At 50.0% G+C, this 57,671-nt stretch carries 39 protein-coding genes (2 of these 39 cut by a window edge); 28 read left to right on the plus strand and 11 right to left on the minus strand.

The genetic code is table 11. The annotated features are described in order from the left end of the window. From BM202_RS27730 to BM202_RS27795, 14 genes are all read left to right on the plus strand, one after another. Window positions 1-1,228, plus strand: partial view of an exo-alpha-sialidase gene (locus tag BM202_RS27730; protein ID WP_093832358.1) — the 3' portion only. Its footprint begins 671 nt before the window's first position; only the last 1,228 of its 1,899 coding nucleotides appear in the window; its start codon lies beyond the left edge, outside the window; its stop codon occupies window positions 1,226-1,228. 186 nt (window positions 1,229-1,414) lie between these two features. Further along, window positions 1,415-2,149 (plus strand): D-lyxose/D-mannose family sugar isomerase, encoded by a 735-nt coding sequence (locus BM202_RS27735; RefSeq protein ID WP_093832360.1) that lies wholly within the window; start codon window positions 1,415-1,417, stop codon window positions 2,147-2,149. 85 nt (window positions 2,150-2,234) lie between these two features. Further along, complete coding sequence (locus BM202_RS27740) at window positions 2,235-3,563, plus strand: bile acid:sodium symporter family protein (protein WP_093832362.1); 1,329 nt, start codon at window positions 2,235-2,237, stop codon at window positions 3,561-3,563. Between the two features lie 124 nt (window positions 3,564-3,687). Next, window positions 3,688-4,374, plus strand: coding sequence for an RNA polymerase sigma-70 factor (locus BM202_RS27745; RefSeq protein ID WP_093832364.1), 687 nt, complete (start codon window positions 3,688-3,690; stop codon window positions 4,372-4,374). Window positions 4,375-4,431: 57 nt separating this feature from the next. Further along, the gene (locus BM202_RS27750; protein WP_093832366.1) at window positions 4,432-5,439 is read left to right on the plus strand and encodes a FecR family protein; all 1,008 of its coding nucleotides are present in this window, start codon (window positions 4,432-4,434) and stop codon (window positions 5,437-5,439) included. A 348-nt stretch (window positions 5,440-5,787) separates the two neighbouring features. Continuing rightward, window positions 5,788-9,291 carry a SusC/RagA family TonB-linked outer membrane protein gene (locus tag BM202_RS27755; RefSeq protein WP_093832367.1) on the plus strand — a complete coding sequence of 1,168 codons (3,504 nt, stop codon included), beginning with the start codon at window positions 5,788-5,790 and terminating at the stop codon, window positions 9,289-9,291. 30 nt (window positions 9,292-9,321) lie between these two features. Beyond that, a complete protein-coding gene (locus BM202_RS27760) occupies window positions 9,322-10,917 on the plus strand; it encodes a RagB/SusD family nutrient uptake outer membrane protein (protein WP_093832369.1) in 1,596 nt (531 codons plus the stop codon). A 103-nt stretch (window positions 10,918-11,020) separates the two neighbouring features. Beyond that, the gene (locus BM202_RS27765) at window positions 11,021-12,481 is read left to right on the plus strand and encodes a sulfatase family protein (protein ID WP_093832371.1); all 1,461 of its coding nucleotides are present in this window, start codon (window positions 11,021-11,023) and stop codon (window positions 12,479-12,481) included. Between the two features lie 228 nt (window positions 12,482-12,709). Further along, window positions 12,710-13,369 (plus strand): RNA polymerase sigma factor, encoded by a 660-nt coding sequence (locus BM202_RS27770; RefSeq protein ID WP_093832373.1) that lies wholly within the window; start codon window positions 12,710-12,712, stop codon window positions 13,367-13,369. A gap of 57 nt (window positions 13,370-13,426) precedes the next feature. Next, the gene (locus BM202_RS27775; RefSeq protein WP_093832375.1) at window positions 13,427-14,548 is read left to right on the plus strand and encodes a FecR family protein; all 1,122 of its coding nucleotides are present in this window, start codon (window positions 13,427-13,429) and stop codon (window positions 14,546-14,548) included. 130 nt (window positions 14,549-14,678) lie between these two features. After that, window positions 14,679-18,080, plus strand: a complete 3,402-nt coding sequence (locus BM202_RS27780) for a TonB-dependent receptor (protein WP_245776803.1) — start codon at window positions 14,679-14,681, stop codon at window positions 18,078-18,080. Window positions 18,081-18,093: 13 nt separating this feature from the next. After that, on the plus strand, window positions 18,094-19,602 hold the full coding sequence (locus tag BM202_RS27785; RefSeq protein WP_093832377.1) for a RagB/SusD family nutrient uptake outer membrane protein: 1,509 nt from the start codon (window positions 18,094-18,096) through the stop codon (window positions 19,600-19,602). Window positions 19,603-19,667: 65 nt separating this feature from the next. Beyond that, a complete protein-coding gene (locus BM202_RS27790) occupies window positions 19,668-20,306 on the plus strand; it encodes a 3-keto-disaccharide hydrolase (protein WP_093832379.1) in 639 nt (212 codons plus the stop codon). A gap of 39 nt (window positions 20,307-20,345) precedes the next feature. Further along, window positions 20,346-22,640, plus strand: a complete 2,295-nt coding sequence (locus tag BM202_RS27795) for a DUF7133 domain-containing protein (RefSeq protein WP_093832381.1) — start codon at window positions 20,346-20,348, stop codon at window positions 22,638-22,640. A gap of 10 nt (window positions 22,641-22,650) precedes the next feature. Here BM202_RS27795 and BM202_RS27800 read toward each other — a convergent pair whose 3' ends face one another. Beyond that, window positions 22,651-23,556 carry a LysR family transcriptional regulator gene (locus BM202_RS27800; protein ID WP_093832383.1) on the minus strand — a complete coding sequence of 302 codons (906 nt, stop codon included), beginning with the start codon at window positions 23,554-23,556 and terminating at the stop codon, window positions 22,651-22,653. A gap of 105 nt (window positions 23,557-23,661) precedes the next feature. Here BM202_RS27800 and BM202_RS27805 point away from each other — a divergent pair, with 105 nt between their 5' ends. Both BM202_RS27805 and BM202_RS27810 read left to right on the plus strand, forming a co-directional pair. Continuing rightward, complete coding sequence (locus tag BM202_RS27805; RefSeq protein ID WP_093832385.1) at window positions 23,662-24,078, plus strand: hypothetical protein; 417 nt, start codon at window positions 23,662-23,664, stop codon at window positions 24,076-24,078. A gap of 130 nt (window positions 24,079-24,208) precedes the next feature. Further along, entirely contained in the window at window positions 24,209-25,219 is a 1,011-nt protein-coding gene (locus BM202_RS27810) for an EamA family transporter (protein WP_245776804.1), read from the plus strand. A 187-nt stretch (window positions 25,220-25,406) separates the two neighbouring features. Here BM202_RS27810 and BM202_RS27815 read toward each other — a convergent pair whose 3' ends face one another. Further along, entirely contained in the window at window positions 25,407-27,908 is a 2,502-nt protein-coding gene (locus BM202_RS27815) for a TonB-dependent receptor domain-containing protein (RefSeq protein WP_093832387.1), read from the minus strand. Window positions 27,909-28,215: 307 nt separating this feature from the next. Between BM202_RS27815 and BM202_RS27820 the strand changes: the two genes are divergently transcribed. Both BM202_RS27820 and BM202_RS27825 read left to right on the plus strand, forming a co-directional pair. Then, window positions 28,216-28,701, plus strand: a complete 486-nt coding sequence (locus tag BM202_RS27820) for a hypothetical protein (RefSeq protein WP_093832389.1) — start codon at window positions 28,216-28,218, stop codon at window positions 28,699-28,701. A 504-nt stretch (window positions 28,702-29,205) separates the two neighbouring features. Then, window positions 29,206-29,781: a cupin domain-containing protein gene (locus tag BM202_RS27825; protein ID WP_093832391.1), complete on the plus strand. Its 576-nt coding sequence runs from the start codon at window positions 29,206-29,208 to the stop codon at window positions 29,779-29,781. Window positions 29,782-29,911: 130 nt separating this feature from the next. Here BM202_RS27825 and BM202_RS27830 read toward each other — a convergent pair whose 3' ends face one another. The 4 genes from BM202_RS27830 to BM202_RS27845 form a co-directional block, all read right to left on the minus strand. After that, window positions 29,912-30,664: a LytR/AlgR family response regulator transcription factor gene (locus BM202_RS27830; RefSeq protein WP_093832393.1), complete on the minus strand. Its 753-nt coding sequence runs from the start codon at window positions 30,662-30,664 to the stop codon at window positions 29,912-29,914. Next, on the minus strand, window positions 30,664-32,172 hold the full coding sequence (locus BM202_RS27835; protein ID WP_245776805.1) for a sensor histidine kinase: 1,509 nt from the start codon (window positions 32,170-32,172) through the stop codon (window positions 30,664-30,666). Before BM202_RS27835 ends, BM202_RS27830 begins: the two co-directional genes overlap by 1 nt. 337 nt (window positions 32,173-32,509) lie before the next feature. Beyond that, window positions 32,510-34,168 (minus strand): carboxylesterase/lipase family protein, encoded by a 1,659-nt coding sequence (locus tag BM202_RS27840; protein WP_093832394.1) that lies wholly within the window; start codon window positions 34,166-34,168, stop codon window positions 32,510-32,512. Between the two features lie 243 nt (window positions 34,169-34,411). Continuing rightward, window positions 34,412-35,836, minus strand: a complete 1,425-nt coding sequence (locus BM202_RS27845; RefSeq protein WP_093832396.1) for an MFS transporter — start codon at window positions 35,834-35,836, stop codon at window positions 34,412-34,414. 127 nt (window positions 35,837-35,963) lie between these two features. On the opposite strand from BM202_RS27845, the gene BM202_RS27850 reads away from it, so the two are divergent. After that, window positions 35,964-36,452 carry an Lrp/AsnC family transcriptional regulator gene (locus BM202_RS27850; RefSeq protein WP_177236700.1) on the plus strand — a complete coding sequence of 163 codons (489 nt, stop codon included), beginning with the start codon at window positions 35,964-35,966 and terminating at the stop codon, window positions 36,450-36,452. 50 nt (window positions 36,453-36,502) lie between these two features. Here BM202_RS27850 and BM202_RS27855 read toward each other — a convergent pair whose 3' ends face one another. Then, entirely contained in the window at window positions 36,503-37,540 is a 1,038-nt protein-coding gene (locus tag BM202_RS27855) for a glycoside hydrolase family 43 protein (RefSeq protein ID WP_093832398.1), read from the minus strand. Between the two features lie 206 nt (window positions 37,541-37,746). Between BM202_RS27855 and BM202_RS27860 the strand changes: the two genes are divergently transcribed. The 7 genes from BM202_RS27860 to BM202_RS27890 all read left to right on the plus strand — a co-directional run bounded on the left by BM202_RS27860 (window position 37,747) and on the right by BM202_RS27890 (window position 48,516). Then, window positions 37,747-38,349 (plus strand): RNA polymerase sigma factor, encoded by a 603-nt coding sequence (locus tag BM202_RS27860; RefSeq protein WP_093832400.1) that lies wholly within the window; start codon window positions 37,747-37,749, stop codon window positions 38,347-38,349. A gap of 68 nt (window positions 38,350-38,417) precedes the next feature. Further along, window positions 38,418-39,503, plus strand: a complete 1,086-nt coding sequence (locus BM202_RS27865; RefSeq protein ID WP_093832402.1) for a FecR family protein — start codon at window positions 38,418-38,420, stop codon at window positions 39,501-39,503. A gap of 111 nt (window positions 39,504-39,614) precedes the next feature. Then, on the plus strand, window positions 39,615-43,049 hold the full coding sequence (locus BM202_RS27870; RefSeq protein ID WP_245776807.1) for a TonB-dependent receptor: 3,435 nt from the start codon (window positions 39,615-39,617) through the stop codon (window positions 43,047-43,049). A gap of 15 nt (window positions 43,050-43,064) precedes the next feature. Next, a complete protein-coding gene (locus BM202_RS27875; protein ID WP_093832404.1) occupies window positions 43,065-44,504 on the plus strand; it encodes a RagB/SusD family nutrient uptake outer membrane protein in 1,440 nt (479 codons plus the stop codon). A 99-nt stretch (window positions 44,505-44,603) separates the two neighbouring features. Further along, complete coding sequence (locus BM202_RS27880) at window positions 44,604-45,893, plus strand: polysaccharide pyruvyl transferase family protein (protein WP_093832406.1); 1,290 nt, start codon at window positions 44,604-44,606, stop codon at window positions 45,891-45,893. A gap of 4 nt (window positions 45,894-45,897) precedes the next feature. Then, window positions 45,898-47,094, plus strand: a complete 1,197-nt coding sequence (locus tag BM202_RS27885) for a polysaccharide pyruvyl transferase family protein (RefSeq protein ID WP_245776808.1) — start codon at window positions 45,898-45,900, stop codon at window positions 47,092-47,094. Between the two features lie 81 nt (window positions 47,095-47,175). After that, complete coding sequence (locus BM202_RS27890) at window positions 47,176-48,516, plus strand: polysaccharide pyruvyl transferase family protein (protein ID WP_093832408.1); 1,341 nt, start codon at window positions 47,176-47,178, stop codon at window positions 48,514-48,516. Window positions 48,517-48,568: 52 nt separating this feature from the next. On the opposite strand, the gene BM202_RS27895 is transcribed toward BM202_RS27890, so the two are convergent. Continuing rightward, the gene (locus tag BM202_RS27895; RefSeq protein ID WP_317039722.1) at window positions 48,569-49,276 is read right to left on the minus strand and encodes a sugar phosphate isomerase/epimerase family protein; all 708 of its coding nucleotides are present in this window, start codon (window positions 49,274-49,276) and stop codon (window positions 48,569-48,571) included. Window positions 49,277-49,725: 449 nt separating this feature from the next. Here BM202_RS27895 and BM202_RS27900 point away from each other — a divergent pair, with 449 nt between their 5' ends. After that, window positions 49,726-51,057 (plus strand): adenylate/guanylate cyclase domain-containing protein, encoded by a 1,332-nt coding sequence (locus tag BM202_RS27900; protein WP_093832409.1) that lies wholly within the window; start codon window positions 49,726-49,728, stop codon window positions 51,055-51,057. Window positions 51,058-51,202: 145 nt separating this feature from the next. On the opposite strand, the gene BM202_RS27905 is transcribed toward BM202_RS27900, so the two are convergent. The 3 genes from BM202_RS27905 to BM202_RS27915 are packed head-to-tail and all read right to left on the minus strand — an operon-like array spanning window position 51,203 to window position 56,949. After that, on the minus strand, window positions 51,203-52,636 hold the full coding sequence (locus BM202_RS27905) for an efflux transporter outer membrane subunit (protein ID WP_093832411.1): 1,434 nt from the start codon (window positions 52,634-52,636) through the stop codon (window positions 51,203-51,205). Further along, window positions 52,629-55,835, minus strand: coding sequence for an efflux RND transporter permease subunit (locus tag BM202_RS27910; protein WP_093832413.1), 3,207 nt, complete (start codon window positions 55,833-55,835; stop codon window positions 52,629-52,631). The genes BM202_RS27905 and BM202_RS27910 overlap by 8 nt, the downstream gene beginning before the upstream one ends. Before the next feature lie 25 nt (window positions 55,836-55,860). Beyond that, the gene (locus tag BM202_RS27915; RefSeq protein ID WP_093832438.1) at window positions 55,861-56,949 is read right to left on the minus strand and encodes an efflux RND transporter periplasmic adaptor subunit; all 1,089 of its coding nucleotides are present in this window, start codon (window positions 56,947-56,949) and stop codon (window positions 55,861-55,863) included. A gap of 358 nt (window positions 56,950-57,307) precedes the next feature. On the opposite strand from BM202_RS27915, the gene BM202_RS27920 reads away from it, so the two are divergent. Continuing rightward, window positions 57,308-57,671 carry the 5' portion of a response regulator transcription factor gene (locus tag BM202_RS27920; RefSeq protein WP_177236701.1) on the plus strand. The gene runs 323 nt beyond the window's last position, so only the first 364 of its 687 coding nucleotides appear in the window; it begins with the start codon at window positions 57,308-57,310; the stop codon falls past the right edge of the window.

Here is a 57,671-nt window from a genome sequence, read left to right on the forward strand (position 1 = left end):
GATCCTGCAAAGTCCCGATTTGTTCAAGGTTCAGGATCCCGCTCAGGCGAAGTGGACTACCTTGCCGGATGGCGACATTGGCCTACGCACTCCGCCCAGCGTGGGTGGTCCCATTGCCGAAGAGCAGAGCGTATCTGTGCTGAGCGATGGGTCTTTTTACTGCGTTTACCGGACCATCGACGGACATCCAGCCTACACGTATAGCCGGGATGGGGGTCATACCTGGGATGCGCCCCAGTATCTGCGCTATGCCAATGGTCGATTGGTGAAGCATCCGAGAGCCGCCAATTTTGCCTGGAAATGCGAAAACGGGAAATTCCTGTACTGGTTCCACAACCATGGTGGCCGGTTTATTCGCGAGCACCCCAACCGACGTAGCATGGCCTATGAGGACCGCAATCCGGCCTGGGTGCTGGGGGGAATCGAAGCCGATTCGCCTAAGGGAAAAATCATCCGGTGGACGCAACCCGAAATTCTGTTGTACGATGATGATCCATTGATCCGGATGAGCTACCCCGATTTGATTGAAGATAAAGGCGCGTACTACGTTACCGAAACCCAAAAAGACATTGCCCGCGTCCACAAACTGGACGAAACACTACTGACGCAACTCTGGAATCAGTTTGATAATCAGGCAAAAGCGCAAACGGGCATTGTCCTGAACTGGTCGAATAAAAATGGTAATTTCCCCAAATCGGTAGCGGCTCCGGTGTTGCCCGAATTTTATAAACGAGACACCCAGCGACTGGACCAGGGCGGCATGAACGTAGCAAACGGATTTACGATCGACATGGCCTTTACGCTACGTGATCTGTCTGGAAATCAACTAATGGCTGACACGCGAACGCCGGATGGGAAAGGCTGGTTGCTACGTACTACCGATAAAAAAACGCTGGAAATTGTCCTCAACGATGGGCGAACCCAATCGGTTTGGGCCTGTGATGAAGGCTTGCTGAAAGCCAATCAGAAGCAGTACGTCAGCATTATTGTCGATGGTGGTCCTAAAATCATTGCTTTCGTGGTCGATGGAGTTCTGAATGATGGGGGCGATACCCGTCAATTTGGCTGGGGCCGGTTCAACCCGCAGTTGAAATCTGTAGCGGGTGCCCCGACGCTGCAAATTGGTACAAAGCTGAACGGGTCGATTCAACAACTGACAGTCTACGATCGGGCCATCCGCGTTTCGGAAGCCATTGGTAATTACAACGCTTATCAGAAAAATCAATAAAACCACAGAACTAGTAAGTAGACATCATAGGATTAGGTCACCGGTAAAGCGTCACCCACTGGTGTGGCAGTTTTCTTATCTCTCTAGCCCATCTCTCAACACTTTTTGCGATAGATCAAGCTCCCGAATTCGGAGTGATGGTATCGTTTTGTCTAAAAAATACAAATCCCTTAACGAATCATTTTTATGAACTTGAAACGCTCTGTTGTAAACGCCAGCATTAATACGGCAAAGGAAGTTATCGCTCATTTTGGTATGCACCTGCCGCCCTTCGCCCATTGGACGGTTGAGCAATGGCTCCAGATGGGACCGGATTGCGATGAAATCCGGGATTGCATGTTGGGCTGGGACGTAACGGATTTCGGTAGCAAGGATTTTTACAACATTGGCCGAACGTTGTTTACGGTCCGAAATGGCCGAATGAACCAGCCCAACTACCCAAAACAATACGCCGAAAAATGGTTAATTGACCCGGAAAATCAGCGTGCACCCGCCCACTTCCATTTGTCGAAACGGGAAGATATTATCTGTCGGGCGGGCGGGAACGTACTGGTTCAGCTCACCAAAGCCGATCCAGAAGGTAATCGATCTAACGAAACATTTACGACACAGGTAGACGGATGCGTTCGCCGGTTAGGTCCAGGTGAAATCGTACGTTTACGGCCCGGCGAAAGCCTGACCATCCATCCGCGTACCATTCACCAGTTCTGGGGCGAAGAAGGCACAGGCTGGAAAATCGATGGAGTTGGGTATACGCTCAGCGCTGAGATTTCGAGCGTTTGCGATGACCTGAACGATAACGTTTTTCTGGTCGATTATGGCATTCGCTTCCCCGAAATTGAGGAAGACGAAGCCCGTGCCTGTTACCTGTGTCATGAGTATCCCAAAGCTAGTGCTGAGCTTATCAATACCGTGAGCTAGGAAGTAGAAATGGCCCGTCAGGGCCAAACCAGGCTATTTGTGCGTACTGTTAATCAACCCTAATTCAACTAGCTTTCTCTCCGTTATGCATCGAGTCTATCCCTTTTTGCTCACTCTTGCTACGTTGCTCCTGTTAAGTGCCGGACTCCTGTACGCGTTCGATAGGCTGGTTATTGCAGGCCCATTGCTGATAATCGCGCTGGTTTTGCTGGCGCTGGCATTTCGGGGGTTTTCGCCATTGAAGGGCTTTGCGTACACCATCTGGATACTGGCCGCGGTGACGGTAGCGATGTTCTATCCGACGTATTTCTTCACCGTTGGTGATTTTCAACTCAAACGACTGATCGTCCCGTTCGTGCAACTGACCATGTTCGGCATGGGGTCGCATATGAGTTTCGATGATTTCAAAGGCGTCATTAAAATGCCTAAAGGGGTGTTCATTGGCGTGAGCTGCCATTTTATTATCATGCCATTGGTGGGTTTTGCGTTGTCGAACCTTTTTGAATTTTCGCCCGAAATTGCCGGGGGTGTCATCCTGATTGGCTGCGTTTCCAGTGCGATGGCATCCAACGTAATGTCTTATCTGTCAGGGGCAAATCTGGCCTTAGCGGTCACGATTGGGGCCTGCTCTACCATACTATCGCCATTCATAACACCTTTCCTGATGAAATGGCTGGCCGGTCAGTACGTTGACATTGATATTTCGCACATGATGATCGACATAACCAACATGATCATCATCCCGATTGTGGCCGGGTTTATTTTCAATCTGTTTTATTTTGGTCAGGAAACCAACCGGGCTAAAACAGCACAGCTACTTGCTTTTGCGGGGATTATTCTCGTGACAAATGTGCTGATGAAGTTCGTCATGAACAGCTCCACCAGCGCGTTCCTGATAACGCTTGCTACGTCGGTTGCGTGGTTTTATGTACTCCCGATGCTGGCGGCTATTCTGCTGAAAAACCGGTCGGGCGTTAGCCGGGCAATGATCGAAAATGGCCTCTCGTTTGTGGCCATGCTGGGTATTGTAATCAACACGGTGATTATTACAGCGTCGGGTCGGGACAATCTGCTTCAGGTTGGCGGATTGCTGATTATTACGTGCTTACTGCACAATCTTACGGGTTTCAGCGTGGGTTATTTTATCTCCTGGTTGCTGGGTTTACCCGAGAAAGACCGCCGAACCATTGCCTTTGAAGTAGGTATGCAAAATGGCGGAGTGGCCACGGGGCTTGCGCTGCAAATGGGCAAAGTCGCTACCGTGGGACTGGCGTCTGCCATATTTGGTCCGCTACAGAACGTAACGGGTTCGGCACTGGCGAACTGGTTTCGCCGGAGACCAACGGATTCAACGGGGAGTGAGCAACATTCGATAGACGTAGCGTTGATAAAAGCTTCTGATGAAATTGTTTAGTTGGAGAGCAGTTATTGACTTTATTTTAGAAAAATTTAAAATCAACTAAGGGGATTTTTACTGAAAGTTGTCTTGTATAGTATACGATTGACTTTTTCGCGACTTGTCAACGTAGGCACAGGCTATGCAACTTCGATCCTTACTTGATTCTGCTGATCAACCGGCTCAGGCAAACTTAACCCGTCAGCGTTTGCCTGAGCCGGTTGAGGTAGTCGAAGAAAACCACGCGGGTAACGACACCGAACTCTTCATTCGGCGAACGTTTGCCGAAAGCCCCAAGAAAGGATGCGAACTGCTCTTTCGCCGGTATCATCAGGCGTTGTGCAGCCATGCCGTACGATTCGTTTACTCGAAAGAAACGGCTGAGGACCTCGTTAGTGACGTTTTCTGCAAGTTCTGGAAAACCAAAGCCTACGAAACCATTACGTCGTCCTATCGGTATTATTTGTTCCGCAGCGTTCGCAACGAAGCGTACAACTACCTCCGGTTAGAGTTTCAGCAACTGGACGATATCGACACCGCGGCCGTTCGGGAAGATGCATTCAGCCAACGGCCCGATCAGATTTTACAGTTTGAAGAAGTGTTTCATCAGGTCGAAGATCTGGTCGAGTCGCTGCCCCCACAATGCCGCAAAGTCTTCCTGCTGAACCGATTCGAGGGTAAAAAATACCAGGACATTGCTACCGAGTTAGGCATTTCCATTAAAACAGTCGAAGTCCATATTGGTAAAGCCCTTGGCATTGTCCGGAAAGGGTTGAAAGATCATTGGCTGATGATCATGGTGGCTGTCTGGCGGCTGTTCCCTTTTTAACGGAATAAGGGGCGTTCACCTCAACGTTGTCTTATCAATACCCAGACTGATGCAACCATGGAATCGGAAATTAACAAGGCCTTAATCGTTAGCCACTTCGCCCGCAAAACGTCCCCGCTCCAGCGCGAGCTGATTGCGCAGTGGCTTCGGCAGCGGGAGAACGAGGAACAATATTACGAGTGGCTGGAAGAGTGGGAAATTCAACATCCGCAGTATCTGACTCAACCCGAACGGAGTTTCCAGCGGTATGTTAATTTTTTGACGGAGAATCCGCATAAGGAGGAAATGGAGGAGGTGATAGAAGCGCCAATCGTCTCGTTGCCAATACGTTGGTATACCAGGACCTGGCTGGTAGCGGCTTCAGTGTTACTAGTTCTTGGCCTTGGTGCGCTGCTATTTCGTAATCAGATTCTATATCGAACGTACCAAACGCCCTTTGGAAAATCTCGTTTCATTCGACTGGACGATGGAAGCACGGTGGCGCTACAGCCGAATTCGACGCTACGTGTGCCCCGCTGGGGATTTGGGCAGAAAACCCGTGACGTGTTGCTAAGGGGCGAAGCCAATTTTTCGGTGACGCACACGGCTACCAATCAGAAATTTGTCGTGAAAACGGATAACCAGCTAGAGGTTGTTGTGCTGGGCACCGAATTCACCGTTTTTGCCCGGAAGCGGGGGGCAAGAGTCGTGCTGAACAGGGGCAAAGTACAGCTTCAGTATCAGGAAGGCCAGACTGCCCGCCAGCTAACCATGAAACCCGGTGACCTGGTCCTGCTCGACCGCAAGAATCATATCGCGCTGAAAACGGTAAAGCAGTTGCAAACTCAACCCGTTGTTAAAGAGAAGCGTTTCGTCTTCCAGGAAACCACGCTAGAGGAAGTCGCTTACATGCTCGAAGAAAATTATGGTCTCCAGGTTAAGATCAAAGACCAGGCGCTGGCCGGGCGGGTACTGATGGGTTCCTTCCAGGCAGATAACGTCGACCAACTTTTACAATCCATCTCCGAATTATTAGATGTCAACGTAGTGCGGCAGGGTAATCAGGTTCAAATCATGGACAAATAGTATGTTGTGAACTAACAGCCTCAGGCTCATTGGAATGCTGTTCTAACGGTTCAGGCAGGTAACTGACTGGGTTCTGAATAACAGTAATTCTCGATAGACTAAAGGGTAAATGACTGATAGTCAATTTTTTAAATTTTGCTTGGAAAACTAGTGTCGCTTATTAACCTTTGCCTATCAATTTACAATACTTATCGTGTTCCTGCCAACTTCAATGATCTCTCCAACGTATAGGATGCCCTAAAACAATAGGGATTTATATTGCCTGAAGGCAAAGCACTCAACGACTTGCCTGCTGATAACTTACTCAGGTCCGATTCAAGGACACAATCAATTAACCTTATCACTCCTATGACAAATCCTTTACGAAAAAGCCCTATTGTGGGTCTTTTGTCAATGCTGTTGCTCGCCGGTATTCAGCCGGGCTGGTCGCAGTCAGTTGTATTCGCCAGTAATGTCCAACCAACCCAGATTGCACAGGCGAAAGCGGTAAGTCGTCAGCTAAAAGACGTATTGAACGACCTGAAATCGCAGTATGGCGTCAACATTATGTTTGAACTCCGAACAGTGGAAGGCATTTCTGTCACGCCGGAAAGCGTGGACTCGAAAGCGACGCTCGAAAAAAACTTAGGTACCCTGCTACAACCGCTGAGGCTACGCTTCAAAAAAGTAAACAGCAATTCGTACCTGATTCTGGGCGACAAGAAAGCGAAGAAAGTGACGTTCGTTGATGGCCCGCTTTCCGAATCTACACTTGGTCAGGAATCGAATCCATTGACGGAATCCATCGCCAAAGCCCAGCCGGCTACGTTGCTGGCCGTGACCAGAACGGAAGTCGCAGCCGACCCAATCACCGGAACCGTGAAGGGGCAAAATGGCGAAACGCTGCCCGGCATTAACGTAGTGATTAAGAACACGACGAAAGGCACCAGCACAGATGCCAACGGTAAGTTTACCATCGACGCACCCGCCGATGCCATTCTGGTTTTTTCGGGGATTGGCTTCACGACGCAGGAGGTTTCCGTGAACAGACGTAGTAAACTCGATGTCGCTTTAGTAACTGACAATAAGCAGCTTGATGAAGTTGTGGTGGTGGGTTATGGTACTCAGAAACGGAATAGCCTGACCAATTCGGTCTCGCAAATTGGGGCCGAGGAAATTGCCCGGCGACCCGTTTCCAATATCCAGCAATCCTTACAGGGGCAAATGCCCGGCGTGACGGTATTGGATCAGGGTGGTTCGCCCGGTCGCACCAACACGGCGATCCGCGTTCGGGGTATCACTACGTTTAATATCGGCAGCACCAACTCCAACGGTATCAATAATAGCACCAGCGGGAGCACCGGCAGTTATGATCTGAGCAAGAACGACGCGCTGGTGATCGTCGATGGGATCGAGCAGCGATTGTCTGATATTAATCCCGATGATATTGAGACAGTCACGGTGTTGAAAGATGCGGCCTCCACGGCCATTTACGGGTCCAGAGCCACCAACGGCGTTGTTGTCGTGACGACGAAACGCGCGAAAGGCAGCAAAGTTCAGGTCGATTACAACGGCTATTACGCCATTCAGAATTCGATCAATAAACCGCAGATGATGGGACTGGAAGACTACATGCGGATGCAGGTAGCGGCCTACACAAATGCCGGTTCGGCACTGCCCGCCCGGTTCACGGAAGCGTCCATTCAGGCGTATATCACCGCTACTGACCGCGAGAGATATCCACTGCCGAACACCTGGTTTCAAACGGTGCTGCATGCGGCTCCGCAGCAAAACCACACCATTGCCGTATCGGGCGGCAACGAAGCGATACGTACCCGGTTGAGCCTGCGCTATCAGGATCAGGCGGGTATCATTACGCACTACGCCAGTAAGATCGGCGAAATTCGCCTGAATACGGACTATACGATTTCGCCCAAAATTCGCGTCAGTGGCGACATTAATTACCGCTATAACTATTCGGTAGCGCCCACGGTCGATCCAATTGACCGCCTGTATCACGGGTCGCTCTGGGCCGTACCGAAATATGCCGATGGTACGTATGGATTGAGTACGCAGGGGAATAATCCACTCATGAACGCCGAAATAGGGGGTGATTCAAAACGGTTCACGGACTATCTGGCGGGCTACGTCAAGGCCGAATGGGAGATTGTTGACGGACTGACGTTCTCGACGCAACTGGCGGGTCGGGGATTTTTTACGTCGGAGAAAAACTACACAAACGCCTTTACCAACGTCGATAAGATTACGAACATTACGAAAACGGTGGCCAACAACAGCCTGACCGAAGTGCGTAATACGTTGCGGGAATACACGCTGATCAACCTGCTCACCTACGAGAAGAGTTTGGGTAGCCACAATTTCAAGGGTTTGCTGGGTTACTCGCAGATTGGCAACACACAAACGTTTTTGACGGCCTACCGCGAACGGTTTTATAATAACGACATCCAATCCATTAGCCAGGGCGCCAACGACGGTACGAAAAGCAACAGCGGGAGTGATGCCATTTATGGATTACGCTCGTATTTCGGACGTATCAATTACGATTACGACGGCAAATATCTGCTGGAAGTAAATGGTCGCTACGATGGTTCGTCCAAATTTACCGGCGAAAAACAGTACAGTTTCTTCCCGTCTTTCTCGGCGGGCTGGCGACTGTCGAAAGAGAGCTTCTGGCAGGGGCTGCAATCGACAGTGAACGACCTGAAGGTGCGGGGTTCCTGGGGTGTAACGGGGAATCAGTCCGTGAATTTGTACAGTTATTACGCGGCACTCGCAGCCAGTGGCTATGATTTCAACGGAGCCTCCGTGCAGGGCTATCGCCAGACAACGCTGGCCAATACCAGTCTGGGGTGGGAGTCAACCAAGCAACTGGATTTGGGTCTGGACGCTTCCTTCCTGAATCGGCGGATGAATCTGACGGTTGATTATTACCGGAAACTTACCTCGGATATTCTACTGAACCTGGATATTCCGGCAACGGTTGGCCTTCTGGCTCCTCCGCAAAATGCGGGTTCTGTGGAGAATAAGGGCTGGGAATTTAGCCTGAGCTATCGGGGTGGCAAGAACCCATCAGCGTTGCAATACAATCTTGGCGCCAACTTCAGCATAAACGATAACAAAGTCGTTGACCTGAAAGGGACCGGCCCATACATCACGGGTTCGGACATTGATCCCCGCTACATTATTGCCGTGGGGCTGCCCATCAATACGTTGTGGGGGTACAAAACCGACGGGCTGTTTCAGACGCAGCAGCAGATTACGGAATACAAGGCGACCTATGCCGCCAATACCAAACCCGGCGACGTGAAATACGTGGATTTGAACGGCGATGGCAAGATCGACGCCAATGACATGACCAACATTGGTAACTCGTTTCCCAAGTTCACGTTCGGGCTCAATTCTAATTTTTCGTACCGGAATTTTGAGCTGAGCCTGCTCTTTCAGGGAGCCGCCAAAGTAGATACTCGCCTGGCGGGTTCGCTGGCCGAAATGGGCAATCAGGAGGGGTTTACGGCCTCGATTTATGCCAACAATTACTGGACGCCTGAGAACACTGGCGCTCGCTTTGCCCGACCCCTCAAGTTTGATCTACGGAACGTAGCAACCTCCGACCGGCTGGTTATTGATGGCTCGTATGTCCGACTGAAGAACGTTCAAGTTGCCTACTCACTGCCAGCGGCCATTGCTAATAAAGTGCGGCTAAATCGGATTCGTGCCTACGTATCAGCGACAAATATTTTTACTATTTCGAAACTGAATGAGTGGCATCTGGACCCCGAAGCCGGATCAGGTCGGGGTGTTTATTATCCGCAAACGGCGCTGTATACCCTCGGCCTTAACCTGCACTTCTAACCTGACCCATCTCGATTCACAGTTACGATCATGAAACGAACGAATTATATACTATTGGCTGGCCTGGTTACTCTCTCGGGACTGACGCTAACGTCCTGCGACCGGGAGTTGTTGGAGACGGTTCCCAACGACCGCTTGTCGGAAAGTCTGTTCTGGAAAACTGAGAACGATGCCCGGCTAGCCGCGAATTCCCTCTATACGGATCTCGATAGCACCAACATCATCAGTTGGGATGCCATGACGGACATTGCCCACACCAACCAGCCGTTTGATGTGCAGGCGTATGTCGAACTGGGGCAGTATGACGCCACCAGTTCAAAGGTTTTTGGCGAATGGACACGGGCTTACAAGGGAATCCGGGCCTGTAATTATTATCTGGAGAACGTTGATAAGGTGACGTCGACCAATACCGCGCTCATCAACCAGTTCAAGGGAGAAGCCAAAGCGTTGCGGGCGTATCAGTATCTGAAACTGGCCGCGCTGTTTGGTGATGTTCCCCTGATCACCACGGCTATTACGCTGGATGAGAGTCGCACACTGACCCGTGCAACAGTCTCGCAGATATGGGATTTTGTGGATAAGGAGCTTTCAGATGCGGCAGCCCTTTTGCCGACGACTTATGCCGCCGTCGATAAAGGTCGTGTGACTAAAGGCGCGGCACTTGGTTTACGGGCGCGGGCCAACCTGTTTGCCGGTCGGTATCAGCAAGCCGCCGATGCCGCCGATCAGGTGATGAAGCTGGGGATTTACGGCCTGAATGATACGTATGAAAAGCTGTTCACCATAGCGGCTGAAAACAATAAGGAAGTTCTATTGGATCGACAGTTCATCAAAGATACGTACCCAATCAACGTCTTTAACCTGCTGGGGCCTTACAGCCAGAAAAACGCTCAGAGTACGTATGTACCAACAAAAGCCCTCGTGGACATGTACGAAACGACAGCGGGCAAACTCATAACGGACCCGACGAGTGGCTACGATCCGGCCAATCCGTATGTGAACCGTGACCCCCGGCTTAAATTTTCGGTGTTTCTGGCGGGTGATGCATTGCCCAGTGGCATTGCGTTCCAACCGGCGCCAAACAGCGGCACGGCTGATGCCGTTGGGAATACGTACATTGCCTCGACAACGGGTTTTAATATCAAAAAATACATTAATGCTGAGGATTACGCGAACCCGGTCAACGGTGGAATTAATATCATTCTGTTACGGTATGCCGAGATTTTGCTGACCTACGCCGAAGCAAAAATTGAACTGAATCAGTTGGATGCGAGTGTGATAACCGCCATCAATACGGTACGTAGCGGTCGAACAGACGTGAAGCAACCAGCGATCAGCAGCACGTCAACCCAGGCCGACTTGCGGACTATCGTTCGGCGGGAGCGCACGCTTGAACTCGCTTTTGAAGGTGTTCATCTTTTCGATATTCGCCGGTGGAAAACAGCCGAAACCGTAGTGCCCGGCTCCGTTTACGGGATCACCTACAAAGATGCGAATGGCGCATTAGCAACGATTCAGGTAACCGCCGTTAACCGGACGTTTGACAAAGCCCGTCATTATCTTTGGCCAATCCCACAGCGGGAACGAAACCTAACCCCAACGCTCACGCAGAATCCGGGTTGGTAATGGTTGTGTTTCTGTCATGCTGACCGGTCAGCATGACAGAATATTATTTAAGACCACTTGGATTCACAATTAGGATTCTACTATTCCTCTAAAAACAGCTTGTATGGCATTTATTCCTAAACGTTTGTCTCGTCTTCTTCTAAGTGTTTTTTCGCTGATTGGCCTTGGACTGCTCATTAGTGCCTGGGTCGAGAAACCGGCTCCAGCCTCACCGCCCAACGTTGTCCTGTTTTTTATGGATGATCTGGGCTACGGTGACCTGTCTGTTACGGGTGCGCTGGACTACACGACGCCCAATCTGGATCGCCTGGCCGCTGAAGGTACCCGTTTCACGAACTTCCTGGCGGCTCAGGCTGTGTGCAGTGCGTCGCGGGCCGCTTTACTGACGGGGTGCTACCCAAATCGTCTGGGCATTTCGGGCGCGCTGGGGCCTAATTCACTGATTGGCCTGAATCCAAACGAAGAAACCCTGGCCGATCTGCTGAAAGAGCGGGGTTATGCCACTGGCATTTTTGGTAAATGGCATCTGGGCGATAATAAAAAGTTTTTACCCTTGCAGCAAGGCTTTGATGAATATTATGGTGTGCCCTATTCACACGACATGTGGCCGTTACACCCGGCTCAGGCCCAGGCAAATTACCCTCCGCTACGTTGGATTGAGGGCAACGAACAGAAAGAAGAAATCAAAAATTTAGACGACGCCAGCCACATTACGTCGAATGTTACGGAGCGGGCGATTTCGTTCATTCGAAACCACAAGAAGAAGCCGTTTTTCCTATATGTACCGCACCCGCTACCACACGTACCGCTGGCTGCTTCGGCCCAGTTCAAAGGGAAAAGCGCACGGGGTATTTTCGGCGACGTACTGACCGAACTGGACTGGTCGATTGGGAAAGTATTGGACGAGTTGAAGCAACAGGGATTGGAGAAAAATACGCTGGTCATTTTTATCAGCGACAATGGCCCCTGGTTGAATTATGGCGATCACGCCGGTTCGGCGGGTGGTTTTCGGGAAGGGAAAGGAACGTCGTTTGAAGGTGGTCACCGTGTGCCTTGCCTGGTGCGCTGGCCGGGTGTAGTGCCCGCCGGTCGGGTGAGCAACAAACTGCTGACAACGATGGATATTCTCCCAACGGTCGCTAAGCTCTGCGGTGCCCGATTGCCCAAACAACGTATCGATGGTGTCGATTGGATTGCGTTGCTAAAAGGCGACAATACCGTAACTCCCCGCGATCATTTCTACTATTACTACCGAAAAAACAGCCTGGAAGCTGTCCGTCAAGGCGATTGGAAACTGGTATTTGCCCATCCCGGCCGAACGTATGAAGGCTTCCTGCCGGGCCAGAATGGCAAGCCGGGCCCTAGTACCGAAACGCACGAATTTCCCGTTGCGCTCTATGACCTCCGTCGTGATCCGAGTGAGCGCTATGATGTGAAAGAGCAACATCCTGAACTCGTTGCCAAGTTGGAAAAACTGGCCGAAGAAGCCCGCATTGATCTGGGGGATGACATTCAGAAACGTACCGGCGCCAACGTCCGCGAACCGGGGCGGGTGAGTCAGTAAATTTTAAAGCTCAACGCACTATCGGCCAACAATAATCTTGTGCCTGCTTACTGATGGATACTGGAATGTTAAGCCAGTAATCTTACAGTAAGCAGGTACAATTTATTTATATAATTTTTGCACAATACTGAGTATTATTTGAATTTTCTCTCCTATTAACCAGCGTATCGGCCGACAGCGCTGCCTGTGAGGCCGTTGACTCAAATCGCTGATAAACTCTGGGAGACTATGCTGAAATCCGACATAAGCCGTCAGCCGCAAACCGCCTGGGAGAAAACCGACGAAACCTTACTCTGGCAGCAATTCAGAGAAGGGCAGCAGGAGGCTTTTCAAGGCCTGGTTCAGCATTTTTACCGGGAGTTGCATTTCTACGGTGGTCGCTTCACCCGCGATGCCGATCTGCTGAAAGATTGCCTGCAAGATCTTTTTCTGAACTTATGGACGTATCGTCACAAGATCGTGCAAACGCCTTATATCCGGCCGTATCTTTATAAATCACTACGTCGGAAGATCTACCGAGAGGTGATGCGGCATTCGTCTACGGTCAGCGAGGGAAGCATTACATTTGATGATGTCAGTTCGGAAGAGATTACGGCCGAACAGGCATTGATACGTACCGAACTGTCCGACTATCAAACGGCGCGTCTGAATGCCTTGTTAGCCCAACTATCCGACCGGCAGCGGGAAGCCATTCACCTGAAATTTTATGCCGAATTGTCGAATGACGAAATCGCTGATATACTGGCCGTCAATAAACAATCGGTAGCGAATCTATTGCATCGGGGATTGAGTCGTTTACGCGAAAGCTGGCCGTCGTTGCTGTCGCTGGTGGGCTATTGGCTACTGGTTGCTGAACGAATCGCCGACGAACTACTAACCGTACGCTGAGTATCAATCTGGAAAACGCGCCTACTAACGACCAAAACGATACTATTCGCACACGGTATGAAAACGTATCAACGCTATACAGTCGAAGATTTTCTGACAGATGACTGGTTTCTGGCCTGGGTGAAACACCAGCAACCCGAAGCGCGTCAGTTCTGGGAGCAGTGGCAGCAACAAAACCCGCAACAACGGGAAACGTTGCTGTTGGCAAAAGATATGGCCGAAGCCCTTAAAAACCGCCCACATACTCTGTCGTCCGAGCAGGAACAGCTGGAGGTGGAACGTATCGTTAAACTAACCCGCCACGTACCGACACCATCGCGCTGGGTTGTTCTCAAATCTTCACTGAACCAGTATCGCTGGCTGGCTGCGGCTTCAGTGGTGTTGCTTCTGGGCACGGGCTGGTGGTTGATGCAGGAACGAGAGCTAGCGTCGCCGAGCGCAACGGCCAAATACCTGGATAGCTTCGATCATCCATCAACCGAAGCGTGGATAAATCAAACCAATGGTACGTCCCAGCCCGTTCAGATTTCCCTGCCCGATGGTAGTCAGATGACGTTGATGGCGCATAGTAAGGCATCCTATCCTCGCTCGTTTGACACTGATAAACGGGAAGTTACCCTAAAAGGGGAGGCCCTGTTTTCAGTCGTTCATGAAGGGGAGCGCCCCTTTTTAGTCTATAGTGGTAGCCTCGTTACGCGGGTACTCGGTACTCGATTTCGGGTGCACGCCCGACCGGGTGATGCCCGGATGATGGTGTCTGTCCTATCGGGGAAAGTGTCGGTAATGGATCGAAAAGACTGGATTACGTCCCGAAAATCGTCGAATACGAACAAGTCGGGGGTTGTGCTGACGGCCAATCAGCAGGTGACCTACGATGCCAGCCAGCATAGTTATCAGAAAGAGCTGGTCTCCAGACCATCAATAATTGTTTCAGCATCCGAAAGTCCGGAAACGTTCAGTTTCGACGATACACCCGCAGTGAATGTTTTCGAGCGATTGAAAAAAGCCTACGGCGTCGAAATTATCTATGATACCTCAACGCTACGTCATTGCACCTTAACCGCATCACTGGCTGGTGTTTCCCTGTACGATCAACTCCAGTTGCTGTGTGCTTCCATTGGCGCAACGTATGAGGTAGTCGATACGCGCATCATCATTACGAGCAAAGGCTGCTCCTGAAACATATATAAAAAATCCCGCTATGCTGCGAACATAGCGGGGGTATTTGACCGATCGGGCGGCAATTTCGGGCCACCGCCGACCGGTGTAGCTACGCCTTTGCCCGGAATAACTAAACCTACCACAAGTTATGTACAAGTTTACAAACCACGAAACGATTCGGATGCTTATGCGAATTTCGCTACTCCAGTTGTTGCTTACGGTTGCGTTGACGAATGGAGCGCTGGCGGCTAAGGGTCAGGAGCTTCTGGAACAACGAGTCAGCCTTCGGCTGGACAATAACACGATCCGGCAGGCACTGCTGACGCTGGAAAAAACGGCGCATGTCAAGTTCGTATATAGTCGGCAGATTGTCCATATTGATCAGAAAGTTTCGTTATCGGCTACGGAGGAAAAACTGGCCGTTGTGCTCGAACGGCTGTTGAGGCCGCTGCAACTTCGCTACGTAGTAACGGGGAGTCAGATTGCCATTGTGCGTGGGCCAACAGCCGAAGACGTTGGCGACGTGGCCCCCGCTCCCTATTCGGCGTCAACTGAACTTGTCGACATAACCATCGCCGGGACTGTTACCAGTGAAGCGGGTGAAGGCATGCCGGGTGTAAGTGTCGTTCACAAAGGGACCACGCGTGGCACCACAACCGATGCGGAGGGTAAATACAAGCTGGTTATTCCGGACGATCCGGGCAGCAAGGCGACAACGGCCCTGGTTTTTTCGTTTGTTGGCTACAGTAATCAGGAAGTGCTCGTTGGCAACCGCACTGTGGTCGACGTGCAACTTGTTCCCGACCTGAAATCGCTGAATGAAGTGGTGGTGGTGGGCTATGGTACGCAGCAAAAGGAGGATATTACGGGGGCCATCGCCATTGCTTCTGCCAAAGAACTGAAAGATCCGCCCGTAGCACAGGTTGCTCAAATGCTACAGGGTAAACTGGTCGGTGTACGTATTGACCAGGTGAGCGGGCGACCCGGCGAGGGCATGAATATCAAAGTTCGGGGGTCGGTGTCTATTACCGCTGGGGCTAACCCGCTGTATGTGGTCGATGGAATGCCCATTACCGGCGATATCAACACGATCAATCCGGCCGAAATTGAAAGCATTAGTGTGTTGAAAGACGCAGCGTCCTCATCGCTCTACGGATCGCGGGCAGGTAACGGGGTGGTCTTGATTCAGACGAAACAGGCTAAAGCGGGCAAAACACAAATCGATTTTAGCGCCTACTACGGCTTTGAAAAGATTCCCGATGCCCGGAAGCTGAAAATGATGAACGCCGAGGAATACGCTCAGTTTCAGAAAGAAATTGCTGAATCGAACGGGAGAGCGGTGAATCCGGCTTTCCAGAATCCGGCACAATACGCCGGAAAAGGCACCAACTGGTTTGACGTCGTAACTCGAACCGGTGCTGTTCAGAGTTATAACCTGACACTACGTTCCGGCGCTAAAAACTTCCTTACCTCTGTCACCGGCGGCTATTTTAAAGAGGATGGTGTCGTGATTGGAACGGGCTTTCAACGGCTTTCGCTTCGTGTAAATACCGTATTTACGCCCAGCGATAAAATTAAAGTCGGCTTCAATCTGGCGCCCAATTACGCTTATAACACCAACTTTGCAACCGATGGCGGACCGTATGGCACCGAAAATATTATATCAGGCGCACTGGCAACAAGTCCTCTTGCCAGCCCGTACAATGCCGATGGGAGTCTGGCGCTGACGGCTTCGGACCCGGCCTCATTTGGCAACCCAAACTGGTTGCGGGTAGCCCAGGAAAAAGTATATAAGAACAAAACACAGGGGCTGCTTTCCAATGCCTACGTTGAATACGAAATTATTAAAGGCTTGAAAGCCAAAACAACGGCCAATATCCAGCTGAGCAACAACAGTATAGCCCAGTTTAACCCGTCGACCATTGGCGTTTTGTTCACCCCTCCGCCCCGCATTCCGAGTGGCTCGGACAACACGACCCGGATGTACAACTGGATGAACGAAAACTCGCTGACGTATCAGAACGAATTTAACGGGCATAGCATCGACGCGCTGGTCGATTTCACCGCTCAGCAATTTCGAAGTGAGAACAACCTGATTACAGCGACCAATTACACCGATGATAAAGTGCAGGCAGTCAGTGCCGCTGGGCGGGTTGTCGTTACCAGCGATGTGCAGAAATGGGCTTTGTTGTCGTTTCTGGCCCGTCTGAATTACAACTATAAAAGTAAATACCTCTTCACGGCTTCCGTTCGTCGGGATGGTTCGTCGCGCTTTGGACCCAACAATCGCTGGGGGAATTTCCCGTCGGCTTCGGTGGGCTGGATTGTGTCGAAAGAGAATTTCTGGCGCGTAACGCCCATTTCATTTTTGAAACTGCGAGCAAGCTACGGGATCACGGGTAACTTCGAAATCGGTAATTACTCCTTCCGATCGACGGTTGGCCCGGTCTACTACGACTTCGGCAATACGCTTTTCCAGGGTAGAGCCGCCAACAACCTGGGCGATAACAACCTGGGTTGGGAACGAAAAAAGCAGTTTAATATAGGGGCCGATGTTTACCTGCTGAATGATCGGATTCAGCTGACGTATAACTACTACCGTACTACGTCCAGCGATCTGCTCTATAACGTCTCGGTTCCCGTATCGTCGGGGTTTAGTAGTATTCAAACCAACATTGGCGAGCTGAAATTCTGGGGGCACGAAATTGGCCTCAGCACCACCAATATCCGCAACAGCCGGCTGACCTGGACGACTACCCTCAATCTTTCTTTCGACCGGAACCGGGTAGAAAAACTATCGACCGAAAAAACCAATGCCATCTACCAGGGTATGGTCAATTATGGTTTCTATAGCCATATATCGCAGGTTGGTTCGCCCGTTGGTTTATTTTACGGAGCCGTCTGGGATGGTGTTTATAAGGATAAGCAGGATTTTGACAATTCGCCGAAATATACTGATTCTCAAATAGGAACAATTAAGTTTAAGGATCTGAACGGCGATGGCAAGATCACGTTCCCGGAAGATTATACCACAACCGGAACGCCCTGGCCTACCTATATCTTTGGTCTGACCAATCAACTCAACTACCGGAATTTTGATCTGGGCCTGACGATTACCGGAAATTATGGAAACCAGATTCTGGCGCATTACGAAAACTGGCTGACCAATCTCGATGGCCCGTTTAACGTACTGGAAGAAGTAAAAGACCGCTGGAAATCACCCACAGACCCCGGCGCGGGCAAATACGGCAGTGTGCAGCAGGGCACTACGTACCTGGAACGCGATCGATGGAGTACGCGGTACCTTAAAGACGGTAGCTTCCTGTCGTTCAAGAACATTACCCTGGGCTATACATTACCGCTAAAAGTAAAAACCATCCGAAGCCTGCGGGTATACAGCAGCATCCAGAATGCCTGGCTTATTACAAAATATCCGGGAAATCCGGAAGTGAACACACGGAATGTGTCCAGCGGCAGCTCGCCGGGTGTCGACGAAGGATCGTATCCCGTTCCCCGCACGGTCAGTTTCGGAGTAAATATCGGTTTCTAAAAAAGGATTTGTCATGAAAATCAAACTCATAGCTCTAAGTATCCTGTTTTTTTCGCTAAGTGCCTGCCGTGACTTTTTGGATGTCATTCCAGAAACGTCATTGACGTCCGATAGTTTCTACCAGTCGCAGGCGGACTTTGAACAGGCCGTCGGTGGGATTTACGCCCCCCTTCAGGGACTTTACAATCAGGATTGGATTCTGAACGAGATGCGTTCCGACAATACATTCTTTATTTATAATGTTGCCCAGCGTGGCGGAAAGCCGCAGGAAGACCCTGCTACGTTTACGCTTGAAACCAACAACACGTATACGTCGGGCAAGTGGACGAATTGCTATCTGATTATAGCCCGGGCAAACCAGGTACTGAAAACAATTGATGCCGCCAGTTTCGATGATGCTGTTAAATCGAACCTGAAAGGGCAGGCGCTTTTTTTGCGGGCTTATGCGTATTTCGATCTGGTAAAAAACTTCGGCGGTGTTCCGCTATTTCTGGAGTCAGCCTCAGGCTACAAAGAAACTTTCAAAGCAAGAGCCGAAGCCACCGACGTGTATAAACAGATTGTTGCCGATGCAGCGGCAGCCGCTAAACTCTTACCCGCTAAAGCGTCGGCACCCGGTCGTGCTACGTCGGGAGCCGCTTACACGCTCCTGGCTGATGCGTATATCGATCAGAAATCCTGGGCTGATGCCGAAACCGCCCTGAAAACAGTGACAACGCTTGGCTATAGCCTGTTGCCCAATTACGCGGATATTTTTAAGCCGACCAACAAAGGCAATCCTGAGATAATTTTCGATGTACAATATGCCGAGGGAACATCACAGGCCATCTATAATGCACTGCCCTATCTGTTTATTCCCATACTGGCCGACCCGTCGATACTTACGGGTGTAAAGCCTGCATCGCAACAAAATTACGGTGGCTACAATGTACCAACGCCCGATTTGCTGAAGGTTTACGAAGATACGCTCAAGGATCAGCGGTTTTCGGCTTCCATCGGTTTTTATACGGGTCCATCACCCCTGATCGGAATAACGTCGTATAATCGTACGCCCTACATTAAAAAATACCTACATCCCCACGCAATTTATGGGCAAACGGCTGACAACGGCCCGATCTACCGGTATGCCGAAGTGCTGTTGATGCTGGCTGAAGTAGCGAACGAGCAAGGTAGTCAGGCGGATGCCGCTGGTTATCTGAATCTGGTGCGGGCACGGGCAGGTTTACCCCCGTTGTCCGCTGGAAGTCAGGCTAGTATGCGAGCCAGTATTCTGAAAGAACGTAAGGTTGAGCTGGCTTTTGAAAATAAACGCTGGCACGATCTGGTACGTAGTGGATTGGCAATTCAGGTAATGACCGCTAAGGCGGCCAAAATCAAGGCTAATCCGCAGGCGTATTATTATCCGGCGGGTAGCGCACCCATCGCCACCGCTTTTAATATTACAGACCGGGATCTGCTCTATCCGATTCCGGTGAGCGAGATCATTACCAATCCTGATTTGAAGCAGAATCCTGGATATTGACCTGAGTTAGCCCGTACCGCGTCGGTTAGGGGCGGTACGGGTTCCCATCGTTTAGTTTACGGCTTATGAAAACTTTTCTGTTTATTTCTGCAATTGCCAGCCTGTTTCTGACGGGCTTTCTGTTCGGCCCTGCCAAAAAATCTATCCCGCTTTTCGATGGTAAAACCTTCCGGGGCTGGGAGGGCGATACGGTAAACACCTGGCGAATCGAGAATGGTACTATTGCCGCCGGGCGACCCGACCAGATGGTTCCGCATAACGATTTTCTATGCACGACACGTAGCTACGCCAACTTCATTATGCGCCTGAAAGTCAAGCTCACAGGCACGAAAGGGTTTGTCAACGCGGGTATACAATTTCGCAGCAAACGGCTTACAAACCCACCCTACGAAATGATCGGCTATCAGGCCGACTGGGGACCCAAATACTGGGGAAGCCTGTACGATGAGTCACGCCGGAAGGTAACGCTGGTCCAACCTGATTCCATGCAGATGGCCAAATGGATAAAAGTCGCTGACTGGAATACGTACGAAATCCGGGCCGAAAATCGCCGTATTCGCCTGTATGTGAATGGGAATCAAACGGTGGAGTATACCGAATCCGATGAAAGCATTCCACAGTCGGGCTTGATCGGCCTTCAAATTCACGGAGCTGGCATAACTCAGGTTGCCTATAAAGATATTACGCTCGAAGAACTTCCCTGACACTAAAAACAGATTATTCTATCTGTGCTCATACCTACTATGAAACCTAATCTCTGGCTTGTTACCGCAAGCATTCTCTTTTCGGTGCTGTGTCTTGCTGCTGCCCGGTATTCGGATGGTTTCAATGCCATTTCGCAGGAAGACCCGTTTGAAACGCCGAGAACAGTAAGCCAAACGCCATCGACCGTTCCGCTGTCTCCGCAGGAAAGCATGAAAACGTTCCGGCTGCCCAAAGGATATCACCTTGAACTGGTCGCCAGTGAGCCGATGGTTTCTGAGCCGGTCGCCCTGGCCTGGGATGGTAACGCCCGGTTGTACGTAGCGCAGATGGAAACTTACATGCAAACCGTGCTGGCAACCGATCAGGACAAGCCCCGGAGCCGGGTTATGCTGCTGGAAGACACAAATGGTGAAGGCAAAATGGATAAGAGTTCGGTGTTTATCGATCACTTATTGATGCCCCGCGCCATTCTGACCGTCGGTCATGAACTACTCGTCAACGAAACGGATTCCTACGACATTTATGCCTATCAGGATACCAACGGCGATGGCAAAGCCGATAAGAAACGACCCGTGTTTCAAAGTAAACGGAAGGCGTTTGGTAATGTAGAGCACCAACGTAGCGGTCTTGACTGGAATCTGGATAACTGGATTTACGAAACCATCGACCCCATACGGTACCGGTATAAAAATGGTGTATTGAAAGCCGATACGTTGCCGAATGCAGCGGGTCAATGGGGATTGACACACGACGATTACGGGCGGGTATTTTTCAGTCGGGCGGCTGCGGGCATTGCAGCTTCTGGCTTCCAGATCAATCCGGCTTATGGGCAGCTTGATTTTCCGGATGCGTTTGAGGAAGGCTTTAACCATGTCTGGTCGGCGATAAAAACGCCCGATGTGAATGGTGGCCCTAAAACGCTACGTCCCGATAGCACCATGGCCGATTTTACCTCCATCTGCGGACAGTCCGTTTTTCGGGGGGACCGGCTCCCAACCAGTATGTTCGGTGATTATATCGTGTCCGAACCCGTTGCCAGGGTTATTCGACGGGCCAATATCCAGAACAAGGACGGGAAAATTTTACTGTCCAATGTTTATCATCAGGACGAGTTTATCTCATCGACCGACATGAATTTTCGGCCCATCAATACCTACACGGGGCCAGATGGCTGTCTGTATATCGTTGATATGTATCGGGGCATCATTCAGGAATCGACTTGGGCGCAGCCGGGCAGTTATCTATACGGTCAGATAAAGACGAAAGGGCTGGACAAGAACGTACAGCGGGGCCGAATTTATCGGCTGGTTTACGATGGTATGAAGCCCGGTCCAACTCCCAAACTATTGAGTGAGCCGACTCGTAGACTGATTACCTACCTGGCGTATCCGAATGGCTGGTGGCGGGACAATGCCCAGAAAGAAATCATTGTCCGAAACGACAAATCGGTGGTCGCATCGCTCAAACAAATTGCTCTGGGTGAAAAAGGTGTACTAGCCGAAAAACCATCAATCATTACCCGGATGCATGCGCTTTGGACGCTGGAAGGGCTCGACGCCATTGACAAGCCGATCATCCTGACCACATTGAACGATCCTGTTCCGGAGGTGCGCAAGACGGCCGTGTGGCTCAGTGAACCCTGGCTCAAACAGAATGATGCCCAACTGATCGACAAGCTGGAGTCGCTAAAAAACGACGATAGCTACGATGTTCTTTCCCAACTGGTATTGTCGCTTTCTTACAGCAAAGCCGATAAAGCAAACGCCATTGCGCAGTCAGTTCTGGCCGGGCATGCTGATAACGTAGTGCTTACGGGCATAGAGCGTACGCTGAAAAAAGCGGAAGAGATCAGACAAATCGGTAGTAGCCGACTGGCGGCACTGAACCCCGCCGACCGGCAGATGGTGCGGGAAGGCGCTCAGATTTTCACCGCTTTATGCGCTACGTGCCACGGATCACAGGGGCAGGGAACCCCTACGAAAATGGCCCCTCACCTGGCCGGGAAGTTCAAATTGCTGGAAAATCGCGACGAAGTCATCAAGATTCTGCTTCAGGGTCTGACGGGTCCCGTTGAGGGTGTTACGTATCATGAACTAATGCCACCCATGGGTACCAACAGCGATGAGTGGATTGCGTCGGTGCTTACCTATGTCCGGCTGGAATTGGGGATGCAGAGCTTCCCGGAAATGTCATCGGGCTATATGAACAACTTCGTGTTGGTGAAACCGGAGCAGGTCAAAAAAATCCGGGAGCAAACGGCTAGCCGGACCAAACCCTGGACCTGGGACGAGTTGATTCAGGAACGAGACCGGCTGAAATTAGGCAAGAAATAAACGTATAAGATCAGACAGGACAGGCGTAGCCATCCATTTCTTTCATGTAACAGGCCAGTTGCTCAATGAAAGCGGTTGTATAGGGCTGTTGCTGTTTCGTCTTTAGCGTAGCCGCGTACCACGTCCGTAGTATTCGGTTTTTCGTGATCGGGACGGCTGTCAGTTGACCCGATTGCAAGTACGGTCTGACTATCCAGTTGGGGAGTACGGCCACCCCCAGACCCGCTTTCACCATCTCCAGAATGGCTTCTGTCAGGGTGATTTTATACACCTTCGCGGGTCGACGATGTTTAAAGAGCATCATGAAGTTCTCGCTTTCCTCGTCCGGAATATTGTACATAACGTAGTTATACTCGGCAAACTGATCGATTTCAACCCACGGCTGATTGGCCCACGGATGGTCGGGCGGAACGATGGCCATAAACTCATCCTGAAAAAGCGATGTATACTGAAATTTCGGGTTTTCATCGCCTTCCGTTATAGCGACGTCGATCTTGTTATCCAAAAGATACTGGTTCGCGTTATGGGTAACGGCTTCCATCTCGACCTTGACATCCACTTTAGGATAAAGGCCCTGAAACTCCCGCAGAAACCCCGCCAGCCAATGGTAGGACGTGTAGCACTGCGTACAAAGCCGCACTTCACCAACTTCCTTATCGGTCAGGCATCGAACTTTAGCCCTCGTCTCGGCCACAGTCTGCAAAATCGTATCGGCAGCTTCTAATACGACCGTCCCCGCCGGAGTCAGTAGCATCTGTTTTTTGTCGCGGATGAAAAGCTGCGTGTCAAAATAACTTTCCAATTCCTTTAACTGATGGCTTAGCGCCGATTGGGTCAAAAAGAGCCGGTCGGCGGCTTTGGTCAGGTTGCCGGCGTTCGCTACTTCCTTCACCATCTGGAGATGTCGTAATTCCATGATGAATATTATTCATGATTTAGTCAAAAATAATTCGTTTTGCTAATATATCAAATCGTCCCACCTTTGGCCCAGTCAATCACGGTATAAAAACAACACTACAAAATGAAAACTACTACGCAACACGTAATGAACGTACTGCTTGTGAGCCTGCTCATGGCAGCCAGTGTGATCAATGCACAAGCCGCTACCCTGAACCCCGACGATTCGACTCCGAAAGAGCATTCGTTTGAGGTTGGGATGTTTATGGAAGCCGAATGGACGGTAAATCTGATGCTGGCCATTCACCAACCGAAGCGGATTATGATTACGCTACGAAATGAGAAAGGGGTCGTCATTTATCGGGAGTATTTGAAAAAATCTACGACCAACTACCGACGTAAATTTAAATTTGACAAATCCGAAGTTGAATCCGGCGTATACCAGTTCGAAATCAGTGATAATCAACAAACGATTGTTCGCCGGGTCGAAGTGGTAAACATTCCAACTGTTGAATCACAGCGGTATATTACCTTTGATTAACCTTGGTAGAGACCGGTCCGCCGGTGCGGCAACCCTTTGCGTCTCTACTGGCGTCAGCAATTGATGCGTCAGCCAAAACCATCCGGATAAAGAGACGCCCTACTGGCGTCTCTGCTAATCAACCCTGAACATGCAAAAGGACTTAATACAAACCAGCGGCCCAATGGCCTCCCCAGCCCTGGTCATCCTGGCATTCGCCACGGTCTATATTGTCTGGGGCTCTACCTATTTTTTCATACAAATGGCCATGAGCGGTTTTCCTCCGCTGTTGCTGGGGGCCATCCGTTTTTTAGTAGCCGGTACGTTGCTGCTGGGTTGGTGCCTTGGCCAGGGGGAACGGATCGTTATAAAAAGTAGCCTTATCACGTCAGCCGTGGTTGGTATCTTGCTACTCGTGGTCGGCAATGGTGTCGTAATCTGGGTTGAACAAACCTTACCCAGCGCTCTGGCTGCCATCCTGGTGTCGTCGGCACCGATCTGGTTTGTCCTGCTCGATAAGCCGAACTGGGTCATCAACTTCAAAAGCAAAGCCACGATCGGTGGGCTTGTCATCGGGTTTATAGGGGTAATCGTTCTGTTCGGTGAGCAGTTGAGCGATCTGTTTGCGGGCAACACGGACAAGTCCAAGCTTATAGGGATGGGCCTGTTGGTTATCGGGTCAATCGCCTGGTCGTCGGGGTCGCTGTACTCAAAACACCATCCATCCGAAGGTTCCCCGACGGTAAATGTGGCCTGGCAAATGATTATTGCCGGGCTGGTGTTTCTGCCCGGTAGCCTGCTCAACGACGAATTTGCCCGGGTGCAATGGGCACACATACCGACGCAGGCCTGGCTGGCGCTGGGGTATCTCATTCTGTTTGGATCAATTGCGGCATACAGCGCCTATGTCTGGCTGTTGCAGGTGCGCCCTGCCACGCAGGTCAGTACGTATGCCTACGTGAATCCGGTTATTGCGGTTATTCTTGGGGTGCTGTTTGCGCATGAGCCAATCTCCCTGTTGCAGATTACGGGACTGGTCATCATACTGGGTAGTGTGCTGTTAATCAACCTGTCGAAATATTATGCGGAAAAGAACAGGCCACTAGACGAAGAAGATTCGGATGCAAAATTCGATAACCGAGTCGCTGGCGTTGACATATAATGAGTTATTGCCGTAGCAGTGACTGCTACGATATTAGCGTATAAAAGGTACATTTTCTACAACGTATTAATCACTTGCTGCGCTTTTGCGTCTTACCCCCAACCCCCTAAAGGGGGCTTAGGTTGAGAATAGTCGAGCTAAGCCCCCTTTAGGGGGTTGGGGGTAAGACGCAAAAGCTACATCAAAATTAGTTGCCACCAATACGTCCCTGTTCATCTTCCACACCCGACCGGCGCTGGCGAGTGGTCTTTAGATTACGGTTGCCGAAATTATAGGTAAACGTCAGTCGGGCGACGCGGCTTTCCCACCGGCTGACAAAGTCAAGCCGGGTGTTGGGAAGGTTGGCCGACCCGGCCCCCCGCATCGTATGCATGAGATCGCTAACGTTTATCCGTACCGTAGCGGCTTTGTTCCAGAGGCTCTTCTGAACGCCCACGCTGAGTTGTCCCTGACTTTTGTACTGCATCTGCCCATATACCATTGGCGAGTTATAGAAACCGGCTAGTTCGGCGGTGAAACCGTAGGGCAGCACGAAGCTCTGATTCATGGTCAGGTTGGCCGACAGTTGCCGGTAATCGAGTCGTTGCCCGGCATATTCGGCGTCGTAGGCATTCCAGAATACGTTCGCGCTGGGGCGGATGGTCCACCACCTGGTGAGCTGGATAGGCAGGCTGATGGCGAGGTTGACATTGTCGAGAGCTGCCAGATTGACCGTGGTGGCACGTAGCGTTTGCCCTTGTGGATCGTTGACGCCCGTAATAACGTCGGTGGTGTGGTTGTAGCTCAGGCTAATGCTCGTTTCGCCTTTGTAGGTATAGCCAACCTGAAACGCATTGGTGTACTGAGCCCGCAGGAATGGGTTTCCTTCGCGATACGTGTATGGGTCCATCACGTAGATGAACGGATTGAGATCCTGATAGTTAGGCCGGTCGATGCGTCGGCTGAACGAGGTTCGCCACTGATGATTCGGGCTGGCGTTGTAGGTGACGAACGCGCTCGGAAACAGGTTGAGGTAGTTGCGATCCACAATCTTGTTGAGCGTCACGGAGTTGCCCAGTGAACGCGTATGTTCGGCTCGCAAGCCCCCCTGCACTGACCATTTGCCCCAGTCGCGGCTACCATTCAGGTAGGCGGCCGTGATGGTTTCGTCGTACAGAAAATGGTTTGTCCGTTGTGGATCGGGGACGTAGCCCGTTTCGGTGAGCGTTTCGAAACGCACGTCATTGTCCGACGTTACGTAGGAGATTTTAGCGCCCGCTTCGAGTTTGGCGCTTTTGCCCAACGGATGCACGTAGTCAGCTTTAGCCGCCCGGATCGTGACTGTCGAAGGAGGCAGATTGCGCTGGATTAATTCGGGGCGAACCTCTTCACCCAAAGCATCGACGTAACTGGTACGCATGTTGTCCTGCGGCTGGATGCTCACCTGCGATACGTCCATATCCACCGTCAATTCTCGTCCCAACGTATCGAAACTATGCTTGATATTGGCGTTGGCGGACAACCGCTGCATGGCCCGCGTAGAAGCATTGAGCATCGTAACGGTTTGCTGAAGTTGCCCGTTGGCGTCGTAAACCAGATTCTTACTGTCGATCTGAGCATTGTTGTCATTTATTGCGCCATTGAGCATCACGCCCACCGACGTACGTTTTCCGAACGCATAATCAGCGCCCGCTTTGAACGTATGGTTGCGATCGGTGCTGGGCCGATAGCCGAGATTGCGCACCGACGTCAACGTATCGCCCGAGCCAAACCGGCGGGTGGCATCGATCGACCCAAAGTTTTCGCGGTAGTCGTAATTATAATTGCCAAACAGACTTAAGCCTCCGGCCCGATGGTTTACCGTCAGGCCAGCGGTTGCTTTCGGAACGCGCCCGTAGCCTCCGCCGATGGTTGCGCTGCCGTTGGTGCCACCTGCTCGGCTGCCTCGTTTGAGCCGAATGTTGATGATCCCCGCGTTCCCGGCCGCGTCGTATTTAGCCGACGGATTCGAAATCAGTTCAATCGTTTCGATACTGTTCGAGGGCGTGTTACGTAGCAGATTGACTACTTCCTGGGCTGAGAGATAGGTGGGTTTGCCGTCAATCATGACGAGCGTTCTCTCACGACCTTTGAGCGTGATCCGTTCATTCTGCGAGTCGACCAGCACACCCGGTGCCCGTTCGAGGACTTCGAGCGCTGTACCACCACTGGCGATGACGCTGTTTTCGACGTTGAGGACGGTCTTATCCGGCAGTTGTTCGATAAACGGTTTTTTCGCGGTCACGTTTACCTCCCCAAGCGTGCGACTGTCTTCCCGCGCCAGCAGGTTCGGGACAAGAACCGCAAGCTGGTCATCTTTAACGGTAAATGGCGCTGAAATAACACGCTGATAACCAACCATCGTGGCGGCTACCCGGTACGTACCTGATGCTACGTTCTCGAAAACATAGTGTCCGGCGGTATCGGTAACAGCGCCTTTTGCCATGGAAGAATCGGTACGTAGCAAAACCATCGTGGCAAATTCGACTGGCTTCCCGGCTGTGTTTCGGACCTGACCCGATACGGTTATACGCGCCAGATTTTGCGCGTAAACGGCGCTGGTAAACAGGCTGGTGGCTAACAGCAGAACGATTATCCAGTAGGAAGGCAGGGACGCGATGGGAGAGTACAGGTCGGCCATAAGGGGGGAGGAAGGTTGTTGATTGCTCATCGTATGTTGTGTTTACTGATGATGCAAAATTGGCCGTTTGATTGACGCTCATCAATCGCATGAAAATGTGAAAAATGGGGTCAACTCACCGCATGCACATGCGACTGGGTTGATCGGCGTGGTAAGAGAAGTTATGCTGGGTAACTCAGGCTATGGAGATGTGAGACTGGGACCAGTAAATAATCGGGCGTCAAGGTTACAGTTGCCTTTCACTCCTGCTCGATACGCAGGTCACTGAATAGGGTACTAGTTACGACTAAAGGCGTATATTTATGCTGGGTGAATATGGAGCAGCTTTAAACGTAGTATGGAAACCGAGACCCCTATCCAGACAGCCGGTAAAATAGCTATAGGCGCACTGCGAGCCTTGCTTATTCTTGTAGGCGTGGCGATTATGGCTTTAACTGTCGTTTGGTTCTTCCATCACGTTCCAGATACGGATATGGAGTTAACGAGTGTGGCCAGAGATACTACATTTTACGTCGGAAGAGCCGAAAGCAACGGAGGCAGAGGGGGTTATATTTCTCTGTTAGCAACGGGTGAGTTAGACGATTCAACGGCCTCCATTCTGATTGATTATACCAAACCACCCGCCCGAGCCGGTGAACTTCAGCTTTCCGGAGGGAAAGTTAATCAGATGTATACTAGTGACTTTTACGATGCTAAAGCCAGGGTGACCTACCGTCATGGGCGCGTTAAGCAGGGCAATTTACGCCTTCAAATCGTGTTTTCACTTCCGCCCGGCAACTGGGGCTATACACTCAAAAGCGAACATTGGACCAGGGAAAAGTAAGGATCATTCATTATATATAAATAGCTATTATTATGAATAAGTATCGGCTACGTCCAGGGCTTCAAATTCTACTTTGGAGCGTTTTTATTACCTTATGCATCAATCATTTTATACCAAACCTGAATCCTTTTTTAGGCTTAGTTTGCAGCGTCTTATTATTGATATTGGTTGTAGGTCAACTTGTTTTCCTGAGGAAACACGGACTCGTTTATGTGGGAATATTCCTGCTCTGCTTATTTACAGTTACTGCCCTTTTGCTATATTTTGATAGCCTGATTTTCAGCTATCCTAAACGCTATTATAGTACTGCTGAACTGTAATTTTACCGGTCAGGATGAAAAAACTGTAGATCTAAAAAAGACAATCAGTACAGGCAATTAAGATGAATTTAAAGACATTTATATACTCGTTCTTACCATATCCTAAATAGTGTGAAGGCTGTATTAGGAATTCTATTTCATTCGTATGTATGATCCAATCTCACATGGCAAATCCTGAACTAATATGAAAAGAAATAGCTTTCTGAAAGCCTGTTTGGGAACCGGTACGTTCCTGATTTCTCCCTTCGTTCTGGCGGCAAAGACAATAAAAAATTATCGGGTTGAGAAAGGCTTTAAGGTCGATGCCGGTAAAGACCGATTCGATCATGCCATTTCCCTTTTTGAAGGGGATACATTCACAACAAAAGTATCGACCAAAGACACCGATGGGGACATCTATGTTTACGAATCCCGTCGGGAGAAAGAAGGTGGCCCGGCCCTTCATACTCACTTTAATCAGGATGAGATGTGGTATGTGCTGGAAGGTGAATTTTTAATTAAAGTTGGAGATGTAGTGCACCAGGCCAAGACGGGTGACAGCGTTTTTGGCCCTCGAAACGTACCCCATTGTTTTGCCAAGGTAGGCCCCGGTGAAGGAAGATTATTGATGACTTTTCAACCCGCAGGTAAAATGGAAGTGTTCTTCCAGAAAGTTAGTGAAGGCGCGCTGAAAACGATGTCGGAAGCGGAGCAGGACAAGTTTCGGGAAGAGCATGGCTTCAAACGGGTAGGACCACCTATCAACCAGTTAAAAAAGTAGGAAGGCTGCTTTTGACGATTTCGATGAGGAACGTCAGCCCGTAGAAGTTGCAGGTTGGGTGCCGCTATTTTGCGTTTGGCAATACATAGAATGGGCCCCAAGCGGACAGTACGCAGCACAATGTTCCTGATTATACATGCAGTGCTTTTTTCAGGCCTTCTTTCTTACCCCTGGATATCGGCACTTCGGAACCATCGGTCAGCAGCAGGAAATCGCCAAACTCCTTTTTCCAGCTTTTGATAAACGGTTTATTAACCAGATGCGACTGATGGCAGCGGATAAAACCATACTGGGTTAATACGTCATCGTACGCATAAATGGGTTTACAGACCAGCAGTGTTTCGCCATCGGACAGGTGGAAGGTGGTGTAATTGTTAGACGATTCGCACCGGATGATTTCGCTGATTTTTACAAAACGCGTCTCCTTTGCCGTCGCCAGGGCAATACGCGGCTCGTCCTGACTCTGGCCACTTTTCAGCGTCTGCATCAGGTTATGCAGGAGTTGATTCTGTTCTTTCAGACGGCGCTGTTTGATGGCTCGCTCGACAGCCGCCTGTAATTCATTGATATCAAGCGGTTTCAATAAGTAATCAACCGCTGCGAACCGCAGCGCCTGTAGAACGTATTGGTCATAGGCCGTTACAAAAATTACTTCAAAGTTGTATTCAGGTAGACTACGCAAGAAATCGAATCCGTTTTGTTGCGGCATCTGGATGTCCAGAAACAACACATCGGGTTGCTCCGTGTAGAGCACGCGTTTAGCGGCCTCCGCATTCAGGGCTGTTCCACATACGTTCACTTGCGGACAGTACGTCTTTAGCAGCGCTTGCAGGTTGTCTAAATTAGGCTGCTCATCGTCGATCAGAAGTGCTTTCGTTTCCATCAAAACCAGTGGTTAAACGTAAGAATAAGTTGCGTGCCCGCCGGACTGGAATGACGGATAGTTAAGGCAATCGGACATTCGGAACGAAGTTTATTCAACAGGTCAAGCCGATCACGGGTTAGTTTTAGCCCTAAACCAGGGGTTACCTGGTCGTCGGCAAAGCCTTTGCCATTATCGGTTACCGTGACGATCATCGCGTTGTCAGATCGGCTGATGTCAATGTCAATGTAGCCCTTTTCCTGTAGTGACGCGACCCCGTGTTTTACCGCATTTTCAACCAGGGGCTGTAAAAGTAGCAGGGGTATGTCCGTTTCATACACATTGATCGCCGGGTCGACCGTGATTTTGTATTGAAACCCAAACCGAAGTTGCTCCAGTTTCAAATACGTGTCTAGCGTCTGGATCTCTTCGTGAAGGGACAGTTCATCCTGGTGGCTGTACTTGAGCGACTCCCGCATCAGCCGGGCAAAGTCTGACAGGTAACTATTGGCCCCCTGAATGTCCTGTTTATTGATGAGACCCTGTATCGAGCTGAGCGCATTAAAGACGAAGTGGGGATTTAGCTGCGCGTGAATCGCTTTTAATCCGAGTTGCAACCTGGTTTTATTGACCTCTTCCTGCTGGGTTTTCCGACGTTGTCCAATATACAACAGTAAGAACAGGCAAGCGCCCAGTAGAGCAGCGACAAAAATGCCCGCTAAAATGCGGAACAGGTTCGTTTGATGCCAGACTGGTGCTACGTCGAATCGGTACTTAGCAATGTGCTGTGGCTGAGCTGAATAGCGAATTTTGACTACATAATGACCTGGCGGATAATTTTTGATCCAGACAATGTTATTGTCATACTCATTGTACTGCCAGGGGGTATACACGCTGCCATTTCGGAGCAGTTCGTATTGTATCTGCTCTTTATGGAAATGGCCATTTTCCAGTAAAAATACCAGGTTTGTATTCGTGGACGATACGTTCAGAACAGGCGACATGGCACCAACGGGTTGGTTATCGGGTAGCCAGGGCGACTGCAGTTTTTGAAGGAATTTGTCGAAATTTTCGGACGTGTAAATATTCGTTATAACCGGCTTGATCGACTCCCAGGCAACCATGGAGGTAGCCACAATCTGGTCCGTTGCCGTTTTCCTTACGTCCATAATCAGCATACTGCCTAAGCTGGTTCTGTAACCGCCCAGATAGGCCATCCTGGGTAAGCCTGACTGGTGGATCAGGGTTGAATCCGTAAACTGGTTGAGGCTGTGCCAGGGGACCAGGACACGACTACCGGGGTATTCGGTCACCCGAAACTGGAACAAGTGGGCATTTTGCGGACCAACTCCCTGTAAAAAGAACTGGGCATGAGCCGTATCGAAGGTGGTGCGGGCTAGGATTTGGGCGGGTCGTAAACGTCGAAAAGACGCATCATGTTCAAGCGTGTGGAAGTGTTTACTCTTCTCCCGTATTTCCCAAAAGGAGTTATTCTCTTTGCGAATCGCTAGAATTAACCCTATCGCCAAAGGGTTCTATTTAACCTTGTGTGCGAAACTTTGCGAGTAGTCACCCCAGTTGATTTGCGCCTGTGCAGAAGCAACAGTAAGTATTCCGCTAATAAGTAAGAAGGCTGCCTTTTTCATGTTGTCGACATTATGACACAAAAAAAAGATCCTTTGCGGACGCTAATTTGGGTCAATGTGAATTCGGACAGTCTCAATGTGAATTCGGATCAACTGGTGAGAAGGGTTTCCCTTATGAGTATACGAAGATCCATGAAGCAAAGAACCAGCTACTTTGTGTCCACCAATTTTCAGGCGTGACAACAAACCAACTGGTTCTTAAAAATTGGGGATCGCTACGTTAGGCCAGAGCTTTTCGGGCCTCGCGGTCAGGGTCATTGGCTAACGCGGGGGTATCATCCAGAATCATGGTTTCCCCGTTTTGCGTTGTATACGGCTTCCAGTTGGGTAAGCCACCTCCGTTTGGAGTACCGGTTTTCACAAAGCTCAGAAAAGAATGAGCCATCTTGTCCGACAAGGCTCTGGGTCGTTTGCCTCCTCCGGTATGCGTCAGCATCAAATCCGTATTGTAAAACCAGAAACAAATATCATCGCAGTGGAAAGCCCGCATCCGACCATCAAACAGGGGCGGTTGCCAGCCAAACCAGGCCACATATACAGGGCCTTTTTGTTTCGCTACTTTCGCATCGGCGGTGGCCACGGCGTTTTTTCGGTTAGAAACAATGAGTGCCCAAATCTCAATTGGGCGAGCCTTCGGGAAGTTTTTCGCGTAAGCCTCTACGACCTCGCTGGCCTTATCGCCAAAGCGGGGCTTGATCTTCTCTTTCACTTCGGCCAGCGAAATGTTTTCTAACGTAGCATCCGTCCGATCGGGGTTCTGTTCGTGGAACGTAGTGCAGAGCATCAGCGGAATGTCGGCCGAGAAATGAGTTGGGTCACTGAAAAAAGCCCCTTCATTCATGGTCACGCCGTCGGCTACCGGAGCAAACCCACCCCGCTGGATGTTCATCCGTTTCGCTTCATCGGCCATTTTTTCGACGGCCCGGTTGGCGATGTCAATATACTGACGCCACGGAATCTGCTGAAGTTTGTCGATTTCGCCGGGTTTCAGGCCAGCTTCTTCCATCACCTTCAGCCCTAACTTTTCGGCATACTCCTTATTGACGCCCGACAACGAACTGCCGCTCAAGGCCACCGCCTTGTGAAACAGCCCTTTCGCCGATGGCATATTCATCAGGGTGGTCACTTTGGCTCCTCCACCCGACTGTCCAATGATCGTTACATTGTTGGGGTCGCCACCAAAATTAGCAATGTTGTTCTTTACCCATTCGAGGGCGGCCACCATATCCAGATTCCCTACATTTCCTGATGCCGCATGCCCCCCGGCTGCTTTCAAATGGGTATAGCCCAGCGAACCAAGTCGGTGATTGATTGAACAGAAAACGATATTGCCCAGACGGGACAGGTTTTCGCCATGATACCCGTCCTGTTCAATCGCGTTCCCATTGACGAAACCACCGCCGTGTAACCAGACCACTACCGGACGCTTTTGGGTGTCCAGCGCTGGTGTCCACACGTTTAGTTTCAGGCAGTCCTCCGAAACGTCGTCATAATTCCAGTGGTCAACGAAGGAGGCATAGACATTGGCGTATCGTTTCTCCATAATCTGGGGAGCGGAGTTTCCCCACCAGAGCGTAGGCCGAATGTCGGTCCAGGGCGTGGGTTTTTGCGGGGGCATGAATCGATTCTTACCCGAGGTATCGGCGCCATAAGGAACCCCTAAAAATTGGTGAATGCCCCGCAGAATAAACCCCCTGACTTTTCCATATTCTGTATTGGCAATACCAATGTTGTCGCCTACAAACAAAATTTGATCATCGCCGGTTGGTTTGGCGACTTTAGGCGGTAGCAACGTAGCTGCGGGGGCTTGGGACGTTACGCCCAAACTGGCGACGCCAACGCCGAGTGACTGTAAGAAATTACGTCTTGACGGTTTCATAACTATTTTTTGTAAAGGGTAAAGGAAAAGTAAGCCCCTGCCGACAGCAAAGAAGAGAGTAGGGTAAAACTTAAATTTTACCCTTTATAAAAAGGCCTAAATAAGAGATTTTTACTGTTCCTGCTCACCGAAATTGCAAGATTAATCCGTGGATAATCGCCGGATGACCAGTGTATTACGTTAGCGAAACTACTGAATGTTGCGGTTGTTGACGCTATTCGGTTAAAACATACTAAACAGTTTCTAAGCCCGCTCAGGATGAAGTTCATTCGTTACGTTGCTGGACGATTCAGATAGCGACTGCCTGCCACGGACCTTTCGAGAGTTTACAAGAAGCCTGACGAGTCCGAGCAAAGCATACAAACCCAAAATAACGGCTGGAAGAATTCCTGTACTTTGGCCACCCTGCTGGGGTTCGTCCAGAAAAAGTGACACGATCGACAAACCAAAGCCACCTCCTACGAAATAGGCCGTGGTGTTCACCCCCGATATCAATCCATGATGAGCTTCGGGGACCGGCTGCAGGGAAAGTACCGTCAGGGCAGAAAAGCTCAACGCAATGCCAACACTATTAACGCCCAGAATGGAAATCAGCAAGACAACAAGCGGATGAGCTGTCGATTGAATATAATAGACCAGGAACAAGGTTCCAGCCAGCAACGCGGCCATCCCTAAGATAGCCGTCTGATGTACAGAAAAGCGTTTCAGGAGCGTCGGCAACATGTATTTGCCGGTTAAGGCCGACAGGATACTGAAGGGGAAAAGTAGCAAGCCTGCCTGCGCTGCACTCAGTTGTCGGTCCTGTTGTAAAACCAGTGAAATTAGAAACAGGTAGCCTGTAAACGTGGCCCCCAGCATCGCCATACCTGTAATTGGGGTCAGGGATCGCCTGAGGACTGGAAATGAAATCAACGGAAAAGGCTGAGTGCTGTTTCGCTTAGCAAAGAGCCAGCCGCCCCCAGCCACCAGCAAGGTCAGCAGGAGCAATAGCCCACCCTTATTCGCCCAGTCGCCTACCTCATGCACTACGTAGGACAAAGCCGTAATGACCAGCGTCAGCAGCAATCCCGATAGGATGTCGGGCAGTGGCTCCGTCCGGGCGGTGTCTTTGGGTAAGTATCGATAGGCCAGGAGTAATGTGAGTAAAATGACTGGTACGTTAATGAAAAATACCCACTGCCAGCCAAATCCGGCCGCAATTAAACCGCCAACCGACAAACCACTGCCAGAGCCCAGAGCCGCAAAGGAGCTGAAAATACCGATCGCTTTACTACGGGCACTGGGTTCGGTAAACGTATGGCTGACAATCGAGAGCGCCGAGGGCATTAACAAGGCAGAGGCTATGCCCTGTAAGGCTCTGAAAATGAGCAGCCAGGTAAATGATCCCGCTAAGCCGGCCCCCAGTGACGTAAGCAGAAATAAGGTGGAAGCCGTCAGGAATATTTTGCGCCGGCCTAGCGTATCCGTCAGCCGTCCTCCCAGAATTAGCAAGCCGCCATATAGCAGGACATAGAGTGTCTGTAGCCATTGCACCTGAGTAAAGGAAAGTGTAAACCAATCCTGAATTAGAGGCATAGTCAAGTTGATAATAGCGATATCCAACGCTTCAAAAAAGACACTAATCGAAGCAATAAGCAGGGCTAGGTTAGGACGGGAAATAAATGACATAATCGCCTATTTGTTTTCACAAAAGAACTATTTACAGCATAGACATAAAAAAAGTATGTAACTTTTAGAACAAATGTTGATTTCTTCTGTGGTTTGTAGAACAAATGCTTACTCATCTTTTTCTTTTATGTCTCAAATAGAACAGCCTAATCGAATCGTCATCGAGTTAGATGAGAAAGACTACGCTATTTTGCGACTCGTTCAGGAAAACGCTAAATTGACCGTGCGGGAGATCGCGTCGCGCATTCACCTGAGTCCTACGCCCACGCATGAACGTATCAAACGACTCGAACAGCTTCAGGTTATTCGGCAGTACGTTGCCCTGGTGGACAATCGGAAAGTGAACCGGAAGGTTATGGTGATTTGTCAGGTCGCCCTGAAAGAGCACGATAAACAAACCGCCCACGATTTTGTGAGTGGTATTATTGGTTTCAGGGAAGTTGTGGAGTGTTACAACGTTTCGGGCGATTACGACTTTATGCTCAAGATTTTAGCTGAGAGCATCGAAAGCTACCATGATTTTTTTATCAATTACCTGGGGGAGGTCAAAGGTATCCGAAAGGCGAAAAGTGTATTCGTCATGGATATAATTAAAGATTCCCACATAGTGGTGTAGCAGAATTTAAGTCAGGGCATTAACCGCCCCTTTCCGCCAGCTCACTATCGCTATTTGGCTATGGATGAGGGTTTTGGTACGGCTGCTCCAGCCGCTACAGGAATGCCAAAATCTGGGCTGCCATCTGGTTTCCAGGTGAACCGCTGGGCGCGTGGGGTTCTATCCTTGCATTCCTTGTTCGCTTCGGTTTTGGCATGGTACACGATCCAGTCCTCCTTGCCATCGGGCGATTTCGTGAAGCAGTTATGGCCGGGACCAAATACGCTGTTGGCTGTCGATTTGGCAAAAACAGGCTGATTGGCTTTCGTCCAAGAGGCTGGATCGAGCAAATCACTCGTTTCGGAAGCTGTCAGTATACCCAGGGCGTAATTGTCGTCCCAACAGGCGCTGGCCGAGTAGACAATGAAAAGCTGCCCTCGTTTGCCTTTCAAGAATTCCGGTCCTTCACAAATTTCCCGCCCATCATACTTTTCCCACGGCAGGGTTGGCCGGGCAATTTCAACCTGTTTAGTGGTGATAGTCCAGGGGTTGACCATCTCGGCGATGAACAAATTACTTTGCGGACCTACATACCCTGAGTACAGAAAATACTGTTTGTCTTTATGCTCAAATATGGACCCGTCGAGCCCCGTGTAGTTCGTATTTATCTTGCCTTTGTCGGTCCAGTTTCCCGTTAACGGATTGGCCGATGCATTCTCCAGCACAAAAACGTATCGATTCTGGTCACCGGGTTTGACTTTGTCCGTTGCCGTATAGTACAGATACCATTTCCCGTTCAGATGGTGCAGTTCGGGCGCCCAGATATCCTTTGAATTGGGTCCCGAAGCGGGCGGTGTCCAGACTGTCTTTTTTTCGGCCTGACTTAAATCGGTGAAATCGCTGGTGCGCCAAAGCGTCAGATCACGGCCCGTTGTATTGGTGTAATAGTAATAACCATCCTTAAAAATCACCCACGGATCAGCGCCGGAAGCTAACAGAGGATTCGTAAAGGTCTGCTCTTTGGGGAGATTCTGCCCAGACAAAACGACTGATAGACACAGCAGTACGTTAATGATGAATGCAGTTCTGATTGGGCTAATGGTAGTCATGCAGAGAGAGGATTTTTAAAATAAATTACTTGATTTAAGCAGTAGAAACCTATTCGCTACTCGGTCTTTTGATCCACTCTGTCAGCGGTATCGATTTGCTAAGATTGAGTGAGCCATCGTATTTATTCCCAGGCATGATCCTATCCTACCAGTAATTGACTCACCGCGCCTGCTTCTATAGGTGAATCTTTTTTGCTGATACAGCCATGCCTTCAAGTACACCAACTACTGATATCCAGCTTTGGCAACAGCTAAAAAATGGCAGTGAGCTGGCATTAGGGAAATTACTGGCTAACTATTTCAATCCGCTACAGAACTATGGCTACAAGTTTGTGCGGAACGAAGATTTTGTGAAAGACTGTGTGCAGGAGGTGTTTATCGAAATCTGGAACCGCCGGGATCGCATCAGCACACCGGATAGCGTGCGGGCGTACCTGTTGAGTTCCGTACGAAAACGGGTGATTCGGGAAGGCTACCGGCAACGTATCATCAACGAAGACGAGTCCGCCGATCTGGAAAATGACCTGAATTTTGTTGAGTTTTCGCCCGAGTGGTCATTGATCGAGCAGGAGAGTCTAGCCGAGACGACTCACCGGGTTGCCGAGGCCCTCAACCAGCTACCCAAACGCCAGCGAGAAGTCATTTATCTGCGTTACTATCAGAATCTGGAACGGGACGAAATCGCTGATATCATGGGCGTTAACCCCCAGTCGGTGTCGAATCTTTTGCAGGCCGCGTTCAAAACATTTCGGGAAAACTGGGTGGGCTTTATCCTGCTGACTGCTTTGCTCCGTGAGACATCTTTTTAATTATTGCTAAAAACAGGTATCCGAGCCACCAATTGGCCATCTATTACCGAGCTAGATACGTACGCATCATGAATCCCGACTACCAGAACTATAGCGTCGAAGAATTTACGCGCGACGAACAGTTTCGACAATGGGTCATCCATCGGAACCCGCAGAGCGAAGCCTTCTGGTCTCAGTGGTTAACTACCCATCCCGAAGCATCCGGAAAAGTGCAGCTGGCCAGAGCTTTTCTATATGCGCTGGAAGAAAAAAACACGGCCCTGCCCGATGATGAACTAACGCATATTACCGACGACATTATTCAGCAAGGTAAGACATCAGTACGTCCGCTTTTGTCGACGGTAGCGTTTCGGATTGCTGCGTCGGTTTTACTCGTTCTGGGCATTGGTTATTTGTTTTTCCTCGAAAAACCTGAGCCGGTGGGTGTTGCCGGTCTGGAAGGAATCAGCCCGGTACTGGTCTCAAATTATACCGAATTTAAGAATGATAAGGCTGATTCACGGCGGATTATGCTTCAGGATGGGAGTTCTGTTACGGTCTACCCAAACAGTACGTTACGCTATCCGAAGCAGTTTGTGGATAATCGGCGGGAAGTTTACCTGAGAGGAAAAGCATTCTTTGAGGTGACCAAAAATCCTAAAAAACCCTTCTGGGTCCATGCCGACCGGATTTCTACGCAGGTGTTAGGCACCTCGTTTCTGGTGACGACCGAAGGCAAAAATGCATCCGTGGAAGTGCGTTCGGGACGGGTGTCGGTCTATACCCGGAAAGATATTCGGCAGGCCCGCCAGTCGCAGAAAAATGAATCTGTCGGTGTGGTGCTTACCGCCAATCAGCAGGTGGCGTTTATTGAAAAAGAAGATCGGTTGGTAAAATCTGTCGTATCGCAACCCATTGTTTTACAGAAATTTGCCGTCAATGAATACGTATTTGACGATGTGCCGATGGAAAAGGTGTTCAAGCAACTCGAAACGACCTACGGCCTCCCGGTGCTGTATGATCCGTTGACGATTAAAAATTGCTTTATTACCGCCAATCTCACGGGGGAATCACTGTTCGAAAAGCTGAATCTGATCTGCCGAATCTCCCGGGCCACCTACGAAATTGTGGATGGTCAGATCGTTATTCACAGCCTCGGATGTGATAATAAGTAGGTATATTTGAATAGGTTAGGGGGTAGTTGAGAATTATTTATAAAAATAATTACAAAAAAGCAGTATCTGCCCGATCGAGTTGCCATCCGTGAGTAAATAACCGTTTCACTCATGGATAAACTTTATACGACGTATCCGTCCTTTGCCCAGCTCATGAAACTATCGGTTACGCAACTTCTGATAGCTATGTTGTTTGTGAGCACCACCTGGGCTCGCCTTGCACATGGGCAGGAGGTTCTTGACCAGCACATCCTGATAAAAACAGGCAGTACGAACCTGAAAGGTGCCCTGACGTTGCTGGAACGTAGCACCAACGTTCGGTTCATTTATAACCCCAAAGAAATTCAGGCCGATCAGAAAGTAAAACTTGTTTCCCGGTCGGGCACGCTCAAGGATTTCCTGACCGAACTGCTTACGCCCCTGCACATCAGTTACGAGGTGTCGGGTAAACAGATTGCGCTGTTCAAAAACCCGGCCACCGGACGTAGTAAATCCGGCGAAAATACTGGCGACGAACAGGAATTAATCAATCAGCTATCCACCCGAGAAGTGGCCGACCGGCCGGTCTCGGGTCGGGTCACCGATGGGGCCAATAGTGCTGGGTTACCCGGTGTCAGCGTTGTGCTGAAAGGCACCCGCCTGGGCACTATCACCGACAGAGAGGGGAATTACCGGCTTACCATTCCCGAACAGTATGTCAACGCAACCACTACGTTGGTGCTGTCTTTTATTGGCTACACGACTCAGGAATTGGTGATCGGTAATCGAACGTCTATCGACGTTACGTTAGCCGTGGACGATAAGCAATTGAATGAAGTGGTAGTGGTCGGTTATGGTACCGTTAAGAAATCAGATTTGACGGGGGCTGTTGCCAAAGTGGGCGAAACGAATATTAAAGCTACGCCCATTCCTTCGTTAGATCGGGCGATGCAGGGGAGGGCTGCCGGGGTTCAGGTCGTGACGAATTCGGCGGCTCCGGGTGGCAGTTCGACGATACGTATCCGGGGGTCGGGTTCAGTCAATGCCAGTAACGACCCACTCTATGTGATCGACGGCTTTCCGACTACCGGGCTTAACTCCATCAATACCAATGACATTGAATCCATCGAAGTGTTGAAAGATGCCTCGGCCACAGCTATTTATGGGTCGCGCGGGTCAAATGGCGTCGTGTTGGTGACGACCAAACGGGGCAAAGCCGGCAAGACCGTTATTAGCTACGATGCGTATTACGGCGTTCAGACTGTCCGGCGGAAAATTCCGCTGCTCAATGCCCGTCAATTTGCTGATTTTGTGAATGAAGCGCGGGTCAATGGGGGTGGTAAGCCGTATTTCGATGGTAGTACGGCTGATCAGCCGCTGGCGTCTTCATTGGGTGAAGGCACCGACTGGCAGTCGCAGATATTTCGGGCAGCACCCATCCAAAGCCATCAACTGGCCGCTTCCGGTGGATCAGAAAAGTCGCGTTACGCGATTTCCTTTGGGTATTTCAATCAGCAGGGAATCATTCTCAACTCCGACTTTAAACGCTATACGCTACGTGCCAACCTCGATAATAATCTGACTTCAAAACTGAAAGCTGGGCTTACTATTCAGGGCGCTTACACGACCGGAAGCAACGCCAAAACCGATGTGGATGGCAACAATGGGGGAGGAGCAACCAGTTCGGCATTGAGTTATGCGCCCAATTTTCCGATCTACAATGCAGACGGAAGTTACTACAAAAACACGGGGGCGCTCAATGGCTATGGGGTAGATAATCCGCTGGCGGTAGCGAATGAAATCACGAATAACAACAATACGATTCGGCTGCTGGCCAATGCCTATCTTGACTATGCCATTATTGAAGGATTGAATTTTCGCACCAGTTTTGGGACAGATTTGCAGAGTACGAAAACGAACCGATATGCTACCCGGCTCTCGTTGGCGGGGTCTAGTCTGGGGGGAACAGCTTCCGTCGAAACGGCGCAGAATGTTGGCTGGCTGAATGAGAATACTCTGAATTATACGCGGCAACTGGCTCCAAAACATAATTTGAACGCGCTGCTGGGGTACACCATTCAGGGCCTGGGAATAGAAAAAGTAGGTGCCAATGCCAATACGTTCACCAATGATTTTGCGCTGTACAACAATTTGAGCGCCGGTTCAACGCTGGTGGCGCCAACATCGGAAGCGAGTGACTGGCGGTTGATTTCGTACCTCGCCCGGATTAATTATGGATTCGATGATCGTTTTCTGCTCACGCTGACGGGTCGGCGGGATGGTTCCAGCCGGTTCGGCCCAAATCAGAAATTTGGATTTTTTCCGTCGGGGGCGCTGGCCTGGAAAATGGCCAATGAACAATGGATGAAGAGCCTGACGGCGCTTTCGGATGCCAAACTTCGGGTGAGTTACGGTCTGTCGGGCAACCAGGAAATTGGCAATTACCGCTACCTGGGCAATATCAGTTCAACGCCTTATATATTGGGTGGCACGCTCAATTCCGGCTCATACACATCCAGTATTGCCAATCCCGACCTGCGCTGGGAGCGAAATGCCCAATTCGATGTGGGGCTGGACGTAGGGATACTCAATAACCGAATCCAGTTTACCGCCGATTATTACATCAAAACGACATCGGACCTGCTGTTCAATGTAGGCGTACCCACCTCATCGGGCTTTTCGACAACGCTGAAAAACATTGGCAGCGTTCAGAACAAGGGGCTTGAGCTGTCCTTAAATACGATCAACGTCGACAAGGGCGGCTTCCGCTGGACATCCGAATTCAACATTACGTTTAACCAGAATAAAATTCAGACGCTGGATGGCCGTCAGGAATTCACAACGGGTACGGATGCCGTTATTTTTGCGACAAACGTCAACCCGATTTTGTTGCGGGTCGGTAGTCCGTTGGGTAATTTCTACGGACGGGTCGTGGATGGTATCTTTCAAAACCAGGCCGACGTAGACGCGTCGGCGCAGAAAACCGCCAAACCCGGTGACATTCGCTACAAAGACCTGAATGGCGACGGCACTATCAATGACAACGACCGGGCGATCATTGGCAATGCTAACTCTAAACTCTTCGGTGGCTTCAATAATACGTTCTCGTTCAGGGGCTTTGATCTGAATATTTTCGTTCAGGGCAATTCTGGCAACCAGATTCTGAATTACGGAACCTTCGATCTGCTGAACCTGACGGGCGGCAACAACCAATCAGCCAGAGCGCTGGATCGTTGGACGCCCACGAACCCGAGCAACGAAATTCCCCGCGCGAATGCGGCCGGCGGCTCTCGTATTCTGTCCAGTTTTAACGTTGAAGACGGCTCCTATCTACGCTTTAAAAATATATCGCTGGGTTATAATCTGCCCAGAGGATTGTTAGACCGACTCGCTATATCGTCCGCCAAAATCTACGTAACAGCTCAGAACTGGATCACGATTACGAAGTATACGGGCTACGATCCCGAAGTGAATCGCTACGGCAGTTCGTCATTGAGTCAGGGACTTGACTATGGTGGTTACCCAGCCGCTAAAACCCTACTGGTTGGCTTGAATCTGAAATTCTAACTCCTGCCCTACATCATGAAATCTACTTATATACTCGTTCTGTTGCTGGCGTTCACGGCCTGCGAAACGCAATTAGATCTTTCGCCCGTTACCAACCTCACCAATGTTACGTACTACAAAACGGCTGAGGATGCCAAAGCGGCTGTTGGTGCCTGCTATGCGCAGATTGGCGGAACTGACCCCTTCCTGGACCTGGTCACAACCGACGATGCCATCGCCTTTCTGACGGGTTCTGCCGACCGGCCTTTGCTCTGGCGGTATAACATTACGCCGTCCAACACTTTTATCTCGCAGTATGCCGGTGCTTACAATGGCATTAACCGGTCGAATACGGTGATTGGACGCCTGCCGGGTATTCCGATGGACGAAAACCTGAAAAAGCGATACATCGCCGAAGCGAAGTTTTTGCGGGCACTCCATTACTTTAACCTCGTGCGGCTGTATGGCGACGTTCCGATTGTAACTACAGAAACCACGTCATTGGAAGGCCTTGCGGTACCGCGCGAGCCCGTCGACAAAGTATACGAACTGATCGAAGCTGATTTAAAAGAGGCCGAAAGTGTCTTACCTAAAACGTACCCAGCCAGCGAATCGGGTCGAGCGTCGCTGGGAGCCGCGAAGGGGATATTGGCGCGTGTGTATCTGACCCGGGCGGGCACCACCGCCGGTTCGCCCTACTGGGCACAGGCAGCTGCTAAAGCCAAGGAGGTAATGGATCTGGGCGTGTATGACCTCTACGCCAACTTTGCCGATGCGTTTGCCTTGACGGCGCGGGGTGGAAAAGAGAATATCTTCGAAATTCAATACCTCACCGATGTGAAAGGTCACGGCGACGGACGCGGCTACGGTGTTCGGTCGGCACCGATATATCCGGGAACAGGTTCCGGCATTGCCCGCCCAACGGCGAGTCTGTTTACTCTGTACTCGGACAAGGATACGCGCAAAGCTGTTACGTTCATTACGTCGTATGTCTACAACGGCGTTACCACCACGCTTTCCATTACTGATCCCGATTTTACGAAGGCGGTGTCGTACCAGAAGCTGTGGGACAAAACCGCAAAAACAACTTCGGGTGAAGGGACCAGCAAACCCATTCTGCGCTATTCGGACGTACTGCTGATGTATGCCGAAGCGACAAATGAGTCCAACAATGGGCCAACGGCTGACGCCTACGCAGCCCTGAATAAAGTTCGGATGCGGGCTGGGCTAACGGCGCTGACGGGATTAACGTATCAGCAGTTCAAGGAAGCTGTCTGGCTGGAACGCCGGCTGGAATTCACCTTCGAGAATATGCGTCGCTTCGACCTGGTCCGCACGGGCCGCCTGCTCGACGCCGTAAAAGCAGAGAACAGTTTCGCCCGCAATGCCACGATTCAGCCCTTCCACGTGCTGATGCCCATTCCCCAGGCGGACATGGATGCTAACCCGAATCTGAAGCAAAATCCTGGTTATTAATTCTTTAGGTTATTTCGAGAACACTCCCCACCCCCTGAAGGGGGCTTTAATCGAGAGTAAGGAAGCCCCTTCAGGGGGTGGGGGTTAAACACTTTTTATATGACAAACCGCAGAGATTTCCTCAAACAAACGCCATCATTAATCGGGTTGCTGATGAGCATTCCGGCATTAGCTCAGGTGTCTCCTTTCGAGATAGCCGCTAAAAAGTCCATTATACTACGTTCGTCCTGGCAAACGGTCAACATCGGCGACATTGGCCATACGCCTGGTGTGCTGGCACTCTTAGAAAAATATTTGCCCGATGTGGAGGTGCGGCTGTGGCCATCCAGCGTCGATAATGGCGTCGATGAGTTACTACGTCGTCGGTTCCCGAACGTACCGATTATCAAAACGCCGGAGGAAATTACGAAGGCTTTTACCGACTGTGTCTTTCTGCTGCATGGGTCCGGGCCATCGTTGGTAGCTCGTAAGGATGTGGAGCGCTGGCATAAAGAAACCGCCAAGCCGTATGGCATTTATGGCATTACGTTCCCCGGTGTCTACAGCCCTGATCCAAAGGCAGTTGTTACGGCCAATCCACTGGATGTTGAGTTATTGAGCAAAGCTCGTTTTGCCCTTTTTCGCGACTCTGTTTCATTGGGCTTTGCGAAAGCCAATGGTGTAACCAGCCCCGTTATGGAGTTTTGTCCTGATGGTGCGTTCGCCGTGGATTTGCGGAATGATCAGGCGGCCATCACATTCATGAAAGAACATGGGCTGGAAGAAGGCAAGTTCATGTGTGTCATTCCCCGCACCCGATTCACGCCGTACTGGGAGATTCCCAGTAAAAAAACGGCCTTCGATGCAACACGTGACGCTCGGAATCAGGCCATGAAAGAGCACGACAATGCGCCACTTCGGGAAGCTATTATTGCCATTGTCCGGCAGACGCCCATGAAAATTCTGATTTGTCCGGAGGACGAAACGCAGGTGAAACTGGGCAAAGAGATTCTGTTTGATAAGCTACCCGACGATGTAAAACCCAAAGTTGTCTGGCGCGATCATTACTGGATTACCGACGAAGCCGTCAGTACGTACATTCGCTCGGCGGGCTTGTTTGGGCTTGAAATGCACTCGCCCATTATGTGCATCGGGAATGGCATTCCGGCCATAGTTGGTCGTTTTGCCGAGCAAACCAGTAAAGGCGCCATGTGGAAAGACATTGGCCTGGGCGACTGGCTGTTCGATATGGACAATGAACAGGACGTCGCCCGCTATGTCCCAACGGTGCTGGCAATGGCCAAAGACCCCAAAGCCGCCAAAGCGAAAGCGGCCAAAGGCCGGAAATTTGTTGAGCAGCGGCAACGGGAAACGATGGGTTTAGTGAAAAAGAACATAATCTCCGTCTGAGCCTATGCAAGATCGTAGAACGTTCCTGAACCAATTCCCCGCGCTGGTTGGGCTGTTGGCAAGTATACCAGCGTTGGCGCACCCAGTTGTAGCCAGAAAATCCATCATTCTTCGCTCGTCGTGGCAGACAGAAAACATCGGTGATATTGGCCACACGCCCGGCGTACTAACATTACTGGAAAAATACCTGCCCGATGTAGATGTACGCTTGTGGCCGTCTAATGTTGACAATGGCGTTGAAGAAATGCTGAAAAAACGTTTTCCGAACGTACCGATCATTCGAACACCCGATGAAATAAATCGGGCTTTTGCGGAATGCGTTTTTCTGCTGCACGGTTCCGGGCCTTCTCTGGTAGCCCGCAACGATGTGGGGCGCTGGCGTAAGGAAACCGCCAAGCCGTATGGCATCTATGGCATTACGTTCCCCGGCGTATATGGGCTTCCGAACGAGCGGCAAAAGGTGAATCCCGTCGATGTTGATCTGCTCAGCAAAGCTCAATTCGCCTATTTCCGGGACTCGGTTTCGTTAGCGTTCGCCAAAAAGGAAGGCGTTAACTGCCCCATTATGGAGTTCTGCCCCGATGGCGCATTTGCGGTCGATGTAAAAAATGACGCAGCCGCGATCGCCTTTCTGAAGGAGCACGACCTGGAAGAAGGCAAGTTTATGTGTGCCATTCCACAATTGCGATTTACGCCCTGGTGGGAGCTTCCGCAGAAAAAACTAGCTGTAAATGAAGCGAAACACGCCCGAAACGAGCAGATGAAAGAGCATGACAATGCCCCCATCCGCGAAGCGATCATTGCGGTTGTTCGGCAGACACCGATGAAAGTTTTGCTGGTTCCGGAAAATGAAACCCAGGTCAGGATTGGTAAGGAAATGCTCTACGATCCGCTGCCCAATGACGTGAAAGCAAAGGTCGTCTGGCGGGATCATTACTGGCTGACCGACGAAGCCATTAGTACGATATTCGTTCGGCAGGCTTGTTTGGACTCGAAATGCATTCACCCATCATGTGTATCGCCAATGACATTCCGGCCATTGTTTGTCGGTTCGATGAGCAGACGAGCAAAGGGTATATGTGGCGGGATATTGGGCTGGGCGACTGGCTGTTCGATATGGATACACCGAACGATGTTGCCCGAATTGTTCCGGCAGTGCTGGCGATGGCCAAAGATCCCAAAACCGCGAAAAGAAACGTAACGAAAGCCAGAAAATTCGTTGAACAGCGGCAACGGGAAACGATGGACGTAGTGAAGAAAAACCTTATTTCTCTCTAAATGGATGCCATCAAGACGAAGTTTTATTAAGCTGTCGACCTTCTCGTCGGCGAGCGCTCTACTGCCAACGGCCTCGTTTGGGGTATCAGAAAGCACACCCAGTGCTGCTCCCAAGAAGAACCCGGTTATCATTCTGCGGTCGTCCTGGGGGGATGGCAATATTGGTGATCAGGGACACACGCCTGGCACCATTCGCTTATTGACGCAGTACGTTCCCAATGCCGAAATTCTGCTCTGGCATACCGACCCACGACCCGAAACGGAAACGTTGATCAGCCGGAATTTTCCGAAGGTAAAGGTCATTCGGGGGAAGTTCTACGAGTCAGGGAAGCCATTCGAGGGAGAGGTCAAAGAAGCATTCGAACGGGCTGATATGTTCATTTTCAACTCGGGAATGGCCATGAACTTTGGCCTGTATGGCAAAGACTGGGGCGGCAATATGTCAAGCCTGACGCCGTATATCTATTGCGCTGAAAACAACATTCCCTTTGGTATTTATGGACAATCATTCGACCGGTTCGATTTTCCGTCGATGTACGCGTATCGGAACGTACTGAGTCAGGCTGCGTTCGTGTACTGCCGGGATGGCGAATCGCTCAAATTTCTGAAAGAGAATAAGTTTCGGACACCCGTGCTCGAATTTGGGCCGGACGGCTGTTTTGGTATCAACGTACGAGATGAAGAGAAAGGACTGGCCTATCTGAAAAAAGCAGGGTTGGAAGCCCAGAAATTTCTGGCCGTTGTGATCCTCACCAATACGCCCTACGCTAACCGAAGACCTAATGCAATTGATCTGGGTAAATCGCCTGCGGACTGGCAGGAAGAGGACCGATCACGCATGGCAAAAATTCGAGAGATGATTACGAACTGGGTGCGCGAAACGGGGCTGAACGTGCTGTTAGCGCCCGAAGTGACCAAGGAAATTGAACCCGCCAAAACGTTTCTGTACGATCAGTTGCCCGCCGATGTGCAGTCGAAAGTTGTCTGGCGTGATACGTTCTGGAACGCCGACGAAGCCATGTCCGTATACGCACGGGCGCATACCCTTTTCGGGATGGAACCGCACTCGCTCATTATGGGCGTGACCCTGGGCGTACCCGTTATCCATGCCTGGCCGCCCTCGCACGGACGGAAAGCCTGGATGTTCCGCGATATTGGGTTGCCAGACTGGCTATTTCAGGTCGATGAATCATCAGCCGCCGACTGGACAAAGCAGTTGCGGTTAATCCATCAGGACTGCGCCGGAGCAAAGAAAAAAGTGGCCAATGCCATGGCCTTTGTGCAGCAGCGGCAAGCGTCCACGATGAGCGTGATCAACAAAGCGATTGAGAATCGAAAGCCGTAATATCAGCGCTGGAGTTTTTATTCTCCCTCCTGCGTCGAAAACGAAAAATTGATCAAACGCTTAATTTTTTAACGTTCTGGAAGCTAATGGCAATGGCTTCCAGCGGGGGGATTTTGCAAACGTCCTGTTCCACGTAGTAGTGTTCAATGCCGGCAATTTTGCGAGCATCCAGAATGCGCTGAAAATCAATGGAACCAGTGCCCACAGGAGCGAAGGCCCGGTCGGGTGTTTTTTCCATGTCTTTCAGATGAACAATGGGGAAACGTCCCGGATGTTGGTTAAACAGCGCTACCGGATCTTGACCTGCTTTGGTTGCCCAGTAGACATCCAATTCCAGCTTAACCAGTTTAGGGTCAGTTTCTTTTAAAATTATATCGTAAGGAACCTGTCCCTCCAGCGGCTGAAATTCAAAATCGTGATTGTGATGCATAAACTGAATGCCCGCTTTTTTGCAAACCTCAGCCGACCGGTTGAACAACTCGGCAAGCTTCTTATAATCGTCAATTGTTTTACGCTCATCCGGGGTTAAATAAGCACATCCCATAAAAGACTGCCCACCCTCGACCGCCTGATCAACGGTCTTGTTCCAGTCTTTTTTCATAACGGTTGTCATGTATAGACCACTTGGCGCCGTCAGGCCCATACCGCTCAAAAACGCCTTGCACTCTTTAGGTGTTTTGCCGAAGTAAGTGCCCGTTTCAATCTCCGTATAACCGATCTGCGCTATCTTTCGAAGGGTTCCCTCGACATCTTTCGCCATTTCATTACGTACCGTATAGAGTTGTAAACCAACATTTTTTATCGGTTTAGCCCAGGCATCAACTTTGTTGAGCAGGGTAATGTCAGGGCAAGGGCGCTGGTTTTAAGAAACTGGTTGCGGGAAATGGAACGTGAAAATGCCATAACGAACGTGTAGGGGGTTTTGTAAAAGCCAATCTCCAGGCCAATGATAGCAAACCCAACATGAGGCCAGATTCTACTGATTCGACCCGACGGAATTTTGCCTCATTTTTTGATACGTACACCAGACATATTCTCTTTCAATACCTTCTTGAGGAGCTGGTCAACGAAATAAATGCGGTTAAATGGCTTGTCCTTCTGAAGGATCACGTCAAACTTATTTTGCCACTAACGTAGTCGATTGCTCAAATCTGGCTGATTTTTACGCTATTATAGGACTGCGAATCACCACACATCAGCGGTATACTTATGAACTGGCTTCCTAATCGACAGAAAGAGGCAATTACGTCGTTTCAGTATGAATTTGAACAGGAAGATTTTCGGCGTGAGCGCCAGCGGGCGGGCGTTCTGGTTGTCCTGTTCAGCCTGGGTTTCGTACTCTACGGCGTGCTTATTCATTTCTTTTCCCGGTCGATTGACGACCTGCCGGGTCACGAAACAACCACCCGCTCCATCGCCATTTATATGGGCGGTATGTTGCTCTACGAATTCGGTATATGGCGGATGCTGGGGACAATCAGCCGGTACGTACGAGGCTTGCCCTACATGGCTAAATTCGGGAATGCTACGGTCGAAATCACGGCCCTGACTGTCGTCTTGTATATCAGCAGTCAATCGTTCGGGCAGCCGATTCTGATGCTGTTGTCGCCCATTACGTATCTGTATTTTGTCTTTATCGTGCTGTCAACGCTTCGACTGAGCATAGCCGTATCGCTCTGGACCGGCGGATTAGCCGGACTTGAATATTACCTGTTGAGCCGTTATTTACTGACAAAATCCCCCGTTGGAGCAGTCCACTTTACGGAGGTTACTTTTTTTCTTAGCAGCGCCTTCCCCTACGTAGTGAAATCAATAATTATGCTGATAACGGGGGCACTCGCTGCTTATGTTGCCCGCCAGATTAGCCTGAGTGTTCAGCTATCAATCCAGCGAATGGAAGCCAATGAACAGATCCGGACATTGTTTGGCCAACAGGTATCGCCCGAAGTTGTGCAGGCTATTCTCGACCAGAATGGTGTGCTGGCGCCCCGACACAGTAAGGTCAGCATTATGTTTCTGGATATCCGGAATTTCACCATTTATGCGGATACCCACTCGCCCGAAGACGTCATTGCGTATCAAAGTGCATTTTTTAGCCTGGTGGCCAAGATTGTGCAGGAGTACGGCGGTATTGTTAATCAGTTTCTGGGCGATGGGTGCATGATTACATTTGGCGCTCCACTCGCGCTCGATAACCCGGCAGAACAGGCCGTTAAGGCTGGCCTGGTTATTCTGCAAGCCGTTGAGGACGCTAGCCGGACGCAACTTATTCCACCCACATCCATTGGTATTGGTATCCAGTCGGGCGACGCCGTTGTCGGCAATATTGGGACAGAAAACCGCCAGCAGTACAACATTACGGGTAAAGTTGTGATACAGGCGGCTCGCATTGAGCAACTTAACAAAGAGTATGGCTCCCAGATGCTGATCAGTCAGGACGTAGTGAATGATTTGCCGAATATGCCCAACGGCACCAAACAGTTAGGTATCGTGCATTTAAAAGGCATTGCTGAAGACATACGGCTGTGGCAACTTGCTTAAAAAATCGCTCGTGTCGCTCGTACTCGTGCGATTGAGGTGGATAACTCATCACGGTTGTAACGCAAAACCGCTACACGCTGTGCGTGTAGCGGTTTTGAACGCGTCGAAGCCGACGATTTTTCGTCGCTGTGGACTACAAATCAGCTTATTTCCAGCCGCCACCCAAGGCCCGATACGTATTGACCAGCGCATTCATTTGCTGCATTCTGGTTTCAATAAGCTCCATTCTGGCTTCCAGTACATCCCGCTGGGTCAGCAGTACCTCCATATAGTCGGCTCTAGCTGAGGTGAATAATTTGATCGATATATTCGTTGACTCGGTCAGTGCCTGAACCTGGTTGTTTTTTGCGTCGTATTTTTTGGCCAGGTTATCGATATTTGACAACTGATTGGCCACCTCAATGTACGCATTCAACACCGTTTTCTCGTAGTTATAAACGGTCTGTACTTGCTTGGCATTCGCACTTTTATACCTGGCCGTGATGTCATTCTTATTGACGATTGGTCCAACCAAGTCCCCGGCTAGTGAAGCAACCAATGCTTGAGGAGTATACACCAGATACAACGGATTGTAGGCCATCACACCCAAAAATCCTCGTAGCGTTAGCGACGGATAAAAGTTTGCTTTTGCCACACTTATATCCAGTTTGGCGGCCTCCAGGTTCCATTCGGCTTGCCGGATGTCAGGCCGATTGGCTAACAGCTGCGATGGAATGCCTGCCTGGATTGTAGGTGGAACTAAGTTGGTAAAACTCTGGGAATCCCGTTGAACGCGCTGCGGGAAACGCCCCACCAGAAAATTTATCCGGTTTTCCGTTTCGACAATCTTCTGCCTAATTTCGTACTGAAGACTCTGTGTTTTAGATACTTCGGCCTCAAACCGGCGGACAGCCAGTTCAGTTACTTTTGCTGCTTCTTTTTCCTGCTTTGTGATAGACAGGGCATTGTTAAGAATAACAAGGTTTCTCTGTATGATCTCCAGTTGCGTATCAAGCGCCAGAAGCTCATAGTAGTTATTGGCGACTTCAGCCACCAGATTCGTCACCTGGAAATTTTTCCCTTCGATGGATGCCAGGTAGCTGGCGACGGCTCCCTTTTTGGCATTACGTAGTTTGTGCCAGATATCCACTTCCCAACTGGCTGTGGCCCCAAAATACATATTCGGTAAAACCTCTGGTGTTTCTACCCCTGGTCGGATTTCGGTAGCCGCATCAGCCGCTCCCTGACTGGTGTAGCGCGACACTTTGTCGATACCGGCACCCCCACCCAGACTAAGAAAGGGTCGATAGGCCCCGCTTCTGGCAAATACTTCGTTATTGGCAATCTGGATTTCCTGTAGCGTAACATTCAGCTCCTGATTGTTATACAACGCCGTATCGATCAGAGCTGTGAGATACGGATCGGTAAAATACTGCCGCCAGGTCGTCTTTGCTGAGTTGGTGGAGTCCTGCGAGCTGTTATAGCTCGCAGGTACCAGTTTATTCTCTGTTTTCTGAACCAGGCGAGGTACAGTACAGCCACCCAGGAATAGGGTAACCAGTGTTATCCCTACCCGAGTCAATCGTCTTTTATTACGCATTATCTTCAATTTCTTCTGGTTGTGGAAAAATGTCAACTGAATGAACCAGATTTTCGGTCAAAGAATCATTTTCTTCATCTTTAATCATCTTTCTGCCATCAGCCAAACTGCCAAATATGTAGTATAAACCAGGAATGATGATGACCCCGAAAATGGTCCCGAATAACATACCCCCCATGGCAGAAGCACCAATGGTACGGTTACCAATCGCACCGGCGCCAGTTGCACTAATCAGCGGGATCAAACCGGCAACGAAGGCGAATGAGGTCATCAGGATCGGGCGGAAACGAACCCTGGCCCCTTCGATGGCTGCGTTCAGAATCGTTTCTCCCTGATGGCGCTTCTGAACGGCAAATTCCACGATCAGTACGGCATTTTTACCCAGCAGACCAACCAGCATGATGAGTCCGATCTGCGCATAAATGTTGTTCTCCAACCCCATTAACTGGAGTAGCAGGAACGAGCCAAATATCCCGACCGGCAGCGAGAACACTACGGCCAACGGAATGATAAAGCTTTCGTACTGAGCAGCCAACACAAAGTAGACGAAGGCCAATACGATCAGGAACACATACAGCGACTCATTTCCCCGGATCGATTCGTCGTAGGAAAGACCTTCAAACGCGATGTCGTACCCTCTTGGCAACGTCTTGGCGGCAACTTCCCGTATGGCTTGTATGGCATCAGCCGTGGTGTAGCCCTTGGCCGGAAGGCCCTGGATAGCGGCTGAATTGTACAGATTGAACCGGGTAATTTCATTGGGACCCTGACCTTTTTTTAGCTTCATGAACGCCGAGTAAGGCACCATTTCGCCCGCGTCGTTTTTGACAAAAAGCTTTAATAGATCGGAAGGAAGCCGTCTGAACTTAGGATCGGACTGCACGTACACTTTGAAGAACTGGTTGAATTTGGTAAACCCTTGTTCGTACGTACTACCAATCATAATGTTGAGGTTATCCATCGCTTTTCCAATCGATACACCTTTTTGCATGGCCAGATTGTTGTCGATCTCCAGTTCATATTGCGGATAATTGGCGGCAAAGAAGGTAAATAAGCCCGTGAGCTCTTTCCGTTTACCCAAATCCGCCATGAATTTCTTGTTGATATTATCAAATTCACGGTAGTCCGTATCGGTTGTTTTATCCAGCAAGCGCATGGAGAAACCGCCTGACGTACCAAATCCAGGAATAGCGGGTGGTTCAAAGAACTCGACCACCGCTCCAAGATTTCTCGTCTTGCCTTCCAGTTCCTCCATGATTTCCTTCACGTTTTTGTCGCGATCGCCCCAGGGTTTCAGGTTGATCAGACACGTACCGGCATTGGAGCCCCGCCCTTCGGTCATGATCTCGTAACCGGCCAGCGACGATACCGATTCTATGCCTGGAACTTCTTCACATATTTTCTGAAGGTTTCTCGACACCTGGTTGGTTTTTTCCAGGGTAGAGCCCGGTGGCGTCTGGATAATGGCGTAGATCGTACTCTGGTCTTCGTTCGGAATAAATCCGGCTGGCAGAATTTGATTCACGAATACGATTCCCAGACAAAAGCCCACCAAGATGACGAACGTAACGAATCGGCGGTTGACGATTAATCGTAACAAGCCTACGTACCATCCCGTCATTTTATCGAAGCCCCGGTTGAAACTGTCGATCCCTCTGGTCAGGAAGTTTTTCTTCTTTTCGGGATGTCCATGGTGATTTTTCAACAACATGGCACATAACACCGGTGTAAGCGTCAGGGCGATTAAGGCCGAAATCACAATGGAACTGGCCATGGTAATGGAGAATTGCCGGTAAAATGTACCGACCGGTCCCGACATGAACGAGATAGGCAGGAATACCGATACCATCACCAGCGTAATGGCGATAATGGCTCCGCTAATCTCACCAAGCACTTGCTTAACCGCACCAAAGGGCGTCAGATAGGGTTTATCCTCCATCTTGGCGTGCACGGCTTCCACCACCACAATCGCATCATCGACTACAATACCGATAGCCAGTACCAGCGCGAAGAGCGTAATCAAGTTGATAGAAAGCCCAAACGCCTGAATAACGAAGAAGGCCCCAATTAAGGATACCGGAACCGCCAGGATCGGTATCAGGGTTGAACGCCAGTCGCCCAGGAATATGAACACAACCAGGGCAACCAGGATAAATGCGTCTCGCAACGTATCGATTACCTGCTCGATAGACGCGTCCAGGAAGTTGGACACATCATAGCTGATTTTATAGTCCACCCCCGGAGGAAAGGACTCTTTCATTACCTCAAGCTTCTCTTTTACTTCTTCAATAACATCACTGGCATTACTGCCATAGTTTTGCCGCAACACAATAGCCGCCGACGGATGTCCATCCAGGTTTGAATAAATATCGAAGAATTCACTTCCCAGTTCAACGCGGGCTATATCCCGTAAGTGGATGCTCTCACCGGCGGAATTAGCCCGGATAATGATACCTTCATATTCTTCCGGCTTATTGTATCGACCTTTGTAGGTGAGCACATATTCCAGCGACTGAGCCGCTATACCGGAGCTTTGACCGATCCGGCCGGGTCGGCCTACAATACTTTGCTCTCCTACGGCCTTCATTACTTCATCTGTAGAGATATTGTAGGCCCGCATGCGCTCAGGGTTCAACCAAAGGCGCATGGCATATCGTCGACTACCCAATATCTGCGCCCTGGCGATCCCTTTGGTCCGTTGGATTTCGGGGATCATTTTAACGGTGGCATAGTTGAATAGGAATTTTTCGTCAATACTCTTTTCCTTGGAATAGAGATTGACGTACATCAACATACTGGGTTGGACAGGCGAAATAATAACCCCTTCGCGCTGAACCAGTTCGGGCAGAAGCGGCATAACCTGATCCACCCTGGTTTTTACCCTGATAACAGCCACGTTAGGGTCCGTACCCGGTTCAAAGATAATCCGGAGGGTAGCCTCACCAGCACTGGTTGCATCGGTAGCGATATACCGCATATCCTGAACACCGTTGATAGCCTGTTCGAGGGTAATCAGCGTCGATTTTACCAGTACATCGGCACTGGAGCCAGGATAAGCGATAAAAATATTGACGGTTGTGGGGGCAATATCCGGGAATTGAGAAATAGGTAATTTCTCAATAGCCAGTATGCCGATAAAAACTATCATGATCGATATCACAATAGCGAATACAGGTCTGCGGATGAATTTTGAAAACATGTCTTCCGATTTTTAGAATGTCTGATTACTCGGCATATAAACTTAGATTCGAGATGACAGACGCAGGTTTCACGAATGTGTATTGTATCTTTTCGTTTTCTTTTACCTGACGCAGCCCTTCCAGAAGGATCTTATCATCTTTAGTCAGACCTGATCGAACGACAAAAATGTGAGGCATTTCTGCGGCTACGGTGATTTCCCTCGACCGGATTTTATTGTCTTTATCTACTATATATACGTACTTCTTTTCCAGGACTTCGAAAGTGGCTTTCTGCGGGATGATCAGGGCGTTTTTCATCGGTAAAGTCATCTGTATATTACCGGTTTCGCCGTGCCGTAGCAGCCCATTGGGATTGGGGAACGTAGCGCGGAACGCAATGTTACCCGTTTCGTTGTTGAAGTCAGCCTCAATGGCCTGAACCACACCCGAATGATCGTATACCCGCTGGTTGGCCATCAGCAGGTTGACGTGCTGTAGGTTTTCCTCCTGCGCGTGGGTTTTATAGTTCAGGTACTCGGCTTCCGGTACGTTGAAATACACCCACATTTTGCTATTGTCGGAGAGTGTCGTCAGCAAATCGCCCTCGTTAATAAGGCTGCCCAACCGTACCTGGAAGTGGTCCATAATACCATCGAAAGGGGCCCTTACCTCCGTAAATCCAAGGTGAATCTGCGCGACGGACACTTCAGCTTTTGCCTTATCTAACTTAGCTTTAGCCAGAGCTAATTCATTTTTCGAAACGATATTACTATCCGCCAGTAGTTTTGTATTTTTGAATTCGACGTCCACAAAATTGGCTTCGGCCTGGGCTTTTAGTAATTCGGCCTGATATTGTATCGGCAGAATTTTAAACATGAGTTGCCCTTTTTTGACGTACTGCCCCTCGTCTACATAAATTTTTTCCAGGTAACCCTTCTCCAGTGCTCTTAATTCGATGTGCTGGATAGAATGGATTTGAGAGACGTAGTCATTGGTGATCGTCGTATCCCTTTGTAGGGGACTGGTAACCTGGTACTTAACTTCTTCTTCCTTTTCCTCTTCTTTATGTGTACAGCTTGTATAACCTAACAAGGCACATAAGCTCACAAGCGTGAGCACGAAAACTCTCTTCATCATAATCTTATTTTTTAAACGAAACTATTTTGACAATTTTTAAGAGATAGGCATGAGCCACCTAGCGGGGCCTGGGTAGGAAAAAAGAGTGCTAACTCCTCAAGCACTGTCAAGTCATTTAGTGAAGCGGATTTCAGTTTCATAGTTGTATTCGCTATATGGGATGTGAAGGCATCTCCCGAGAGTGGTCAACAGATCGTACCAGGCTGATAAAATCCGTAACTGACTGTTACAAAAGTAGATTTTGGGGGAATGGTCGACATTAAGGAATCCTTAAGAAACGATTAGAAGTTTATGAAGACCGTGTTTTGGCCAATTGGTTCTATTAATTTGGCAGTCGTTAATTTCTGTAATACCTATGCGAATTCTGGTAGTTGAAGATGAGCTTAAGCTGGCTGTATCCCTAAAAAGAGGGCTGGAGGAGTTTGGCTTTCAGGCCTCCGTAGCCTTAGATGGGGAGTCTGCCCGGCGAGCCATTGACTTTGGCGATATTAATCTGGTCATTCTGGACGTTAATCTACCCGACGTCAGTGGCTTCACGTTATGCCGGGAAATTCGAACCCGTAATGCCTATATACCCGTCATTATGCTTACGGCGCTGGGAACCATCGAAAACAAATTATCGGGCTTTGATGCCGGCGCGGATGACTACCTGATGAAACCTTTTGAATTCAGCGAATTGCTGGCCCGAATCCAGGCAATCCGGAAGCGGAGCATTCAAG

The sequence above is a fragment of the Spirosoma endophyticum genome (assembly GCF_900112365.1).
Classification (GTDB): domain Bacteria; phylum Bacteroidota; class Bacteroidia; order Cytophagales; family Spirosomataceae; genus Spirosoma; species Spirosoma endophyticum.

Coding starts and splice junctions, on each gene's coding strand:
- BM202_RS27735 (WP_093832360.1), top strand. CDS start 1,415: ATGAACTTGAAACGCTCTGTTGTAAACGCCAGCATTAATACGGCAAAG.
- BM202_RS27740 (WP_093832362.1), top strand. CDS start 2,235: ATGCATCGAGTCTATCCCTTTTTGCTCACTCTTGCTACGTTGCTCCTG.
- BM202_RS27745 (WP_093832364.1), top strand. CDS start 3,688: ATGCAACTTCGATCCTTACTTGATTCTGCTGATCAACCGGCTCAGGCA.
- BM202_RS27750 (WP_093832366.1), top strand. CDS start 4,432: ATGGAATCGGAAATTAACAAGGCCTTAATCGTTAGCCACTTCGCCCGC.
- BM202_RS27755 (WP_093832367.1), top strand. CDS start 5,788: ATGACAAATCCTTTACGAAAAAGCCCTATTGTGGGTCTTTTGTCAATG.
- BM202_RS27760 (WP_093832369.1), top strand. CDS start 9,322: ATGAAACGAACGAATTATATACTATTGGCTGGCCTGGTTACTCTCTCG.
- BM202_RS27765 (WP_093832371.1), top strand. CDS start 11,021: ATGGCATTTATTCCTAAACGTTTGTCTCGTCTTCTTCTAAGTGTTTTT.
- BM202_RS27770 (WP_093832373.1), top strand. CDS start 12,710: ATGCTGAAATCCGACATAAGCCGTCAGCCGCAAACCGCCTGGGAGAAA.
- BM202_RS27775 (WP_093832375.1), top strand. CDS start 13,427: ATGAAAACGTATCAACGCTATACAGTCGAAGATTTTCTGACAGATGAC.
- BM202_RS27780 (WP_245776803.1), top strand. CDS start 14,679: ATGTACAAGTTTACAAACCACGAAACGATTCGGATGCTTATGCGAATT.
- BM202_RS27785 (WP_093832377.1), top strand. CDS start 18,094: ATGAAAATCAAACTCATAGCTCTAAGTATCCTGTTTTTTTCGCTAAGT.
- BM202_RS27790 (WP_093832379.1), top strand. CDS start 19,668: ATGAAAACTTTTCTGTTTATTTCTGCAATTGCCAGCCTGTTTCTGACG.
- BM202_RS27795 (WP_093832381.1), top strand. CDS start 20,346: ATGAAACCTAATCTCTGGCTTGTTACCGCAAGCATTCTCTTTTCGGTG.
- BM202_RS27800 (WP_093832383.1), bottom strand. CDS start 23,556: ATGGAATTACGACATCTCCAGATGGTGAAGGAAGTAGCGAACGCCGGC.
- BM202_RS27805 (WP_093832385.1), top strand. CDS start 23,662: ATGAAAACTACTACGCAACACGTAATGAACGTACTGCTTGTGAGCCTG.
- BM202_RS27810 (WP_245776804.1), top strand. CDS start 24,209: ATGCAAAAGGACTTAATACAAACCAGCGGCCCAATGGCCTCCCCAGCC.
- BM202_RS27815 (WP_093832387.1), bottom strand. CDS start 27,908: ATGAGCAATCAACAACCTTCCTCCCCCCTTATGGCCGACCTGTACTCT.
- BM202_RS27820 (WP_093832389.1), top strand. CDS start 28,216: ATGGAAACCGAGACCCCTATCCAGACAGCCGGTAAAATAGCTATAGGC.
- BM202_RS27825 (WP_093832391.1), top strand. CDS start 29,206: ATGAAAAGAAATAGCTTTCTGAAAGCCTGTTTGGGAACCGGTACGTTC.
- BM202_RS27830 (WP_093832393.1), bottom strand. CDS start 30,664: ATGGAAACGAAAGCACTTCTGATCGACGATGAGCAGCCTAATTTAGAC.
- BM202_RS27840 (WP_093832394.1), bottom strand. CDS start 34,168: ATGAAACCGTCAAGACGTAATTTCTTACAGTCACTCGGCGTTGGCGTC.
- BM202_RS27845 (WP_093832396.1), bottom strand. CDS start 35,836: ATGTCATTTATTTCCCGTCCTAACCTAGCCCTGCTTATTGCTTCGATT.
- BM202_RS27850 (WP_177236700.1), top strand. CDS start 35,964: ATGTCTCAAATAGAACAGCCTAATCGAATCGTCATCGAGTTAGATGAG.
- BM202_RS27855 (WP_093832398.1), bottom strand. CDS start 37,540: ATGACTACCATTAGCCCAATCAGAACTGCATTCATCATTAACGTACTG.
- BM202_RS27860 (WP_093832400.1), top strand. CDS start 37,747: ATGCCTTCAAGTACACCAACTACTGATATCCAGCTTTGGCAACAGCTA.
- BM202_RS27865 (WP_093832402.1), top strand. CDS start 38,418: ATGAATCCCGACTACCAGAACTATAGCGTCGAAGAATTTACGCGCGAC.
- BM202_RS27870 (WP_245776807.1), top strand. CDS start 39,615: ATGGATAAACTTTATACGACGTATCCGTCCTTTGCCCAGCTCATGAAA.
- BM202_RS27875 (WP_093832404.1), top strand. CDS start 43,065: ATGAAATCTACTTATATACTCGTTCTGTTGCTGGCGTTCACGGCCTGC.
- BM202_RS27880 (WP_093832406.1), top strand. CDS start 44,604: ATGACAAACCGCAGAGATTTCCTCAAACAAACGCCATCATTAATCGGG.
- BM202_RS27885 (WP_245776808.1), top strand. CDS start 45,898: ATGCAAGATCGTAGAACGTTCCTGAACCAATTCCCCGCGCTGGTTGGG.
- BM202_RS27890 (WP_093832408.1), top strand. CDS start 47,176: ATGCCATCAAGACGAAGTTTTATTAAGCTGTCGACCTTCTCGTCGGCG.
- BM202_RS27895 (WP_317039722.1), bottom strand. CDS start 49,276: ATGGCGAAAGATGTCGAGGGAACCCTTCGAAAGATAGCGCAGATCGGT.
- BM202_RS27900 (WP_093832409.1), top strand. CDS start 49,726: ATGAACTGGCTTCCTAATCGACAGAAAGAGGCAATTACGTCGTTTCAG.
- BM202_RS27905 (WP_093832411.1), bottom strand. CDS start 52,636: ATGCGTAATAAAAGACGATTGACTCGGGTAGGGATAACACTGGTTACC.
- BM202_RS27910 (WP_093832413.1), bottom strand. CDS start 55,835: ATGTTTTCAAAATTCATCCGCAGACCTGTATTCGCTATTGTGATATCG.
- BM202_RS27915 (WP_093832438.1), bottom strand. CDS start 56,949: ATGAAGAGAGTTTTCGTGCTCACGCTTGTGAGCTTATGTGCCTTGTTA.